This is a genomic window from Synechococcus sp. MIT S9452 (genome assembly GCF_047304245.1).
Lineage (GTDB): Bacteria > Cyanobacteriota > Cyanobacteriia > PCC-6307 > Cyanobiaceae > RCC307.
In genome coordinates this window covers 1,537,483-1,592,036 of the sequence record NZ_CP138956.1, presented here as the reverse complement: position 1 = coordinate 1,592,036, position 54,554 = coordinate 1,537,483, and the positions used below count along the sequence as shown (strand labels likewise).

60 protein-coding genes and 1 tRNA gene (2 of these 61 only partly in view) are annotated in these 54,554 nt (G+C 60.9%); 31 read left to right on the top strand and 30 right to left on the bottom strand.

Features of this window, described 5'->3' with window-relative positions; genetic code table 11:
- The 4 genes from ftsY to SIB46_RS08420 all read left to right on the top strand — a co-directional run.
- Positions 1-641: the 3' end of a signal recognition particle-docking protein FtsY gene (ftsY, locus tag SIB46_RS08435; RefSeq protein ID WP_413295710.1), read on the top strand. It extends 844 nt beyond the left edge of the window; 641 of the gene's 1,485 nt are visible here — the last part of the coding sequence; its start codon lies beyond the left edge, outside the window; its stop codon occupies positions 639-641.
- A 42-nt stretch (positions 642-683) separates the two neighbouring features.
- Complete coding sequence (locus SIB46_RS08430) at positions 684-2,057, top strand: PP2C family protein-serine/threonine phosphatase (RefSeq protein WP_413295709.1); 1,374 nt, start codon at positions 684-686, stop codon at positions 2,055-2,057.
- Positions 2,058-2,066: 9 nt separating this feature from the next.
- Complete coding sequence (gene argH, locus SIB46_RS08425) at positions 2,067-3,473, top strand: argininosuccinate lyase (RefSeq protein ID WP_413295708.1); 1,407 nt, start codon at positions 2,067-2,069, stop codon at positions 3,471-3,473.
- 111 nt (positions 3,474-3,584) lie between these two features.
- Entirely contained in the window at positions 3,585-4,250 is a 666-nt protein-coding gene (locus SIB46_RS08420) for an RNA recognition motif domain-containing protein (RefSeq protein ID WP_413295707.1), read from the top strand.
- Between the two features lie 3 nt (positions 4,251-4,253).
- Here the strand turns inward: SIB46_RS08420 and dusA are convergent, their stop codons facing one another.
- A complete protein-coding gene (dusA, locus tag SIB46_RS08415) occupies positions 4,254-5,261 on the bottom strand; it encodes a tRNA dihydrouridine(20/20a) synthase DusA (protein ID WP_413295706.1) in 1,008 nt (335 codons plus the stop codon).
- A gap of 33 nt (positions 5,262-5,294) precedes the next feature.
- Between dusA and msrB the strand changes: the two genes are divergently transcribed.
- Together msrB and SIB46_RS08405 are read left to right on the top strand one after the other, a co-directional pair.
- Positions 5,295-5,783: a peptide-methionine (R)-S-oxide reductase MsrB gene (msrB, locus tag SIB46_RS08410; protein WP_043737539.1), complete on the top strand. Its 489-nt coding sequence runs from the start codon at positions 5,295-5,297 to the stop codon at positions 5,781-5,783.
- Positions 5,776-7,032 (top strand): aminoacetone oxidase family FAD-binding enzyme, encoded by a 1,257-nt coding sequence (locus tag SIB46_RS08405; protein ID WP_413295705.1) that lies wholly within the window; start codon positions 5,776-5,778, stop codon positions 7,030-7,032. The genes msrB and SIB46_RS08405 overlap by 8 nt, the downstream gene beginning before the upstream one ends.
- On the opposite strand, the gene SIB46_RS08400 is transcribed toward SIB46_RS08405, so the two are convergent.
- Genes SIB46_RS08400 through SIB46_RS08390 form a run of 3 tightly spaced genes read right to left on the bottom strand, consistent with a single transcriptional unit; the run spans position 7,025 to position 10,841 of the window.
- Positions 7,025-8,254: a type II secretion system F family protein gene (locus SIB46_RS08400; protein ID WP_413295704.1), complete on the bottom strand. Its 1,230-nt coding sequence runs from the start codon at positions 8,252-8,254 to the stop codon at positions 7,025-7,027. The two genes, SIB46_RS08405 and SIB46_RS08400, sit on opposite strands and share 8 nt — an antisense overlap.
- A complete protein-coding gene (locus SIB46_RS08395) occupies positions 8,254-9,330 on the bottom strand; it encodes a type IV pilus twitching motility protein PilT (RefSeq protein WP_413295703.1) in 1,077 nt (358 codons plus the stop codon). Before SIB46_RS08395 ends, SIB46_RS08400 begins: the two co-directional genes overlap by 1 nt.
- 20 nt (positions 9,331-9,350) lie before the next feature.
- Positions 9,351-10,841, bottom strand: coding sequence for a GspE/PulE family protein (locus SIB46_RS08390; RefSeq protein ID WP_413295702.1), 1,491 nt, complete (start codon positions 10,839-10,841; stop codon positions 9,351-9,353).
- A gap of 11 nt (positions 10,842-10,852) precedes the next feature.
- Here SIB46_RS08390 and grpE point away from each other — a divergent pair, with 11 nt between their 5' ends.
- The 4 genes from grpE to rsgA are packed head-to-tail and all read left to right on the top strand — an operon-like array spanning position 10,853 to position 13,735.
- A complete protein-coding gene (grpE, locus tag SIB46_RS08385) occupies positions 10,853-11,539 on the top strand; it encodes a nucleotide exchange factor GrpE (RefSeq protein WP_413295701.1) in 687 nt (228 codons plus the stop codon).
- Positions 11,539-12,648 (top strand): molecular chaperone DnaJ, encoded by a 1,110-nt coding sequence (gene dnaJ / locus SIB46_RS08380; protein ID WP_413295700.1) that lies wholly within the window; start codon positions 11,539-11,541, stop codon positions 12,646-12,648. Before grpE ends, dnaJ begins: the two co-directional genes overlap by 1 nt.
- Positions 12,649-12,876 (top strand): sulfurtransferase TusA family protein, encoded by a 228-nt coding sequence (locus SIB46_RS08375; RefSeq protein ID WP_413295699.1) that lies wholly within the window; start codon positions 12,649-12,651, stop codon positions 12,874-12,876.
- Positions 12,869-13,735, top strand: coding sequence for a ribosome small subunit-dependent GTPase A (rsgA, locus tag SIB46_RS08370; protein ID WP_413295698.1), 867 nt, complete (start codon positions 12,869-12,871; stop codon positions 13,733-13,735). Before SIB46_RS08375 ends, rsgA begins: the two co-directional genes overlap by 8 nt.
- Position 13,736: 1 nt before the next feature.
- On the opposite strand, the gene SIB46_RS08365 is transcribed toward rsgA, so the two are convergent.
- Genes SIB46_RS08365 through murC form a run of 3 tightly spaced genes read right to left on the bottom strand, consistent with a single transcriptional unit; the run spans position 13,737 to position 16,391 of the window.
- The gene (locus tag SIB46_RS08365; RefSeq protein WP_011934443.1) at positions 13,737-14,072 is read right to left on the bottom strand and encodes a YbaB/EbfC family nucleoid-associated protein; all 336 of its coding nucleotides are present in this window, start codon (positions 14,070-14,072) and stop codon (positions 13,737-13,739) included.
- 24 nt (positions 14,073-14,096) lie between these two features.
- Positions 14,097-15,014, bottom strand: coding sequence for a UDP-N-acetylmuramate dehydrogenase (murB, locus tag SIB46_RS08360; protein ID WP_413295697.1), 918 nt, complete (start codon positions 15,012-15,014; stop codon positions 14,097-14,099).
- Between the two features lie 3 nt (positions 15,015-15,017).
- Positions 15,018-16,391 carry a UDP-N-acetylmuramate--L-alanine ligase gene (gene murC, locus SIB46_RS08355; protein WP_413297742.1) on the bottom strand — a complete coding sequence of 458 codons (1,374 nt, stop codon included), beginning with the start codon at positions 16,389-16,391 and terminating at the stop codon, positions 15,018-15,020.
- 209 nt (positions 16,392-16,600) lie between these two features.
- On the opposite strand from murC, the gene gap reads away from it, so the two are divergent.
- Positions 16,601-17,626, top strand: coding sequence for a type I glyceraldehyde-3-phosphate dehydrogenase (gene gap, locus SIB46_RS08350; protein ID WP_413295696.1), 1,026 nt, complete (start codon positions 16,601-16,603; stop codon positions 17,624-17,626).
- 15 nt (positions 17,627-17,641) lie between these two features.
- Here the strand turns inward: gap and thiL are convergent, their stop codons facing one another.
- The gene (gene thiL, locus SIB46_RS08345; RefSeq protein WP_413295694.1) at positions 17,642-18,619 is read right to left on the bottom strand and encodes a thiamine-phosphate kinase; all 978 of its coding nucleotides are present in this window, start codon (positions 18,617-18,619) and stop codon (positions 17,642-17,644) included.
- A complete protein-coding gene (locus tag SIB46_RS08340; protein ID WP_413295693.1) occupies positions 18,612-19,688 on the bottom strand; it encodes a peptidylprolyl isomerase in 1,077 nt (358 codons plus the stop codon). Before SIB46_RS08340 ends, thiL begins: the two co-directional genes overlap by 8 nt.
- A 58-nt stretch (positions 19,689-19,746) precedes the next feature.
- On the opposite strand from SIB46_RS08340, the gene efp reads away from it, so the two are divergent.
- Complete coding sequence (gene efp / locus SIB46_RS08335) at positions 19,747-20,307, top strand: elongation factor P (RefSeq protein ID WP_413295692.1); 561 nt, start codon at positions 19,747-19,749, stop codon at positions 20,305-20,307.
- 5 nt (positions 20,308-20,312) lie between these two features.
- Positions 20,313-20,786, top strand: a complete 474-nt coding sequence (accB, locus tag SIB46_RS08330; RefSeq protein WP_413295691.1) for an acetyl-CoA carboxylase biotin carboxyl carrier protein — start codon at positions 20,313-20,315, stop codon at positions 20,784-20,786.
- Here the strand turns inward: accB and pdxA are convergent.
- The 3 genes from pdxA to SIB46_RS08315 all read right to left on the bottom strand — a co-directional run bounded on the left by pdxA (position 20,783) and on the right by SIB46_RS08315 (position 23,233).
- Positions 20,783-21,769 (bottom strand): 4-hydroxythreonine-4-phosphate dehydrogenase PdxA, encoded by a 987-nt coding sequence (pdxA, locus tag SIB46_RS08325; RefSeq protein ID WP_413295690.1) that lies wholly within the window; start codon positions 21,767-21,769, stop codon positions 20,783-20,785. The genes accB and pdxA overlap by 4 nt on opposite strands.
- Before the next feature lie 3 nt (positions 21,770-21,772).
- Complete coding sequence (locus SIB46_RS08320) at positions 21,773-22,111, bottom strand: hypothetical protein (RefSeq protein ID WP_186549006.1); 339 nt, start codon at positions 22,109-22,111, stop codon at positions 21,773-21,775.
- Between the two features lie 210 nt (positions 22,112-22,321).
- On the bottom strand, positions 22,322-23,233 hold the full coding sequence (locus tag SIB46_RS08315) for an SDR family oxidoreductase (protein WP_413295689.1): 912 nt from the start codon (positions 23,231-23,233) through the stop codon (positions 22,322-22,324).
- 15 nt (positions 23,234-23,248) lie between these two features.
- Here SIB46_RS08315 and SIB46_RS08310 point away from each other — a divergent pair, with 15 nt between their 5' ends.
- Positions 23,249-23,419 carry a hypothetical protein gene (locus SIB46_RS08310; RefSeq protein ID WP_413295688.1) on the top strand — a complete coding sequence of 57 codons (171 nt, stop codon included), beginning with the start codon at positions 23,249-23,251 and terminating at the stop codon, positions 23,417-23,419.
- 5 nt (positions 23,420-23,424) lie between these two features.
- Here the strand turns inward: SIB46_RS08310 and SIB46_RS08305 are convergent, their stop codons facing one another.
- On the bottom strand, positions 23,425-23,847 hold the full coding sequence (locus SIB46_RS08305; RefSeq protein ID WP_413295687.1) for an HNH endonuclease: 423 nt from the start codon (positions 23,845-23,847) through the stop codon (positions 23,425-23,427).
- A gap of 124 nt (positions 23,848-23,971) precedes the next feature.
- Between SIB46_RS08305 and SIB46_RS08300 the strand changes: the two genes are divergently transcribed.
- Positions 23,972-25,570, top strand: a complete 1,599-nt coding sequence (locus tag SIB46_RS08300) for an SNF2-related protein (RefSeq protein WP_413295686.1) — start codon at positions 23,972-23,974, stop codon at positions 25,568-25,570.
- Here SIB46_RS08300 and SIB46_RS08295 read toward each other — a convergent pair.
- Both SIB46_RS08295 and SIB46_RS08290 read right to left on the bottom strand, forming a co-directional pair.
- Entirely contained in the window at positions 25,567-25,905 is a 339-nt protein-coding gene (locus tag SIB46_RS08295) for a hypothetical protein (RefSeq protein ID WP_413295685.1), read from the bottom strand. The genes SIB46_RS08300 and SIB46_RS08295 overlap by 4 nt on opposite strands.
- A gap of 6 nt (positions 25,906-25,911) precedes the next feature.
- Positions 25,912-26,292: a DUF6554 family protein gene (locus SIB46_RS08290; protein ID WP_413295684.1), complete on the bottom strand. Its 381-nt coding sequence runs from the start codon at positions 26,290-26,292 to the stop codon at positions 25,912-25,914.
- Between the two features lie 131 nt (positions 26,293-26,423).
- On the opposite strand from SIB46_RS08290, the gene SIB46_RS08285 reads away from it, so the two are divergent.
- From SIB46_RS08285 to SIB46_RS08265, 5 genes are all read left to right on the top strand, one after another.
- Positions 26,424-26,663, top strand: a complete 240-nt coding sequence (locus tag SIB46_RS08285) for a hypothetical protein (RefSeq protein WP_413295683.1) — start codon at positions 26,424-26,426, stop codon at positions 26,661-26,663.
- A 24-nt stretch (positions 26,664-26,687) separates the two neighbouring features.
- The gene (locus SIB46_RS08280) at positions 26,688-27,053 is read left to right on the top strand and encodes a LexA family protein (protein ID WP_413295682.1); all 366 of its coding nucleotides are present in this window, start codon (positions 26,688-26,690) and stop codon (positions 27,051-27,053) included.
- A gap of 6 nt (positions 27,054-27,059) precedes the next feature.
- Positions 27,060-28,340, top strand: coding sequence for a Y-family DNA polymerase (locus SIB46_RS08275; RefSeq protein WP_413295681.1), 1,281 nt, complete (start codon positions 27,060-27,062; stop codon positions 28,338-28,340).
- A gap of 91 nt (positions 28,341-28,431) precedes the next feature.
- On the top strand, positions 28,432-28,638 hold the full coding sequence (locus tag SIB46_RS08270) for a hypothetical protein (protein ID WP_050815422.1): 207 nt from the start codon (positions 28,432-28,434) through the stop codon (positions 28,636-28,638).
- Between the two features lie 131 nt (positions 28,639-28,769).
- Positions 28,770-28,982 carry a hypothetical protein gene (locus SIB46_RS08265; protein ID WP_413295680.1) on the top strand — a complete coding sequence of 71 codons (213 nt, stop codon included), beginning with the start codon at positions 28,770-28,772 and terminating at the stop codon, positions 28,980-28,982.
- Between the two features lie 16 nt (positions 28,983-28,998).
- Here SIB46_RS08265 and SIB46_RS08260 read toward each other — a convergent pair.
- From SIB46_RS08260 to SIB46_RS08250, 3 genes are all read right to left on the bottom strand, one after another.
- Positions 28,999-29,070: transfer RNA gene (locus SIB46_RS08260), tRNA-Gly, on the bottom strand.
- 83 nt (positions 29,071-29,153) lie between these two features.
- On the bottom strand, positions 29,154-29,597 hold the full coding sequence (locus tag SIB46_RS08255) for a hypothetical protein (protein ID WP_413295679.1): 444 nt from the start codon (positions 29,595-29,597) through the stop codon (positions 29,154-29,156).
- Positions 29,598-29,657: 60 nt separating this feature from the next.
- Complete coding sequence (locus tag SIB46_RS08250; RefSeq protein WP_413295678.1) at positions 29,658-30,809, bottom strand: pyridoxal-phosphate-dependent aminotransferase family protein; 1,152 nt, start codon at positions 30,807-30,809, stop codon at positions 29,658-29,660.
- 68 nt (positions 30,810-30,877) lie between these two features.
- Here SIB46_RS08250 and cbiD point away from each other — a divergent pair, with 68 nt between their 5' ends.
- The 7 genes from cbiD to mrdA all read left to right on the top strand — a co-directional run bounded on the left by cbiD (position 30,878) and on the right by mrdA (position 39,499).
- A complete protein-coding gene (cbiD, locus tag SIB46_RS08245) occupies positions 30,878-31,999 on the top strand; it encodes a cobalt-precorrin-5B (C(1))-methyltransferase CbiD (RefSeq protein WP_413295677.1) in 1,122 nt (373 codons plus the stop codon).
- A gap of 25 nt (positions 32,000-32,024) precedes the next feature.
- Positions 32,025-33,620 carry a glutamine-hydrolyzing GMP synthase gene (gene guaA / locus SIB46_RS08240; RefSeq protein WP_413295676.1) on the top strand — a complete coding sequence of 532 codons (1,596 nt, stop codon included), beginning with the start codon at positions 32,025-32,027 and terminating at the stop codon, positions 33,618-33,620.
- 60 nt (positions 33,621-33,680) lie between these two features.
- A complete protein-coding gene (locus SIB46_RS08235) occupies positions 33,681-34,640 on the top strand; it encodes an FkbM family methyltransferase (RefSeq protein WP_413295675.1) in 960 nt (319 codons plus the stop codon).
- A 63-nt stretch (positions 34,641-34,703) separates the two neighbouring features.
- Positions 34,704-36,689 (top strand): acyltransferase family protein, encoded by a 1,986-nt coding sequence (locus SIB46_RS08230; protein ID WP_413295674.1) that lies wholly within the window; start codon positions 34,704-34,706, stop codon positions 36,687-36,689.
- Between the two features lie 105 nt (positions 36,690-36,794).
- A complete protein-coding gene (locus tag SIB46_RS08225) occupies positions 36,795-37,448 on the top strand; it encodes a hypothetical protein (protein ID WP_413295673.1) in 654 nt (217 codons plus the stop codon).
- Positions 37,449-37,490: 42 nt separating this feature from the next.
- The gene (locus SIB46_RS08220) at positions 37,491-37,703 is read left to right on the top strand and encodes a hypothetical protein (protein ID WP_413295672.1); all 213 of its coding nucleotides are present in this window, start codon (positions 37,491-37,493) and stop codon (positions 37,701-37,703) included.
- Positions 37,700-39,499 (top strand): penicillin-binding protein 2, encoded by a 1,800-nt coding sequence (mrdA, locus tag SIB46_RS08215; protein ID WP_413295671.1) that lies wholly within the window; start codon positions 37,700-37,702, stop codon positions 39,497-39,499. Before SIB46_RS08220 ends, mrdA begins: the two co-directional genes overlap by 4 nt.
- A gap of 10 nt (positions 39,500-39,509) precedes the next feature.
- On the opposite strand, the gene SIB46_RS08210 is transcribed toward mrdA, so the two are convergent.
- The 4 genes from SIB46_RS08210 to SIB46_RS08195 form a co-directional block, all read right to left on the bottom strand.
- Positions 39,510-40,655 (bottom strand): glycosyltransferase family 4 protein, encoded by a 1,146-nt coding sequence (locus SIB46_RS08210; RefSeq protein WP_413295670.1) that lies wholly within the window; start codon positions 40,653-40,655, stop codon positions 39,510-39,512.
- Positions 40,656-40,661: 6 nt separating this feature from the next.
- The gene (locus tag SIB46_RS08205; protein WP_413295669.1) at positions 40,662-41,852 is read right to left on the bottom strand and encodes an NAD-dependent epimerase/dehydratase family protein; all 1,191 of its coding nucleotides are present in this window, start codon (positions 41,850-41,852) and stop codon (positions 40,662-40,664) included.
- Positions 41,853-41,916: 64 nt separating this feature from the next.
- The gene (gene psb34, locus SIB46_RS08200) at positions 41,917-42,087 is read right to left on the bottom strand and encodes a photosystem II assembly protein Psb34 (RefSeq protein WP_413295668.1); all 171 of its coding nucleotides are present in this window, start codon (positions 42,085-42,087) and stop codon (positions 41,917-41,919) included.
- Positions 42,088-42,156: 69 nt separating this feature from the next.
- Entirely contained in the window at positions 42,157-42,963 is an 807-nt protein-coding gene (locus SIB46_RS08195) for a thiazole synthase (protein ID WP_413295667.1), read from the bottom strand.
- A gap of 127 nt (positions 42,964-43,090) precedes the next feature.
- Between SIB46_RS08195 and SIB46_RS08190 the strand changes: the two genes are divergently transcribed.
- A complete protein-coding gene (locus SIB46_RS08190; RefSeq protein ID WP_413295666.1) occupies positions 43,091-43,636 on the top strand; it encodes a hypothetical protein in 546 nt (181 codons plus the stop codon).
- Positions 43,637-43,646: 10 nt separating this feature from the next.
- Here SIB46_RS08190 and SIB46_RS08185 read toward each other — a convergent pair whose 3' ends face one another.
- Genes SIB46_RS08185 through rpmI form a run of 3 tightly spaced genes read right to left on the bottom strand, consistent with a single transcriptional unit; the run spans position 43,647 to position 44,761 of the window.
- Complete coding sequence (locus SIB46_RS08185) at positions 43,647-44,159, bottom strand: tetratricopeptide repeat protein (protein ID WP_413295665.1); 513 nt, start codon at positions 44,157-44,159, stop codon at positions 43,647-43,649.
- 11 nt (positions 44,160-44,170) lie between these two features.
- Complete coding sequence (gene rplT / locus SIB46_RS08180) at positions 44,171-44,518, bottom strand: 50S ribosomal protein L20 (protein ID WP_011934477.1); 348 nt, start codon at positions 44,516-44,518, stop codon at positions 44,171-44,173.
- Positions 44,519-44,560: 42 nt separating this feature from the next.
- Entirely contained in the window at positions 44,561-44,761 is a 201-nt protein-coding gene (gene rpmI, locus SIB46_RS08175; RefSeq protein WP_413295664.1) for a 50S ribosomal protein L35, read from the bottom strand.
- Here rpmI and SIB46_RS08170 point away from each other — a divergent pair.
- Together SIB46_RS08170 and SIB46_RS08165 are read left to right on the top strand one after the other, a co-directional pair.
- The gene (locus tag SIB46_RS08170) at positions 44,712-46,358 is read left to right on the top strand and encodes a SpoIID/LytB domain-containing protein (protein WP_413295663.1); all 1,647 of its coding nucleotides are present in this window, start codon (positions 44,712-44,714) and stop codon (positions 46,356-46,358) included. The genes rpmI and SIB46_RS08170 overlap by 50 nt on opposite strands.
- Positions 46,359-46,420: 62 nt before the next feature.
- Positions 46,421-47,743, top strand: coding sequence for a glycosyltransferase (locus SIB46_RS08165; RefSeq protein ID WP_413295662.1), 1,323 nt, complete (start codon positions 46,421-46,423; stop codon positions 47,741-47,743).
- On the opposite strand, the gene SIB46_RS08160 is transcribed toward SIB46_RS08165, so the two are convergent.
- From SIB46_RS08160 to tig, 5 genes are all read right to left on the bottom strand, one after another.
- Positions 47,740-49,587: a DNA polymerase III subunit gamma/tau gene (locus SIB46_RS08160; protein ID WP_413295661.1), complete on the bottom strand. Its 1,848-nt coding sequence runs from the start codon at positions 49,585-49,587 to the stop codon at positions 47,740-47,742. The genes SIB46_RS08165 and SIB46_RS08160 overlap by 4 nt on opposite strands.
- Before the next feature lie 9 nt (positions 49,588-49,596).
- A complete protein-coding gene (locus SIB46_RS08155) occupies positions 49,597-50,247 on the bottom strand; it encodes a lecithin retinol acyltransferase family protein (protein WP_413295660.1) in 651 nt (216 codons plus the stop codon).
- A 4-nt stretch (positions 50,248-50,251) separates the two neighbouring features.
- Positions 50,252-51,601, bottom strand: a complete 1,350-nt coding sequence (clpX, locus tag SIB46_RS08150) for an ATP-dependent protease ATP-binding subunit ClpX (RefSeq protein WP_413295659.1) — start codon at positions 51,599-51,601, stop codon at positions 50,252-50,254.
- 84 nt (positions 51,602-51,685) lie between these two features.
- Positions 51,686-52,309: an ATP-dependent Clp endopeptidase proteolytic subunit ClpP gene (gene clpP / locus SIB46_RS08145; RefSeq protein ID WP_011934484.1), complete on the bottom strand. Its 624-nt coding sequence runs from the start codon at positions 52,307-52,309 to the stop codon at positions 51,686-51,688.
- A 41-nt stretch (positions 52,310-52,350) separates the two neighbouring features.
- Entirely contained in the window at positions 52,351-53,805 is a 1,455-nt protein-coding gene (tig, locus tag SIB46_RS08140; protein ID WP_413295658.1) for a trigger factor, read from the bottom strand.
- Between the two features lie 154 nt (positions 53,806-53,959).
- Between tig and SIB46_RS08135 the strand changes: the two genes are divergently transcribed.
- Positions 53,960-54,554, top strand: partial view of an aspartate-semialdehyde dehydrogenase gene (locus tag SIB46_RS08135; RefSeq protein ID WP_413295657.1) — the 5' portion only. It continues 434 nt past the right edge of the window; the window shows 595 of its 1,029 coding nt (coding positions 1-595); its start codon is at positions 53,960-53,962; its stop codon lies off the right edge, out of view.

The following is a 54,554-nucleotide window of genomic DNA, read 5'->3' as shown; positions in this document are numbered from 1 at the left end:
TACTGGCTCCCCAGAAGGGCCGTTTGAACATTTGGTTGATGGTGGGCGTCAATGGGGTCGGTAAGACCACCACCTTGGGCAAGCTCGCCAACTTGGCTGTTCGCAGTGGTTACAGCTGTTTGGTGGCTGCTGGCGACACCTTCCGTGCTGCAGCGGTTCAGCAGTTGCAGGTGTGGGCCGATCGCAGTGGCGTGCCCTTGGTGGCCAATCCTTCGGCGAATGCTGATCCCGCTGCTGTGGTGTTTGACGCCATTGGTGCGGCCCAGTCCAAAGACATCGAGTTGTTGCTGGTGGACACCGCGGGTCGCCTGCAGACCAAAAACAACTTGATGGAAGAGCTGGCCAAGGTGCGGCGGATTGTCGACCGTTTGGCTCCCGATGCTGCTGTCGAATCGTTGCTGGTGCTCGATGCCAGCCAGGGTCAGAACGGTTTGCGTCAGGCGATGGCCTTCGCCAAGGCCGCTGGCCTCACCGGTGTTGTGCTCACCAAGCTTGATGGCACCGCCCGGGGCGGTGTGGCATTTGCCGTGGCCTCCGAGAGCAACCTGCCGATTCGCTTCATCGGCGCGGGCGAAGGACTGCGCGATTTGCGGCCCTTCAACAGCTTTGAATTTGTGGAGGCCCTGCTGGCACGGGCTTAATCGCGAGGCCCTCGCTAACTTGAGATCCCCTGCGGCAGCCCCATGGGCGGTACGCCGCCTGCCCATCGCTCTCCTGCGGCGATCACGCCGGCGGCTTCGCTGCGCCAGCTGATCGACAGCCTTAATCGTGAACAGCGGCGCAATCAGGAGCTTCTGGCCTCGTTGGGGTTTGCCCTGCGCAGCTTCACCAACCTCAGCCGTTTTCTTGAGTTGGTGCCGTTGCTCACGGCGCGCTTGGTGGAAGCCGAAGGTGCCGTGCTGCTCACCTTCCGCAGCGACGGTGGTCTTTGGCGCGAGCAGCTGCATTGTTCATCCCAGGCGCGGTGCGGCGAGTTGTTGCGGCAGTTGGCGGGGTTGCAAGACAGCGACCTCGATCGCGATGCCGGCGATGAAGCCATGGCTACCCGCCTGGATCAATTGGTGCGCCGCCAATTGGGCGATGTGCAGTTGTTTGGCACCTCCGTGGTGGCCAAGAACCGTCAACGCGGGCGGTTGTATGTCTTCAGTGGCGATCCCCAGTTCTCCTGGAGTGAAGTGCGCCGCCGCCATGTGCAGCTGGTGGCCGATCAAACCGCTGTGGCGATCGAGAACGAATTGCTGCTGGAGGAGATGCGGCGCCATGAGCGCCTCGATCAGCAGCTGAGCATCGGTGGTGAGATTCAGTCCCAGCTGCTGCCCAGCCGTTGCCCGGTGATTGAAGGGGTCGAGTTGGCTGCCCGCTGCCGGCCGGCCTTTCAAGTCGGTGGCGACTACTTCGATTTCATCCCCACCCGCCCTCAGCTGATGGGCAAGCGCCGTGAGCAAGGTCGCTGGGCGTTGGTGATGGGAGATGTGATGGGCAAAGGGATCCCAGCAGGTCTGTTGATGACCCTGCTGCGGGGCATGCTGCGCGCTGAGGTGCTCACCGGCCTGCCGCCCGATCGGATCCTGCATGACCTCAATGAACTGGCTCAGGAGGATCTGGCGCAGTCCAACCGCTTTGTGACCCTCTTTTATTCCGAGTTGGATCCGGTTACGCGGGTGCTGCGTTTCAGCAATGCCGCCCACAACCCGCCGCTGATTTGGCGCCGCCAGCGCCACAGCGTTGAGCGCTTGGATGCTCCTGGATTGCTGATTGGCCTGCAGCCTGATGCCGACTACGGCTGCGAACAGGTGCAGCTGGAGCCTGGTGATGTGCTGCTCTACTACACCGATGGCGTCACCGAAGCCAGTGGCGTTGGTGGAGAGCGCTTTGATGAGGAACGGTTGATGCGAGCTTTGCTCGCCATCTGCAAAACCGTTCCCGATGCCCAGGGAATCCTTGATCAGTTGTTTGCGCGCTTGGATCGCTTTGTGGGGCCGGGCCGTCAGCTGGAGGACGATGCCTCGATGGTGGTCTTGAAAGTCCGTGATGAGGTGGTTTTACCTACCCTTTAAGGTGTGCCGATGACCGTGAGCGACGGGGTTACAGGCGGTTCTGGCTCGGGCTGGAGCGATCGCTTTGAGGAGGGTTTGCACCCCAGCATCGAGCGGTTCAACGCCTCGATTGGCTTTGACATCACCCTGCTGCAGCAGGACCTCGATGGCTCGGTGGCCCATGCCCGAATGCTGGGCCGTTGCGACTTGATTAGCGCCCAGGAGAGTGAGCAGCTGATCGAAGGCCTTGAAACCATTCGGCAAGAAGCTGCTGCGGGTGATTTCAACCCGGGCCTGGAAGCCGAGGACGTTCATTTCGCCGTTGAGCGCCGCCTGATCGAATTGCTGGGGCCCCTCGGCAAAAAGCTGCACACCGGCCGCAGTCGCAATGACCAAGTTGGAACGGATTTGCGGCTGTGGTTGCGCCAGCAAATCGATGCCATCGATGGCGCTCTGTTGCGGTTTCAACGCGCGCTCTTTCGCCATGCCGAGGAGCACCTTCACACCCTGATTCCCGGTTACACCCATTTGCAGCGGGCCCAGCCGTTGTCCCTGGCCCACCATCTGCTGGCCTATGTCGAGATGGCTGGGCGCGATCGTCAACGCCTGCAGGATGTGCGCCGGCGGGTCAATTGTTGTCCTTTGGGCGCGGCGGCTTTGGCTGGTACGCCCCTACCGATCAATCGCCAACAAACGGCGGATGACTTGGGTTTTGAAGGCCTTTATGCCAACAGTTTGGATGCCGTGAGTGATCGCGACTTCGCCGTTGAGTTCAGCGCGGCCGCTTCGCTGGTGATGGTGCACCTCAGTCGCCTCAGTGAAGAGGTGATTTTTTGGGCTAGTGAGGAGTTCGCCTTTGTTCGGCTCACCGATCGCTGCGCCACCGGCAGCAGCTTGATGCCGCAGAAAAAGAATCCGGATGTGCCTGAGTTGGTGCGCGGTAAAACCGGCCGCGTTTTTGGGCATCTGCAGGGGCTGCTGACGATGATCAAGGGCTTGCCTCTGGCCTACAACAAGGATTTTCAGGAAGACAAAGAAGCCCTGTTCGATGTTGTGCGCACCAGCTTGGATTGTTTGGAGGCCATGGCGATCTTGCTGGAAGAAGGCATTCGTTTCCGCCCAGAACGGCTCGAGCAGGCTGTGGCCAGCGACTTCTCCAATGCCACCGATGTGGCCGATTACCTGGTGGCCCGAGAGGTGCCATTCCGGGAGGCCTATCAACTGGTGGGTCGCTTGGTGAAGTTGTGCTTGGAGGAGGGAATCCTGCTCAGGGACTTACCGCTCAACCGCTGGAAGCAACTGCATCCAGGTTTTGAGCAAGACATCTATGACGCCATTGCTCCCCGGCAGGTGGTGGCTGCTCGGCTCAGTGAAGGTGGCACTGGATTTGCCCAGGTGGAGAAGCAGCTCCAACGCTGGCGCCCTGTTTTGGCTTGATGTCGTCTCGATGACATCGGTCGTTCGGGGGCTGCGGGTCTAGATTTCCAATGTTTCCCCTCTGCGGGAATACCCCCCCTGTTTCAGCGGTCCAATCGGTCCCTACGGCCAGTGAGCATTTTTGTCGGCAACCTCCCCTTCCGTGCGGAACAGGAGGACATCATTGAGTTGTTCGCCTCATTCGGTGAGGTGACGAACTGTTCGCTTCCTTTGGAGCGTGACACCGGCCGTAAGCGTGGTTTCGCTTTCGTCGAGATGGCTGATGAGGCCACCGAAGAGCGTGCCATTGAAGGATTGCAGGGCACTGAGCTGATGGGCCGGCCCTTGCGCATCAACAAAGCAGAACCCCGCGGATCCCGTGGCGGTGGTGGCGGCGGCGGCTACGGCGGTGGTGGTGGCGGTCGCGGCGGCTACGGCGGTGGCGGTGGTGGTCGCGGCGGCTACGGCGGTGGTGGCGGCGGCTACGGCGGCGGCGGTGGTGGCTACGGCGGCGGCGGTGGCGGCTACGGCGGCGGCGGTGGCGGCTACGGCGGCGGTGGCGGTGGTGGCGGCTACGGCGGCGGTGGCGGTGGTGGCGGCTACGGCGGCGGTGGTGGCGGTGAGCGCGGTTCCGGTGCCCGTGGTTGGGAAGATCGCAGCTATGGCGGTGGTGGCGGTGGCGGTGAGCCCAGCCGCGACAGCTTTGATGAGGGCCGCAGCCGTCGTCGCCGTGGCGGCGGCGGCGGTGGTGAATCCTCCGGGGGCGACTGGGGCGATTACGGCGGCGCTGAAGGCTGAGCCCTAGAGCCCGCGTTCTTGGAGTTGTTGCATGGCTCGCTCCAGCACATCGGGGCGAGCTGAGCGATCGCTGGCTTCAACACTGAGTTGACGGCGCCAATAACGGGCGCCGCTGACCCCTTCGACCAGGTGCACCAGGTGGCGAGCGATGGGCCAGAGCCGGCCGCCGCTGCTGCACCAGCGTTCGGCATGGGGAAGCACCCCTTGCAGCACCTCCGATGCCTTAACCGGTGTGGCGTTGCTGTCGCCAAAGATCTCCTGATCCACCCGATTCCATTGCAGAGGGTGGGCGTAGGCGGCCCGGCCCACCATCACGCCATCAACGGCATGGAGTTGGTCTTGGCAGGCGCTCAGGCTTTCGAGGCCGCCATTGAGTTCAACAATCAACGCGGGTCGATCGCGTTTGAGGGCATGCACCAGGTCGTAGCGCAATGGAGGCACGGTGCGGTTCTGTTTGGGATCGAGGCCCTCAAGCCAGGCTTTGCGGGCGTGCACGGCAAATCGCTGGCAACCGGCCGCGGCCACCGTGTCCACGAAGTCCAGCAATTCGTCGTAGCTATCGCGCTCATCAATGCCGATGCGGTGTTTCACCGTCACCGGTAGCCCGCAGGCCGCGCCCATGGCCTCAACGCAGCGGGCCACCTGCTGCGGCTCGGCCATCAGGCAGGCGCCGAATCGCCCCTTTTTCACCTTGGGGCTGGGGCAGCCCACATTCAGATTGATTTCGTCGTAGCCCCAGCGTTCAGCCAGTTCAGCGGCTTCCGCCAGTAGCGCCGGATCATCACCACCGAGCTGCAGGGCAATGGGCTTTTCCAGCGGATCAAAGCCCAGCAGGGTGTCCTGGCGGCCGTGGTGCAGGGCCTGAGCTACCACCATTTCGGTGTAGAGCAGCGCATGGCGGCTCACCTGCCGCATCACCACCCGGAAGTGGCGATCGGTGTAATCCATCATCGGCGCCACGCTGAAGCGATAGGCCGGATGCGGCTTGGGGCTGGCGCTGGTGCTGCTCACTCCCCCATGCTGCAGTCAGACCTCCCCCGCCCCATGGCTCAGTGGCCCCGCCGATCGCTGTTGCAGGCAGCTGCCGCTGTTTTTGGATCGTTGTTTCGTCCCAAAGCGGCCTTGGCAGCCAGTGCTGCTGATCCGGCCTGGCAATTGAGCGATCAGCAATGGCGTGAGCGGTTGAGCCCAGAGGCTTTTCGGGTGCTGCGTCAGGAGGGCACCGAGCCGCCCTTCAGCAGCCCGTTGAACAACGAAAAGCGGCCAGGCACCTTCGTTTGCGCTGGTTGTCAGCAGCCCCTGTTTGCCAGCAGCACCAAGTTCGATAGCGGCACCGGTTGGCCCAGTTTTTGGCAGCCGCTGCCCGATGCGATCGACACCCAGGTGGACTTCCGCTTGATCATTCCCCGCACCGAGTACCACTGCCGCCGCTGCGGTGGTCACCAGGGCCATGTCTTCAATGACGGCCCCCGCCCCACCGGTCAGCGCTACTGCAACAACGGGGTGGCCTTGGCCTTTGTGCCGGATGCATGAGCCGGGCTCGCCAGTGCCTTTGGTGGTGGCTGGTGGTGGGGCCGCTGGCTTCATGGCCGCGATCACCGCTGCTGAGGCTGGCGTGCCCCAGGTGCAGCTATGGGAAGCCACCGCTGAGCCGTTGAGCAAGGTGCGCATCAGTGGTGGCGGCCGCTGCAATGTCACCCATGCTTGTTGGGATCCCCGGGAGTTGGTGGGCCATTACCCCCGCGGCAGCCGGCCGTTGCGTGGTCCATTCAGCCGGTTTGCTGCCGGAGATGCGGTCGCCTGGTTTGCTGATCGCGGCGTTGAGTTGGTCGAAGAGGCCGATGGGCGCATGTTTCCGGCCAGCAACCGCTCCAGCAGTGTGATTGAGGCCTTGCGTCAGGCCGCTCGTCGTGCCGGCGTGCAGCTGCTGCCCAAGCGCGCCTTGCAGGCGGTTCGACCATTGGAGGGTGGTGGATTTGCGTTGCAGGCCCGCGGCGATTCCACTTCAGTGGCGGCGCAGCGGTTGCTGCTGGCCACAGGTGGCCATCCCAGCGGGCGGCAATTGGCTCAGGCGTTGGGCCATCAGGTGGTGGCTCCAGTGCCCTCGCTGTTCACCTTCCGGGTGCAAGCCCCGTGGTTGAACGCCTTGGCTGGTTTGAGCCAAAGCCCGGTGGCCATGGAGCTCAGTGTGGGGGAGGAGCGTTTTCGCCAGCAGGGCATCGTGTTGCTCACCCATTGGGGTTTGAGCGGTCCAGGGGTGTTGCGGCTCACGGCCTTTGCCGCCAGGGCGCTGCAGCAGCAGCGTTATCGGGCTGAGTTGCGGCTCAATTGGTGCGGTGGGGTGAATGAGTCGGTTGTTCGCGATCAGTTGAGCCAGGCCCGCCAGGGTCTGGCCAAAAAGCAATTGGCCAATGGCCGCCCGGAGCTGTTGATGCCGCTCCGTCGGCGGCTGTGGCTGGCGTTGCTGCAGCAGGCTGGTTTGGATCCAGCCTTGAGTTGGGCGGAACTGCCGCGGCGCGGTGAGCAGGCCTTGCTGGAGTTGCTCTTGCGATGCCGCTTGCCGGTGAGTGGCCGCGGCCCGTTTGGTGAGGAATTTGTCACCGCCGGCGGTGTGGAGCTCGGTGAAGTGAATTTGTCGTCAATGGAGAGCCGCTTGGTGAGTGGCCTCTATTTCGCTGGTGAGCTGTTGGACATTGATGGCGTCACCGGTGGTTTCAACTTCCAGCATTGCTGGAGCAGCGGCTGGATCGCTGGTCAGGCGATTGCCAAGGGCCTCACTTGATGTTTTCGAACACGCTGAACATCGGCAGGTACATCGCCAGCAGGATCGAACCCACGATGCCCCCCACCACAACGATCATGGCCGGCTCCAACATGGCGGTCATGGCTTTGACGGTGGCAGCAATTTCGTCTTCGTAGAAGTCGGCCACCTTCGAGAGCATCGCGTCGACTTCGCCGCTCTCTTCGCCGATCAGCAGCATGCTCATGGCCATCGAGGGGAACACCTTGCGGCGGGCCAAGGCCAGGCTCAAGGTGCCGCCTTCTTGCACCTCAACCTTGGCGCCTTCGATGGCTTCAGCCAGCACCCGGTTGCCAACGGTGTCACGCACGATGTCGAGGGCCATCAGGATCGGCACGCCCGCTCGCGTCAGCGAGCTGAAGGTGCGGCAGAACTGGGCCGTGGCCGTTTTGCGAATGAGGTCCCCAAACAGGGGCAAGCGCAGCATTAGGCCATCCATGCGCCGGCGGCCGAGCTTGGTGCCGTAGGCCCGCTTCAACAGAAACACCATCAGCAGCAGCCCGCCGGCCAAATAGAGCGAAAAGCTTGAGCGCAGCAGGGCGCTGAGGTTCACCATCAACTGGGTGAAGGCGGGGAGTTCGGCGCCGAGGTCTTCAAAGATCCCCGCAAAGGTGGGGATCAAAAAGATCGTCATGCCCAGAAACACACCGATGGCAATCACCAGCACCGTGACCGGGTAGCCCAAGGCGCCGCGGATCTGGTTTTGCAGCTTGGCGTTGTCTTCCAGCAGTTTGGCCAGCCGCTTGAGCACCTCCTCCAAAACGCCGCCAGCTTCCCCGGCTTCCACCATCGCCACGCTGAGGGCATCGAACACCTGGGGCCAGCGGCGCAGGGCTGCACCCAGCGATGAGCCCTGGTTCACATCCAGCGACAGGCGCTTCAGCGCCCGCTTGAACATCGGCAGTTTTTGCTGCTCCGCCAGGATTTCCAGGCTGCGCACGATCGGCACCCCTGCGCTCACCAGGGCTGCCATCTGACTGGCGAACACCGCTTTTTCCTTAACCCCTGGTGCTTTCTCCAGCGACAAGCTGAGGCCCCGTTGGACCTTCTCGCCGCTGCCGCTATCGGCTTTGAGGCTGAGGGCCAAGATGCCGCGCTGGCGCAGGCTGCGTTTGGCGCTGGCCAGATCAGCGGCTTTGAGCTTGAGGCTTTTCTCCTTGCCGCGCCGGTCTTTGTAGGTGGCGATGAAGGCTTGGGCTGCCATCACGCCTCACCGAGCAACCGCATCAGTTCATCGGGTTTGCTGGCTTTGCTCAGGGCTTCGCCCCGCTCCACTTGGCCGCCGTCCACCAGGTTGGCCAGGGCGCGCTCGAGGGTTTGCATGCCGTATTGGCCGCCGGTTTGCAGCTGCGAATAGATCTGGGCGGTTTTGCCCTCGCGAATCAGGTTGGCCAGCGCCGGAGTGTTGACCATGATTTCTTGGGCCATCACCCGGCCAAAGGCCCCAGCAGGGGGGTTGAGCCGCCGGCAGAGGGTTTGAGCAAACACGGCCACCAGGCTGCCGCTGAGTTGCACGCGGATCTGGGTTTGTTGCTCGGGCGGAAACACGTCCACCATGCGATCCACCGTTTGCGCTGCTGAGCTGGTGTGCAGGGTGCCAAACACCAAATGGCCCGTTTCTGCGGCGGTGATGGCGAGTTGGATGGTTTCTAGATCACGCATTTCCCCCACCAGGATCACGTCGGGGTCTTCCCGCAGGGCGGCCTTGAGGGCATTGGCAAAGCTGCGGGTGTCTTCACCGAGCTCACGCTGGTGAATCACGCTGCGCTCTGACTTGTACACAAACTCGATGGGATCTTCCACCGTGAGGATGTGTTCGGCCCGCTGTTGATTGATGTGGTTCAGCAGTGCCGCCAAGGTGGTGGTTTTGCCTGATCCCGTGGGTCCGGTCACCAGTACCAAACCCCGCGGCCGCTCGCTGATCTCGCGCACTACATCGGGCAGGCCCAGTTGCTCCAGGCTGGGGATGCTGCTGCCCAGGGCCCGCAGGCAGGCGGCATAGCACCCCTTTTCCCGGTAGACGTTGACCCGAAAACGGGCCACGCCTTTGAGCCCGTAGGAGCAATCCAGCTCCCAGTTCTGCTCCAGCTGCTTGCGCTGGTTGTTGTTGAGCAGGCTGAAGATCAAGCGGTTGCAGCTCTCCTCGGCCAGAGGCGCTTCATGCATGGGCCGTAAGGCACCACTGAAGCGGCCGTAGGGGGGTAATCCAGCGGAGAGGTGCAGATCGCTGCCCCCTTTCTCCACTAACTGCTCCATCAGGGTTTCGATCTGCAGCTCCATGGCTCGCTCTGGTGCCCCTATCACTGCAGTGTGCCCCTAGGAGTTAGGCAATAGGGGCAATCAAGCCATTCATCTCTCAGCCCAGCGCCGCAGGTTGAACAGGTCGCAGTGCTGAGGTTGCGGGCCCTGATTTCCTGCTCGAGCCCGGAGTCCGTCAGCAGCACCCGCTCCACCTCCTCCAGGCTGGTGTGGCCTTGGCGGGCCAGTTCCAACCCGTAGCCCAGCAGGGTCTTCATGCCATTGCTGAGGGCCAGGTGGCGCAGCTGGTCGGTGCCGGCGCCTTGGCCGATGGCCTCTGCCATCTCCTCATTGACGCGCATCACCTCATACACGCCGATGCGGCCCTTGTAACCAAGGCCATGGCAATGGCTGCAGGTGTTGTTGGCCGGAGGTTGGTAGAAGTTGATGGCGCTGTTTTGGCTGGCCTCCAAACCGAAGCGGGCCAAGGTGGCCTCCTTGGGTTGGTAGGACTGGCGGCAGTGGGTGCAGAGCTTGCGCAGCAACCGCTGGGAGAGCACGCCGATCAGTGAGGCGCTCAGCAGGTAGGTCTCCACCCCCATCTCCTCAAGCCGCGCTACAGCACTGGGCGCGTCGTTGCAGTGCAAGGTGGTGAGCACCAGGTGGCCGGTCAGCGCCGCCTCCAGCGCGGTTTTGGCCGTTTCGAGATCACGGGTTTCCCCCACCAGCAACACATCTGGGTCTTGGCGCATGAAGGCCCGCAGGGCCTTGGCGAAGTCCACCCCCTTCTCCCGGTTCACCTGGGTTTGCGTGATCCCAGCCAGGGTGTATTCGATCGGGTCTTCCACCGTGGAGATGTTCAGCCCTGGATCGTTGCGCTCAGCCAGCAGCGAGTAGAGGGTGGTGGATTTTCCTGAGCCGGTTGGGCCTGTGACAAGCAGGATTCCGTAGGGCTTGCTGCCCATGTCTCGCACCTCGGCCAAGGCCTGGGAGTCGGTGATCAGCAGATCCAGCCCCAGTTCGGTGGCACTGGAATCCAGCAGCCGCAGCACAATTTTTTCGCCGAAGCGGCTCGGCAGCACGCTGACGCGGAAATCAACGGTGTTGCCTTGATACTGCCGGCGAATGCGGCCGTCTTGGGGTTGGCGGCGCTCGGCGATGTCCAGGTCCGCCATGATTTTGAAGCGGCTGGTGAGTGCCGGAATCACCTTGGCCGGCAGGGTTTCAAAAGCGTTCTGCAGCACGCCATCAAGCCGCAACCGCACATGCAGTCCGTCCTCCTGCGGTTCGATATGGATGTCGCTGGCCTGGCGGCTCAGGGCTTGCACCAAGATGCGATCCGCCAGCTGGATCACCGGCGAGGCCTCGCGATCGTTGGCGCTCTCCACCAGGTCCGGCCCATCTGGCGGCGGCGGCGGCGCAAAGCTCTCAAAGCTGTCGTCGAGTTCGAAGCGTTCCACCGCTGCTCCTCGGACTTTCTCTGCTTTCAGGATGGCTGGGTTTTCCGACCTTGATCCAGGGGCGGGCCTCCCAGCAACATGGCAGCACTGCACGCGTTGCCCCGATGACCGCCGAGCCTCCTGCTTCCCCCTCTCCCTCCGAGGCTGAAGTCAGCGTGGAGGATCAGCAACAACCCACCTCTGAGGCTCAAGCCGAGCAGCCTGCCGCTGAGGCTGCAGCAGCCGAGCCAGAGACCACCGCTGAGGCCCCTGGAGCCCCAGCTGAGAGCGGTGATCGCGCAGCTGCTTTGGAGGCTGAGCTCACCTCCTTGCGGCAGGAGCACGAGACCGTGCGCAGTCAATACATGCGCATTGCGGCTGATTTCGATAACTTCCGCAAGCGCCAGCAACGGGACGCCGAAGATCTCAAGCTGCAGCTCACCTGCAGCACCCTCGGCGAGATCTTGCCCGTGGTCGACAACTTTGAGCGGGCCCGTCAGCAGTTGAACCCTGAGGGTGAAGAGGCTCAAGCCCTGCACCGCAGTTATCAGGGGCTCTACAAGCAGCTGGTGGATGTGCTGAAGCAGCTGGGTGTTTCCCCCATGCGCGTGGAAGGTGAACCCTTTGATCCCACCCTGCATGAAGCCGTGCTGCGGGAGCCCAGCGATGCCCATTGCGAAGACGTGGTGATGGAAGAGCTACAGCGGGGTTATCACCTTGATGGCCGCGTGCTGCGTCACGCCATGGTCAAGGTGTCGATGGGTCCAGGCCCTGCACCGGCCCAGGAGTCAGCTCCGGCTGAGGGCAACTGATGGCGGATTACTACCAGCTGCTGGGTGTTGATCGTGATGCCGATGCCGACACGCTGAAGCGCGCCTACCGGCGCATGGCGCGTCAGTACCACCCCGATGTCAACAAGGACCCCGGCGCTGAGGACAAGTTCAAGGAGATCGGCCGCGCCTATGAGGTGCTCGGCGATCCTCAAACCCGCGCCCGCTACGACCAGTTCGGTGAAGCCGGCGTGTCTGGTGCAGCTGGCGGCATGCCCGACATGGGCGACATGGGCGGCTTTGCCGACCTGTTTGAGACATTCTTCAGTGGCTTTGGCGGCTCAGCTGGTGGCCCCCAACGGCAGCGGGGCCCTCGCCAAGGCGATGACCTGCGCTTTGACCTCAACATCAGCTTCCGCGATGCGGTCTTTGGCGGCGAGAAGGAGATTCAGATCCGCCACCTCGAAACCTGCGGCACCTGCAACGGCAGCGGCGCCAAGAAGGGTTCAGGCCCGGTGACCTGCAGCACCTGTGGTGGTGCGGGCCAGGTCCGCCGGGCCACGCGCACGCCGTTTGGCACCTTCACCCAAGTGGCCCCTTGCCCAGCTTGTGAAGGCACCGGTCAGGTGATTGCGGATCCTTGCCCCGATTGCAGCGGCCAAGGGGTGCAGCAGGTGCGCAAGCGCTTGCGGGTCAACATCCCAGCGGGCGTTGATTCCGGTACGCGGCTGCGGGTGAGCGGCGAGGGCAATGCCGGCCAGCGCGGTGCGCCGGCGGGTGATTTGTATGTGGTGCTCTATGTCCAAAGCGATTCCAAGCTGCGCCGCGATGGCATCAACATCCACTCCGAGCTGAAGATCAGCTATCTGCAGGGGATCCTTGGCGACAAGGTGCAGGTCGAGACCGTTGATGGACCTGTGGAGTTGCCCATTCCTGCCGGCACCCAGCCCGGTGCGGTGCTGACCTTGAAAGATCACGGTGTGCCCCGCTTGGGCAACCCGGTAGCGCGGGGCAATCACCTGTTCACCATCAACGTGCAGTTGCCCGGCAAGCTCGAACCGCGCGAGCGTGAGCTGCTGCAGGAGCTTGCTTCAATCTCCACCACCCATCCCAAGGGCAAAGGTGGTTTGTTTGGCGGCCTGTTCAGCTAGATGGACTTGCGGGGCACCCCATGCCCGTTGAATTTCATCCGTACGCAGCTCGCCCTCGAGAAATTGGCCAGCGGTGAGCAACTTGAGGTGCTCCTCGATGCCGGTGAACCCGACGCGTTGGTGTGCGCGGCCTTGCAGGGTGATGGGGCGGCCGCGGCGCTGGTGCAGCAGATGCAGCGGCAGCAACAGAGCGATGGCTCGGTGCGGTTGTTGATCATCCGTGCCTGAACCCTTCGCCGCCCAGGTGATGGCCTTGGAGGCCAACTACCTGCGGGTGCGCCTGGACCATCCCGGCCCCGATGGGCGCCGGCTCTTGCTTTGCACGCGTCGGGCTCGCTTGGCCCATGGCGGCTTGAAGGTGATGGTGGGCGACCGCGTTGGCGTCGAGGGTTGCGATTGGATTGAAGGCCGCGCGGCGGTGGGGTCCTTGGAACCTCGCCGCAACCAATTGCAGCGCCCGGCCTTGGCCAATGTGGATCAGGTGCTCGTGGTGATGGCGTTGGCCCAGCCGGCCATCGATCCCGAGAGCTTCAGCCGCTTTTTATTGAGCGCCGAAACCGCCGGCGCTGAGGTGATCCCGGTGTTGAGTAAGGCGGATTTGGTATCCGCCCAGCAGCGGCAGCAATGGCTGGATCGCCTGGTGGGCTGGGGCTATCAGGCCTTGGCGATCAGCCGCCATGATCCCGCTGGCTTAGCGGCCTTAGCGGATCGGTTGGGCCGTGGGGTGGCGGTGTTGTGTGGTCCCAGCGGTGTGGGCAAAAGCAGCCTGCTCAATGCCTTGGTGCCTGACTTGAAGCTCCGCACCGCCGCGGTTTCCGGCAAGTTGCAGCGGGGTCGCCACACCACCCGCCATGTGGAATTGCACGATCTGCCATCCGGCGGATTGTTGGCGGACACCCCGGGGTTCAATCGACCGGAGTTGCCTGCTGATCCTGAGCTTGTGGCGCAACTCTTCCCTGAAATCCGCCAGCAGCTGGAGGCAGGTGTGCGCTGCCGATTTCGCAATTGCCGTCACCTGAAGGAGCCGGGCTGCGGCCTGCAGCGGCAATGGGAGCGCTACCCCAGTTATGTGGAGCTGATGGGCTGAATCAGCCCCCCAGCCCTGGCAGGTTCAGTCCGCCAGTGAGTTCTTCCATCCGCTCTTTCATGGTTGCGGTGGATTGGGCGTAGGCGTTTTGCAGTGCTTCGAGGGTGGCGGCTTCGGTGGCCTCTTGACCGCTAGCCAACAGCTCGGGAGCCAAGCGCACGCGCAGGGGCTGTTGGTTGCCGGACAGCCAAATGCTGGCCTTCCCGTCGACGCTGCTGCCCTCGATCTCCATGGCATCGAGCTCTTCTTGCAGTTTCTGGGCGTCCTGCTGAATCTGCTGAGCTTTTTTGAACGCTTCTGTCAGCTGACCGAAGTTGGGGAGACCGAATCCAGCCATGCCAATGAAGAAGGGCCCGCCAGGTTAGGCCGCAGCTGCCTGGGATTTGGCGAAGCAACCCAGCCGCATCACTTCAGGATGCAACTGCAGCCCATGGGCCTGCTGCACCACGGCCTGAACATGGCGAATTAGCGCATCCATGTCGGCGGCTTGGGCGTTGCCGGTGTTGACGATGAAATTGGCATGCAGTGTGGAGACTTCCGCGCCACCAATGCGGTGACCCTTTAAACCCAGGCCCTCAATCAGCCGCCCTGCTTTTTGCGGTTCGGGGTTGCGAAAGACACTGCCGCAGCTGGGAAGTTGGTAGGGCTGGGTGCTGGTGCGCTTGTGGAGATTGCTGCTGGTGCGAGCACTGAGCTCGCTGGGGTCCCCGCCTGCTTGCAGCTTGAAACGGGCCGAGAGCACCACCAAAGGCTCGCTTTGCAGCGCGCTGTGGCGGTAGTCGTAATCGAGCTCACGGCAGCTCATGCTCCGTGTTTGGCCGCTGCAGGGATCCAGCACGGTGGCATCCATCAGGCTTTCAGCGATGCAACCCCCTTGGGCTCCAGCGTTCATCACCACGGCGCCGCCCACGGTTCCAGGGATTCCAACCGACCACTCCAGTCCGCTCAAGCCGGCCTTCGCAGCCCGTCGGGCCAGCGTTGGTAGCGGTTCACCGGCCTGGGCTTCGATGAGTCCGGTGGTGGGCTCCATTTGTGATCCCTGCAAGCGGCGGCTGCAGATCACCAGGCCGGCAAGGCCGTCGTCGCTGATCAGCAGGTTGGAGCCAGCTCCGATGAAGCGCATCGGCAGCTGCTCCTGCCTGCCCCAATGCACCAGGGCTTCGAGTTGATCGCTGCTGTCGGGTTCAGCGAAAAAGTCGGCAGTACCGCCCACCTTCCAGGTGGTGAAGTCCCCCAGGGGCACGTCTTCGCGCAAATTGAGATCGGCGGGGATCTCCATGGCTCAGGCGGCTGTGGCCAATCCTTTTTGATCCGCGCTGGATTGCAGGCGGCCCCAGAGCTGATTGACGTCTCCAGCGCCCATCACCAGTACCAGATCGCCTGCATTGCTGCTTTCTTGAACGGCTTCCACCAGGCTGTCCATGTCGGCCAAGGCCCTGGCTGACTGGCCCGCTTGTTGAACTTGTTCGGCGAGGGCGGCACTGCTGACACCCTCGATCGGTGATTCCCCAGCGCTGTAGAGCGGAGCCACCAGCACTTCATCAGCGCATCTCAGGGCTTCGGCAAAACGCTCCATGAATTGCGCCGTGCGGCTGTAGCGATGCGGTTGAAACACCGCCACCACCCGCTTGGGAACCCAGGGAAGCGTGCTGCGGCCGCTGCTCACCATCAGCTGGGCCATGGTCAAGGTGGCGTCCACCTCGCTGGGGTGGTGGGCGTAGTCATCGACGATCAACCGGCCTTGCCATTCGCCGCGCAGATCAAAGCGGCGCCCTGGAGGCACCAGCTCCGTGAGTGCCGCTTGTAGATCAGCGAACGGGGCCCCGGCCAAACGGCAGGCAGCCACAGCCGCTAGGGCATTGCTGAGGTTGTGGATGCCGGCCATTGGCAAGGTCAGCTCACCCAGCCTCCTGCCGTCTTCGAGGTAGTCGGCCCGGCACCCAGCCCCATCGAGGCTGAGGGGCACAGCGCGGAAATGGGCGGAACTGCTGTCCTCAAGGCTCCACCAGTGGTCAGCGCTCAGCTCTGAGCTCAAGATCGGGCAATCACAATTGGCCAAAACGCTGCTGCAGTTGCCGCTGAAGCGGCGCATCGTGCCGACGAGGGCGTCGAGATTGGGGTAGTGGTCGGTGTGGTCGAGCTCAAGGTTGGTGATCAGCCCGAGTTGGGGGTGAAAGCGGACCAGGGAGCCATCGGACTCGTCGGCTTCAGCCACGAGCCACTCGCCAGCTCCATTGCGGGCATTGCTGCCGAAGGCGGGCACCACACCGCCGATGATTGCTGTGGGATCCAGTCCAGCGCTGTGGAGCAGGCTGGCGATCAAGCTGCTGGTGGTTGTTTTGCCGTGACTCCCGGCTACCGCGATGCTGCGTTGGGCATTGATCAGCCAGGCCAGCAGTTCGGAGCGATGAACCACCCGCAGGCCTGCCCCGCGGGCCGCCTCCAGCTCAGGATTCGATTCGGGCACAGCGCTGCTGACCACCACCAATGGGGATCGCTCAACGCCAGAGCAGATGGCGTCGATGGTGGCGGCGTTCTGCTGCTGGAAAACCCTGGCTCCCTGTTGGCGCAGCAACTGCGATTGCGCCGACTGTTTTGGATCAGAACCGGTGACGTTGAAGCTGCGCTCCGCCAGGATCCCGGCGATGGCGGACATGCCGATGCCCCCAACCCCAATGAAATGAACCGGCTGCTCTGCCGTCAGTGAAAGGGGCTTGGACACGGTGAACAAGGTCCTACGCAGACCATAAATGCGTTCTCTCTGCCTGGACTAAAAAGACTCCAGATCGCAGCGAAAACATCGATTCGGAGTCTGTATGATCGGCAGCCAAATTCCCCAATAGTCGGGATTTATCCCGAATTGCTATGACCCTTCGTGTTGCCATTAATGGTTTCGGCCGCATCGGGCGCAACTTCATGCGCTGTTGGCTGAGCCGCGGTGCCAACACGGGTATCGAAGTGGTGGGCCTGAACGACACCTCCGATCCGGCCACCAACTCCCACCTGCTGACCTACGACACGATGTTGGGTCGCATCCGGGACGCTGAGATCGACTACACCGAGAACACCATCATTGCCAATGGCCATGAGATCAAGTGCTTCTCAGACCGCAACCCCCTGAACCTCCCTTGGAAGGAGTGGGGCATTGATCTGGTGATCGAGTCGACCGGTGTGTTCAACACCGACGAGAAGGCCAGCATGCACATCCAGGCTGGCGCCAAGAAGGTGATCCTCACCGCTCCTGGTAAGGGCCCCGGAGTCGGCACTTTCGTGGTTGGCGTGAACGCTGATCAATACCGCCACGAAGATTTCGACATCCTGTCCAATGCCAGTTGCACCACCAACTGCATGGCTCCGATCGTCAAGGTGATCGATCAGGAGTTCGGCATCGTTAAGGGCTCGATGACCACGGTGCACAGCTACACCGGTGACCAGCGCATCCTCGATGCCAGCCACCGCGACCTGCGCCGCGCCCGCGCTGCAGCGATGAACATCGTTCCCACCACCACCGGTGCTGCCAAGGCTGTGGCTTTGGTTTACCCCGAGGTGAAGGGCAAGCTTGATGGCCTGGCCCTGCGTGTTCCCACCCCCAACGTGTCGTTGGTGGACATGGTGTTCAACGTCAGCAAGAACACCTCGCGTGATGAGGTCAATGCCGTGTTGAAGGCAGCCTCTGAGGGCGCCTACAAGGGCATCATCAAGTACTCCACCCTGCCTCTCGTGTCGTCCGACCTGGCTGGCACCGACGACTCCACCATCGTTGATGCCGAGCTCACCAAGGTGATGGGCGGTGACCAGGTGAAGATCCTCTCCTGGTACGACAACGAGTGGGGCTACAGCCAGCGTGTGGTTGACCTGGCCGAGATCGTTGCCCAGCGTTGGGCTGCCTGATCCAAGGCTTCCAACTCAGCTGAAGTGTTCAAACCCTCTGCCTTCAGGCAGGGGGTTTTTGCTGTCAGCCCAACAGGGCTCGCCAGCAACTTCACCGAGTTGGCCCAGATGTTGGCTGCCGGGTAACTGGCGCAACAGGGCCTCAGCCCAGCTCGGCGCTAAGGCCAGCACCAGTTCAAAGTCTTCGCCGCCATCGAGGCAGAGGCTCCAGAACGGATCGGTTGGCTCTGGCAGAGCGCTGCGGTTGAGTTCAGGCCGGTAGCCGCAGGCGCTGCCCAAGAGCTCCAGGCTGCGGCGCAGGCCATCGCTGCTGTCGGTGCCGCCCACGCGCCACGGTTGCCCTGCTGGGCGGCTGGCATGCAATGCCGCGACGGCATCAAAGCGCGGTTGCGGGCGTTGATGGCAGCGGATGGCCGTTTGCCGTTGCTCGTTGGCGAGGGTGCCGGCCCAAGCGGCTTCCCCGAGTAGCAGTTGCAAGCCCAGGGCACTGCGGCCGTGAGCTCCGGTGCTGATCAGCCAATCCCCGGGCTTGCCGGCTCCCCGTTGGATCAGTTGATCGGGATGGACCGGTCCCACCGCTGTGATTGCCAGCACCAGTTGTTCACCGCTGCTGCAGTCACCTCCCAGCAGATGGCCGCCGTGGCGTTGCAGCAGATCCTGCATGCCCCCATAGGCCTGCTCAATCCAGTCCACCTCGGTGTCTCCAGGTGCACTGAGTGCCACGGTGACTCCTTCACAGCGGCGGCATCCCATGGCCGCCAAATCGGAGAGGTTGGCTGCGGCAGCGCGCCATCCGGCGGCGGACGCTGGTGTTGTCTTGGCCGAGAAGTGCACCCCGTCCACCAGGGTGTCGCTGCTGATCACCCAGCGCTCTGGGCTGATCTCAGGCAGCAGGGCGGCATCGTCGCTCCACTGATCAGCTCTGGCGTAGGCCGCTAGCCGCCTGATCAGGTCCCGTTCACCGATTTGGCTGAGGGTCAGCCCCTCAGGCATGGCTCTTGAGGTTGTCAGCTCCGCTGATCACCTTGGCGCTGATGATTGTGTCGTCCATGGTCATCTCCTTGAGCACCTCGGATCCCTCCACCACATAGCCAAACGCTGCATTGCGGCCATCCACCAGGTTCAGGCCAGCCGGGGTGAGCTCGGCTTCGTAAAGGAAGAAGAAGAACTGGGATGAACCATCGTCCAAGGCCTTATCGGAGTGGGCCCAGCCCAGGGTGCCCAAGGTGGCAAAGGGCAACACCGGCGTGGCTTTGAACAGGCCGAGATCCTCAAACGTCATGTTGTAGATCGGTGAGGCATCCCCCGGCACCAGGATCTCGAGGGGAACATGGCGTTCTTGCTTGGTTTTCGGATCGATGAAGCCTTCGGCGTCTCCCTTGGGATTGCCGCTTTGCAGCACGTAGAAGTCTTCGGCCCGTGAGAAGGGCAAGCCGTCATAGAAGCCCCGTTGCACCAGATCAACAAAGGCTCCACCGGTCAGTGGTGCGCTGTAGCCGTCGATGACGGCGTTGAGATCGCCTTGGCTGGTGCGAATCTCCACCGTGGCGCGCCCCAACAGTCTCGGGAGGTCATCGAATTCCGAGGGGATGGCATAGGGGAAGTCCCCAATAAACAACTCCTCCAAGGCGCCGATATCCGCCAGGGTCAGGCGGCGCTGCTCGAGGAATCCATCCCGCTCTTGCAGCTCGCTGCTGGCGCAGAGCTCTTCAAGATTGGTGTCGAGTTGACTGAGCAGTTGCTCGGCTTGGGGCTGCCGCTCGCTCGGAACGGCTTCAAAGATGGCGCCGCGTTTGAGGCTGAATTGCCGCTGGGTGCGTTCGCAGCTGGTCTTGATGCTGTTCCAGCGCCGGGCCCTGAGGTCATCGCTGGTGCCTTCCAGCCGGTGCTGAAGGTCCCTGAGATCGGCCTGATCAACGGGCAGGGAGTCGCGCAGGATGGCTGCTGGATCAGTCACCGCATTCCCCGGGGGCAAGGCGGCCAAAGCGGTTGCTGGCGACAACAGAGCCAGTCCAAAGCTCAGGATCAAAGCCAGCAACTGCGGGATCAGAGCGCGAGCCACGGCTGCCCGTTCAGTAGCGGCGACCACCGTACAATCCGCCTCAATCCATTCGCCGGGAATGATCTCCAGCAACGACTTCCGCACTGGCACCACGATTGAGCTGGATGGTCAGGTGTGGCGTGTGGTCGAGTTTCTCCACGTCAAGCCAGGCAAGGGCTCGGCCTTTGTCAGAACCAAGCTGAAATCAGCCCAGAGCGGCAACGTTGTTGAAAAAACCTTCCGCGCTGGCGAGATGGTCCCTTCAGCGCTGCTGGAGAAGTCCACCCTGCAGCACACCTACATGGAGGGTGAGGACTTTGTCTTTATGGACATGGCCACCTATGAGGAAACCCGCCTGACGGCCAAGCAGATCGGTGAAGGCCGCAAGTACCTCAAAGAAGGCATGGAGGTGAACGTGGTGTCCTGGAAGGACAACCCCATTGAGGTTGAGCTGCCGAATTCCGTGGTCTTGGAAGTCACCGAAACCGATCCCGGTGTGAAAGGTGATACAGCCACCGGTGGCACCAAGCCAGCCATAGTTGAAACTGGCGCTCAAGTGATGGTGCCCTTGTTCATCTCCATTGGCGAGAAGATCAAGATCGACACCCGCTCTGACAGCTATCTGGGCCGGGAGTCCTGAGGATCATGCAAATGGACCAACAGGCCCTGCGCGAGCTGCTCGAATTTCTGTCCAGCAGCGATATTCAAGAGCTCAAGCTCGAAGGTGACGACTTCCGCTTGGAAGTCAGGCGCAACATGCCAGCGCCCCAGGCAGTCATGCTGCCTGCGCAAGCTGCGCCGATTGCTGCTGACGTTTCCGCGGCAGCACCTGCGGCGGCAGCACCGCCACCTCCAGCTGCTGCGGCCAGCCGTGGTGATTTGGTGGAGGTCAAAGCGCCGATGGTGGGCACCTTCTACAGGGCCCCAGCACCGGGTGAGGCTCCCTTTGTGGAAGTGGGCTCGAAGATCAGCAACGGCCAAGCCGTCTGCATTTTGGAGGCGATGAAGTTGATGAATGAGCTCGAAGCTGAGGTCTCGGGCGAAGTAGTGGAAATCCTTGTGGAAAACGGCACCCCTGTTGAGTACAACCAGGTACTGATGTTGGTGCGCCCTAGCTAGCCCAGCTCCACCGCCGTATCAATGGCCGCCAGCATGCTGGCGCCGCGGGCGCTGCCTTGGCCGGCCCGATCAAACCCTGTGCCGTGATCCGGTGAGGTGCGCAGGAACGGCAACCCCAGCGTGGTGTTCACGGCCTGATCAAAGGCCAGCACTTTGACCGGGATCAGGCCTTGGTCGTGATACAGCGCCAGGTAGCCATCACATCCCTGCTCCAAGTGTTCGGAGTCACTCCAGGCTTGGGCTGCGCCGAGCCAGCAGGTGTCCGGTGGCACGGGGCCTTCCAGCTGAAGGTTGTTGTGGCGCTGCTGATAAGCCTGCAAGCAAGCGGTGATCCAGCGCTGCTCTTCGGTTCCCAGTTGACCGTCTTCGCCGGCATGGGGGTTGAGTCCGGCCACCCTGAGGCGAGGACGCTGGCGAAAGCGCCGGCAAAAGTCCTCGAGCTGGCTGAGGCGTCGTTCCAGGCGCTCTGGCGTCAACGCTGTGGGGACGCTGCTGAGTGGAATGTGGGTGGTGGCCAGCAGCGTGTTGAAACGCCAGCCGCTCTGGGGTGAGCGGGCCGTGAACAGCATGGCTGCGTCGTCACAGCTACAGAGTTCAGCCAGCCGTTCGGTTTGCCCGGGGTAGTGGTGGCCGGCCTGGTGCCAGGCGGTTTTGGCAATCGGGGCGGTGACTAAGGCCTGGGCGCGGCCCTCCAGCACGGCCTCTGTTGCCCGGGTGAGCCAGCTGAATGAAGCGGCTCCAGCAGCGGCGCTGATGCTCCCAGGCGCGATGGCGTGAGTGAGCGGCTCATCAACAATCTCCAGCTGGCTTGGATCAGCCAGCGGCTCATGGCAGCGGGGCAGGAGGTGCTCGTAGCTGGCTTGCAGCCACAGGCGGCAACCCACCAAGAGGGGATTGAGGCTGGGGCGATGGGCCAAAGCCTTTAGGACCACCTCAGCTCCAATCCCAGCCGGGTCGCCAAGAGCAATGGCCAGGCGCTTCAAGCCTCAGGCAGCAGCAGCTTCCACCACTACATCAGGCATGGATTCGAATTGGCCCAGCAGCTGGCGAAACACGCCATGGCAGCGGCAATCGGGGCTGCTGCTGATCGAGTCGTTGCTAATCACACACTGCAGTTCACGCCGCCCATCAGGGTTGGTGTGTTGATCGAGCAGCACCACAGCTCGATCGCGCAACCGTTTGACCGGCTGGCTATCCACCAGGCTGATGGATTCACCAATGGCTGAGCGGACCTTGAAACCCTGGCTTTGGAGTGCTTCTGTAGCGATCGGCAGCAGATCCATATCTGGACGCTGGGTTCGGCTGAAGCACTCAAATCGGGCCATGGGCTCAACCAATTTGCGGATATTCAAGGCAGTCCCTATTAAGGACGCACTAAAGGATTGTTCGCTTTTTTACTTGGTTCCACTGTTCGTCACAAACCATGTTGCGTTTGCTGCTCCTGGCCCTGTTGCTTTTAGGCCTTGGAACCGGGCTTCAGCGCGGTTGGCTTGAGGTGCGCTGGGATCGGCTGGGCAAGGATTTGGAGACGTATGTCAATCGAGAGCCTCAGCCTTGAGGCAGGCCTGCAGTCCCTCCCGGTAGCTGGGGAACTGCAGTGCATAGCCCAGTTCTTTGGTCAGCTTGCCGTTGCTAACGCGGCGGTTGTCGCGCCAGAAGCTCAGGGCCATCGGGCTCATGCTGCCTTGAACCGCTTCAAACCAGTGCAGTTCTGGCAGCGGGCAGTCCAGCAGGTGCGCCGCATAGCCCAGCAGTTCACTGCTTGGGGCTGGGCGGTTGTCGCAGACGTTGACGATGCTGGGCCGTTGTGTTGCGGCTAGCTGCAGGCAGTGCAGCAGGGCGCCAACGATGTCGTCGACATGCACGCGGCAGAACACCTGCCCTGGTTTGTGCACATGGCGGGCGTCTCCGCGCTGCAGCGCCAACAGGCTGTTGCGCCCGGGTCCGTAAATGCCGGGCAGGCGGAACACCTGCACCGGCCAACCACTGTTGAGCCAGGCCTGTTCGCATTGCAGTCGGGCTTGGCTGCGGGGCAGCAGATCTGCTGCTGGAGGCGTGTATTCATCCACCCATTCGCCGTGCTGGTTGCCGTAGACGCCTGTGGTGGAGAGGTAGCCCGCCCATTGCAAAGGCAATTCATCCAGCAGTGGTTTCAGGCTGCTCAAGCAAGGGTCCTGCCCTTGGCGATCAGGGGGGGCTGTGACCAGCAGATGGCTGATTCCCTGGAGCTCCGCTGCGCTGGGCAGCAGGCCTGTGCTGCTATCGAACGGCAACTCCCCAGCGGCGGCGGCTGCCCGGCGGTGGGTCACCACCACATCGGCGCCCAATTGGCGTAGCCGCTCAGCAAAGTGCTGGCCCGTGTAACCGCCGCCCACCACCAGTAGACGTTGGTCAGGACTCAGCGGGTTGACAGCTCCTCGAGAAGTGAGTACACCTGTATTACTCACTAATACACCTGTTCCATGACCTGCTCCACCATCATCCCTGCCGCTCGGCCCAGGCGTGCTTGGTTAAGCCCCGTGGTGCTGGCTGCAGCGATTGCAGCGGCTGGTTTGTTGCTGCCCGAAGAGCCCCAATTGCAGGCGGAGCTATGCCAACGCACCAGCAGCGTCAAGGCCTGCCAGGTGTGGTGAGTCCCTTAGGCGGCTTGGTAGTTGGTTTGGCTGCGAATCGGCACCACGCCATTGCCGCTGGACTCTTGTGTGTTGGATGACTCGCTGGGGGTCGCCCATTGCAGGAGGCGAACGGCCAGCCTCAAATCACCGTCGAGCCAGGCGCGAATGGCCATGGCGCGGCGAGGGTCGTAAAAGCGTTGACGGCGATACCACTGGAAGGCATCGGAGTCACTTTTGTGTCCGTTGCAGGAGAGGCAAGACGGCACACAGTTTTCCGTGACGCTGAGGCCGCCGCGGCTGCGGGGCCAGACATGGTCGATGGATTCCGATGGCTTGCCGCAGTAGATGCAGGTATGGCCGGTGTACTCGTGGAGAGATTGACGCCACCGTCGGACGCGGAGCTTGGGACAGAGTTCCTCGAGGAACACCGCATCGCTCTGATGCATCCGAATCTCCCGGATTTGGCCCAAGTCTGCGGATGATTGTTCGGCTGTCAATGTGCTGCAGATTGCACTTTGGCCAGCGGGTTAGGCGCTCTTGTTTTCCGGCTGATGCGGCTTAAATTTATGAATGGCCAAGCAGATTGTGGGCAACGGTCTTTCACTCACAGCTGCTGGCGACGTCTTATTTCGTTGCCCGCCAGATCCCGTTAGCCAAGCCCAGATTCGGCGGATCAGACCGCGCGGGCGCTGGCAGCAACGCCAAGGTGGTTGGGTTTTCCCTTTCGACGCGGCCTGGCAGCTGACGCAGCACTTCGGTGAGCGTTTTCCCATTGATCCGGCGCTGCAGCAGTGGCTCGACCAGGTGCGCTGCCCATTACCGCCCCTGCCAGCTCATCGTGAGCTGATTGCTGCAGCTGATTTGCAGCACCCCCTTTCCGACGGCCGCCACCTGCTGGCCCATCAACGGGCGGGGGTGCGCTGGTTGTTGGCACGCCGCGGGGCGGTGTTGGCCGATGAAATGGGCCTAGGCAAAACGCTGACTGCGTTGGCTGCCGCACGGGCCTTGCTGCGCTGCAGTGCCACCCGTTTGCTGGTGGTGGCACCTGTGGGGCTTCACGACCATTGGCGCCGCGAGGCGCTGGCGTTGCAGCTCAGCCCCGAATTGTTGAGTTGGGCTCGCCTGCCGCAGGAGCCGCCCGATGGGGGCTGTGTGTTGGTGGTGGATGAAGCCCACTTCGCCCAGAACAGTCAGGCCAAGCGCACCCAGGCGCTGTTGCGTTTGGCGCGCCATCCACGCATGCGAGCGGTGTGGTTACTGACGGGCACGCCGTTAAAAAACGGCCGCCCTGTTCAACTGTTGCCGTTGCTCATGGCCATCGGCCATCCCTTAGCCCGGGATCGTCAGGCCTACGAAACCCTTTTTTGCAACGGACATTGGCGTCAGAGTGGCCCGCGCATGGTGTGGGACTGCCAAGGGGCCAGCCGCCTTGATGAGCTCCAGCGTCTACTGCGGCCCCAGTTGCTGCATCGCCGCAAACGCGATTGTTTGGATCTGCCACCGAAGTTGCGCCGCTTCCATGCGGTGGTGCTCAAGCCCGAGGCTCAGCATCAGTTTGATCGGGCTCTGCAGCAGCGTTTGGAGGCCTACCGCAAGCGCGCAGCGGCTGGCTTGGTGCGCTCCGATGCGGAGCGTTTGGCCCTGCTCACCGCGCTGAGACAACTGGGCTCCTTTCACAAGTTGGTTGCCCTGCAGCAGCTGCTTGATCAGCTGCAAGGTTCGGGTGATCCGGTGGTGGTGTTCAGCGGTTTTCGCGGGCCGCTGCTGCAGCTGCATCGCTTGCGCGGCGGTGAGCTGCTCACCGGCCTGGTGGATCCCAGCGAGCGGCTGCAGCGGCTGCAGCGCTTTCAAGGGGGCGACTCCAATTTGCTGCTGGCCACCTATGGCGTTGCTGGCTTGGGTCTTGGCTTGCAGCGGGCTTCTCAGGTGATCCTGCTCGAGCGTCCGTGGACCCCCGGTGATGCTGAGCAGGCGGAGGATCGCTGCCACCGTTTTGGCACCCGCCGCACCGTGGAATGCCATTGGCTTCAGCTGGGGGGGGCTGATGCCTTGGTGGATGGCTTGATCCTCAGCAAATCCGAGCGGATTGAAGTGGTGCTGGGGCGTCAGCGGCGGCAGCTGCGCCGCCAAGGCTTGGCGCGCATGCTCGAAGAATTGCTGCAGAGCTAGCGGCAGCTATCGGCCCGCACCAAAATTTCGGCGCGCAGGTCGTTGTGGCTCTTCGCTCCGCTGGTCTCGAGCAGAGCAGCGGCATGGGCGATGTCTTGGCAGGCGGCGTCCTTGTTCTGCAGCAAGGTGTGCAGCAAAAAGCGATCGTTGTGGGGCCGCGGATCCTGAGGATGGGCTTTCACCACCCGGTTGCAGCGTTGCAAGGCCCGGTCCAACGCGTTGGCTTCCACATCGGCTAAGCAGCTGTCCGCCTCCAACTGACTGGAGCGGCAAGCACCCAGGATCACCAACCCCATCCCCATACCGATGGCTTTGGTCAGCTGACCCTTGCCCATGACCTGTTAGTAGCTGTAGCGGTCGTCGTCGGTGGTGCTGCTCTCGTTGCTTAAGCCGGCATCAAAGTCTTTGCCCGCGGTTTCGCTGCCTGAATAGAGGGCGCCCAGGTACTTGCCGCAGTCCCTGAATTTGTCCTGTGCGGTGACCACGCTTTCGGTCATCATCACCGCCGCGTGCTTCGGCGAGGTTTTGAACAGACCATTGCCCTGACGCTTGATCCGCTCGTAGGCCGCTTTCCAGCTGACGTTGTGGGAATTGCCCGTCTTGCGCATGAAGCAATAGATCTCGGCTCCTTTATCCCCGGCTTCATTGGCGTCAGCCGGCAGGCTGCCCATGCAGCTCAGCCCCAGGGCCAATGCCATGAGTTGGTAGCGCTTAGCAGCCATACCTGTCCCCAGCTTGATGAACTGGGCCAAAGGTATCGATCCCTTCCCGTCTGTCCAGAGCGGTTGATCTGCCATCCCTTGAGCGAAGCCCGTCTCTGTGTTGTCATCCGCTTGACGTCTGGGTTCAGCCCGTGGAACCGCTGTCCTTCCGCATCACGCGCAGCACTGAGGGGTTGGCCGAAACCTTGGCCACCTTGTCCCATCGCCTGATCAATTTGGAGCAGCGCTTAGCGGCCATGGAGCTTCAGCTGCAAAACCAGATGGCTCCCCATCCGCAAGAGCTTGAAGCTTTGCAATCGGTGGATAACTTGCTGGCCGATTGCCGTGAGCTCCTGGCCACATCGGTTCCCGAGATGGACCAAGCCGCTTAGAATTAGTACACCTGTACTGATTGCATGGCGGTCGTTGCGGCGGGCTTCCCCAGCCCAGCCGATGACTACCTCGAAGCGGGGGTTGACCTCAATCGCCAGCTGATTGCGCGCCCCCTCAGCACCTTTGTGTTGCAGGTCAGTGGCGATTCGATGCTGGCTGATGGGATTCACCACGGCGATTTGCTGCTGGTGGATCGCAGCCTGCAGCCCCAGCCGGGCCGGGTGGTGGTGGCGGTGCTCGATGGCGCCTTCACGCTCAAGCGGTTGGAGTGCCATGGCGGCCGCTTGCGCTTACAGGCGGCCCATCCCGGTTATCCGCCTTTGGACTTGGACGGTTGCAGTGCGGTTCAGATCTGGGGTGTGGCCACCCATGTGATCCATCCCCTGTAAGCGCCCATGGCAGCAGCGCTGGCTCTGATTGATTGCAACAACTTCTATGCCTCCTGCGAGCAGCTGTTTGATCCAGCGCTGCAGGGCCAGCCGGTGGTGGTGCTCTCCAATAACGATGGCTGCATCGTGGCCCGCAGCCGTGAGGCCAGGCAGCTGGGCATTGCCATGGGCACGCCCTATTTCCAGGTGGCGGATCGCCTGCGCGACCAGCAGGTGGTGGTGCGCAGTTCCAACTACGCCCTCTATGGCGATATGAGCCAGCGGGTGATGGCCCTGTTGAAGCAGCGGGTGCCGGAGTTGGAGGTGTATTCCATCGATGAAGCCTTCGCGCGTTTGCCATCCCTGCCCGCCGATGAGCTCAGTCGTTGGGCTGCAGAACTGCGGGTGGTGGTCCGTCAGCAATTGGGCTTGCCCATTGCCCTTGGCATGGCGCCCTCGAAGGTCTTGGCCAAGTTGGCCAATCGCTTGGCCAAGCGGGATCCCGCCCGCACGGGAGTTTGCAATCTGCTGCTGGAGTCCCACCTGCCCGATCGCTTGGCGGAGGTGGCCGTTGAGGATCTCTGGGGTGTTGGTCGCCGCTTGGCGCGCTGGTGCCGTTTACGCGGTTTGGCCACAGCCCTGGATCTGGCGCAGGCTGATTCCGCCTTGATTCGCCAGGGCTGGGGAGTGGTGGGGCTGCGCCTGCAGCAGGAGTTGCGCGGAATCAGCTGCCTGGCCTTGGAGAGCGAGCCGGTGGCCAAGCAGGAAACCTGCGTGAGCCGCAGTTTTGGCACAGCGGTGTTGGACCGTCTCAGCCTGCGGGAGGCGGTGGCAGCCCACGTGGTGCGGGGCGCGGAAAAGCTGCGCCGTCAGGGGCAACGGGCGGGCCGGCTGACGGTGTTTGTGCGCACGAGCCCTTTTGCAGCTGGGTTTTATGCCAACAGCATCAGCGTGGGTTTGCCGTTGGCGACAGCCGACACCGCCGTGTTGTTGCAGCGGGCTCTGCCACTGGTGGATCAGTTGTTTCGCCCTGGGCATGCCTTTCAAAAAGCCGGGGTGCTGCTGGGCCAGTTGCAGCCCCAGGAGCACTTGCAGCACCACCTGTTGGTGCCGTGTTCCCCTCAGCAGTTACGGCGCCGCAGTCGTTTGTTGCAGGCCGTCGACCGGCTGAACCAGCGCTTTGGAACGGGCACGGTGCAGTGGGCTGCCGTTGGTGTGGAGCCGGATTGGTGCATGCGGCGTCAGCACTTGTCTGCCCACTTCACGACCAGCAAGGCCGATCTGCCCATGGTGTCTGCCCATGAATAAATGCGAAAAAATTTTGAAATCCACACGCTCTGGGGCCTCTGGTGTGCCATGGGGCCTGGTCAGGGGTGGCAGAATAAAAAGAAAGCGAACCATGGCATCTCTCGCCTCCGTTCACCCGCAGTCCTGTCCTTACACACCGCTCAGCAATCGTCGCGGTTTTGTTGACAGCGGACACCAGATCGAAAAGTTGGAATTTGCCCTAGCTGTTGCCGTTGGCCGCGGTGATCAGCAGCGCATTCATGAGCTGCGTCAGCGCATTGCCGATCTCGGAGACAATCGCGAAGAACCGGGCACCTGATCCATTTCGTTCCATTCAAAACCGGTCATTGTTGCTATTGCCTTTTGACCCATTATTTGGCAGGGTTGAAAGAGATTGACGGGCAGCAAATCGTTCGCTGAGAAATGCTTACACAAATACGAGCAGGTGGTGTGAAAGAACCATCGAAAGTTGGTAGTTCGGTTGACCAGGAACGGGATCAGCTCAAGGGTGAAGCGCAGCAGTTTTATGAAGCAGCAAAAGTGAAAGCTGAAGCTGGTGAGGTTACCGAGGCAGGACTCTTAATCCTGAAGGGTTTGAATTGTGAGCGGCGCGCAAAAGCCAGAGGGCCTCAAGTGTTAGGCCTGATTCGTAAGCGCGACTGAGCTTAGAAATTGAATAAGCGGGTGACCGGACTCGAACCGGCGACGTTCAGCTTGGGAAGCTGACATTCTACCACTGAATTACACCCGCATTCTTTCAACTTAGCAAAGGCTCCGTTGATGAGATCTCTCGCCAACGGAGCTTTGGCTTGGTTGCTTGGCAACGACCAACACTCAGTTGCCGCCAGCTGCATCGCAGTTCACATCAGCCACGGCAGCTTGGCGCGCGGCCAGCACTGGTTCCAGCTTGCCTTGCAGTTCATTAGCAGCCTCTTCCAAGGTGGTGCTCTTCTTGGCGGTGACTTGCTTCGCCGCCTTGTTGAAGGCCATCACTTGCTTTTGCAGTTCCTGAACGCGCAGTTTTTCCAGGGCGGCTTCCGAGTCTTGGAGCTTGGCCACGGCTTTGGCCAGGTTGTCGCGAGCTTGTTCGGCGTCACCAACGGTGGAGCTGGGGCCGAGCTCGCCAACTGCTTCGAGGGCCTCGCCCACGGCGGCCAGGTTGGCGCAGACTGCTGATTCCGCCTTTTGCTCGCTTTGCTGAGGAGTTGGTTTGCTTTGGCAGGCAGCCAGTGCAAGCGCCACAAGGGCAGATCCCAGCAGCAAGGCAGGACGACGCATCGGGTGAGGGGTTGCTCACCTCTAGTGGTAGCCACCCCTGTGATGGCTGGCCGCCAGGTTTTAGCCCTGAAGCACCGCTGCCGCGGCAGCCACGCCGGCCCCCGGCTGGGCTGAAGCCGCGCCGAGATCCACCAGGGCTCCTTCGATGGCGGCAACGGCGGTGAGCACGTCGCGATCGCACACAAAGCCCAGGTGGCCGATGCGGAACACCTGTCCTTTGAGGTGATCTTGGCCGCCCGCCAGCAGGATGTCGTAGCGGCCTTTGACGGCCTTGCGCAGGGCCTCAGCATCGATGCCTGCTGGTGCCACGGCGGTAATGGCCGGGCTGCCGTAGCCATCAGCGGCAAAGAGCGGCAAGCCAAGGGCGCGCATGGCGGCTTGGCTGGCGCAGCGGTGACGGTCGTGGCGGGCAAAAATTGCCTCGAGCCCCTCGTCTTGCATCAGATCAAGGGCAGCCTCCAAGGCGAAGTAGAGGTTGACCGGGGGGGTGAAGGGGTTGCTGTTGCCGGCGGCTGCTTTGCGGTAGCGCTCGAGATCCAGATAGAACTTCGGCAAATCAGATTGCTTTTGCGCGGCCCAGGCCCGCTCGCCCATGGCCACAAAGCCGAGGCCCGGCGGAATCATGTAGCCCTTTTGTGAGCCGGAGCAGACCACATCCAGCCCCCAGGCATCCACAGGCACTGAGCAGGCACCAAGGCTGGTGACCGCATCCACCACGATCAAGGCCTCCCCATGGGCTTTGACGTGGCGGTTGATGGTCTCCAGGTCGTTGATGACGCCAGTGGAGGTTTCCGAGTGCGTGAGGATCACCGCCTTGATCGCCTTGGCTGTGTCGGCTTCTAACGCGGTGCGGAAGGCCTCGGGATCCAAGGGCTGCCCCCAGTCCGCCTTGATGATCTCCACCTCAAGGCCGTAGGCCTTGGCCACCTTCACCCAGCGTTCGCCGAATTTGCCGTTGTCGCCGCAGATCACCTTGTCGCCGCGGCTGAGCACGTTGATGATTCCGGCTTCCATGGCCGCCGTGCCGCTGCCAGCGAGCACCAGCACATCGCCTTTGGTTTGATGCAGCCATTGCAGCTGCTCGGTGGTGCGGGCCACGATTTGTTGGAACTCCCCGCTGCGGTGGCCGATGGGATGGCGTGCCATCGCCAGGAGCACCCGTTCCGGCACAGGAGTGGGGCCGGGGATCATCAGTTGAAGCTTGTCCTTCATGCCGCTGGGTGGGGGGCCGGAATCCGGCTGGTGGATCATTCACCTTAAAAAGCAGCCGGTAATCCCCTTTGTCCGCCTCGTCCGCCCTCGACTCCGGCTACACCCTTCCGGTTTGGGTGGCGGTGGCCGCGGTGGCTGCCGTGCGGCAGCTCCGGGGTGATCCATCGGCGGAGCGCATTGGCCTTGAGCTGTTGCAGCCGGCGGGGCAACGGGAGCTGCCGATTGAGGCGGTGGCTCCCTTCGCCGATGGCAGTGCCTTGGCCATCAGCCGCTGTGATCCTGGCCCTGGCATGGACCTCACCCGGGGCTTGGCGGTGTGGGTGCGGGCCCGCTGGGCTGAGCCGCTTGAGGGGGCCTGCTTTGACGTGCAAGCCGGTGTTGGTGTGGGCCGCCTGGCGGAGGGAGGTGAGGTGTGCCTCTCGGGCTTTGCCCGCGAGCTGCTGCAGCACAACCTGGCTGGTTTGGTGCCGGCTGATCGCTCGGTGGCGCTGGAGGTGGTGTTGCCCCAAGGGCGCGAGCGGGCTTTGCGCACCTCCAATGCCGCCTTTGGGGTGGTGGAGGGATTGGCCTTGATCGGCACCCAAGCCGACGTGCAGCGCAGTGCGGCGCCGGATCAGTTGCAGGGCGCTTTAGACGAGTTGCGTCAGCGCGCAGAGCGGCCGCAGGGTTGCCCTGAGTTGGTTTTGGTGGTGGGGGAAAATGGCTTGGATTTGGCCCCTCGCCTGGGCTTGCCTGCTGAACTGCTGCTGAAAAGTGGCAATTGGATTGGCCCGCTGCTGGCCGCGGCCGCCGAGCAGGGGGTGCAGAGGCTGCTGTTGTTTGGCTACCACGGCAAATTGCTCAAGCTGGCGGGCGGCATCTTTCACACCCATCACCATTTGGCCGATGGCCGCGCCGAGGTGCTCACGGCCTTGGCGGCTCTCGAGGGGGTGCAGGGCGAGTTGCTTCGTGAGCTGCACAGCAGCGCCACCACTGAAGCTGGCATGCAATTGCTGCGGCAGCAGCAACCAGAGCTGGAGCAGCGGTTGCGGCAGCGGATCACAGCGGCCATCGAAGCGCGCACGGCAGCCAGCATTCAGGCCACCACGGGTTTGACCCTGGAGCCGGGGGTCGCCCTGTTTGATCGCTCCCGTCAGTTGTGGGCCGTTGGACCGCGAGGTCAGTCCTGGTTCGCTGAGGCCGCGTTTTAGGCTCTTTCGATTGCCTTAAGTGCCGATGTCCGCTGCTCTAGCTGGCCTGGAGGGAGCAGATGGGCGCCGCCCAGCGATCGTCATCCTTGATTTCGGCTCGCAGTACTCCGAGCTGATTGCCCGGCGTGTGCGGGAGACCGAGGTCTATTCCCTGGTGGTCAGCCACACCACCACCCTTGAGCAGCTGAAGGCCCTTGAGCCGCGCGGAATCATCCTCAGCGGCGGGCCCAGCTCGGTGTATGCCGCTGGAGCTCCGTTATGCGATCCGGGCATTTGGGATCTGGGGATCCCGGTGTTGGGGGTTTGCTACGGCATGCAGCTGATGGTGCAGCAGCTGGGCGGTTCCGTTGAGGCATCAGAACGCGGTGAGTACGGCAAGGCCCCGCTATTTGTGGACGATCCCACCGATCTGCTCACCAACGTCGACGACGGCTCGACGATGTGGATGAGCCATGGGGATTCGGTGCAAGCCCTCCCCGATGGCTTCACGCGCCTTGCCCACACCGACAACACCCCAGAAGCGGCGATTGCCCACCACGGCCGCAAGCTCTACGGCGTTCAGTTCCACCCCGAGGTGGTGCATTCCACCTGCGGCATGGCCCTGATCCGCAATTTCATCTACCACGTGTGTGGTTGTGAGCCGGATTGGACCACCGAGGCTTTCATCGATGAAGCCATTGCCGATGTGCGTGCGCGCGTGGGGAGCAAACGCGTGCTGCTGGCCCTCTCCGGTGGCGTGGACTCCTCAACCCTGGCCTTTTTGCTGCACAAGGCCATCGGTGATCAGCTCACCTGCATGTTCATCGACCAGGGCTTCATGCGCAAAGGCGAGCCCGAGTTTTTGGTCGAGTTCTTCGACAAGCGCTTCCACATCAATGTGGAGTACATCAATGCCCGTGAGCGCTTCATCAACAAGCTCGCCGGCATCGCTGACCCCGAGCAAAAGCGCCGCATCATCGGCACCGAATTCATTCGCGTGTTTGAAGAGGAGAGCAAGCGGCTTGGGCCCTTTGATTACCTCGCCCAGGGCACGCTCTATCCCGATGTGATTGAGAGCGCAGGCACCAACGTCGATCCCAAAACCGGCGAGCGTGTGGCAGTGAAAATCAAGAGCCACCACAACGTGGGTGGTTTGCCCAAGGACCTGCAGTTCAAGTTGGTGGAGCCCCTGCGGCGTCTGTTTAAAGACGAGGTGCGAAAAGTGGGCCGCAGTCTTGGCCTGCCTGAGGAAATCGTCCGGCGGCATCCCTTCCCCGGGCCAGGCCTAGCGATCCGGATTCTTGGTGAGGTGAGCGAAGAGAAGCTCGACATCTTGCGCGATGCCGATCTGATCGTGCGTGAAGAGGTGCGCGATGCCGGCCTCTATCACGACATTTGGCAGGCGTTTGCTGTGCTGTTGCCAGTGCGCAGTGTTGGTGTGATGGGAGACAAGCGCACCTATGCTTACCCAATCGTGTTGCGTTGCGTGGGCAGTGAAGACGGCATGACCGCCGATTGGTCTCGGTTGCCCTACGACTTGATGGAGCGCATTTCCAATCGAATCGTCAATGAGGTGAATGGCGTTAATCGCGTCGTCTATGACATCACCAGCAAGCCGCCGGGAACCATTGAGTGGGAATAGAATTATTTGGAATTGATTTTGATGCCATTTCTTTTTGTTTTTCTAGTAGGTCACCTTTAAATGTATTTATTAGGCGCATTATCAAGATGGCTTAAAAGGCCTTTAGCTTATAAGTTAGATTCTTTAATCTATCGAATAAAAGCCGATCATTCAGCAAAGCGCTTTATTTTATGGCTATTGAGGCAACTCTCAAAGTCAGTTTTTTTTAGACCATCATTATTCTTATTTCATGATAAGCAACAATATGTAATTGCCCCTACCAGGGAGGGGTTGTCGTACATAGTAAGTTCATCTGATCTTTGTATCGGCCGTCTTACTTTTGAGGATCAATTTTCTTATGAAAGCGAGATGATGGATGTGGTTATGAAAACTCTAGCGAAGCCTTGCTTCGATCAACTTCTTGACATTGGCTCGAATATTGGCTCAATTGCAATGTATTCCGTGTGTGCAAAATATGCTAGCTCTGCACTTGCTTTTGAGCCAGATTCATTGAATTATAAATTGCTGTCTTTGAATATCCAATTGAATAACTTGGCTGAAAAAATTACACCAAGAAACGTAGCTCTTTGTGATCAAAATAATACAACCCTTAAGTTTGCTAAATCTGCTCAAAACCATGGTGACCATCGAGTAGGTTTTTCGGAGCAACAAATTAACAGTTTTAATAGCCAAGAGTTTGTATTGGTTCAAGGACGTACTCTGGAATCTTATCGTGCCGAAATTAATACCAGTAGTTTGTTGATGGTTATGGATGCACAAGGATCAGAGGGGCATATTTTATCTGGTTTTCCATCCTTTCAAAATTCTAAAATCCCTTTGCTTGTTGAATATCATCCAAATGGACTAAGGAATTCTGGTGGTTTTGAAAAGTTTGTATCTTGCATCATGTCTTCTGGTAATACGCAGCTCATTGATATGCATGCTCCATCAGTTATCCTTCCGTTGTCTAAAAAGTCTTTGATTGGAATAGCCAACTCGTTGACCAGGGACGTTCCAGAAACAGATCTATTGATTTTCTAAAGTACAGTTTTTCTCCTAGGTTAGCTTTTGATGATTGTAATCCAATAGAAGTTAGGACTTCTTATGTCGAACACTAGTAACACTTCAGGCTACCTTCCTCAATTAGATGGTTTGCGAGCAGTCGCTGTGCTTGCAGTTATCATCAATCATTTTGATGTAGATTTACTGCCTAGTGGTTACTTAGGTGTAGACATATTTTTTGTTATCTCCGGTTTTGTGATAACTATGTCTGTTTTTTCTGCTAATAAATTTGACCGCAGATTTGCTTTTAAGTTTTTTGAAAAACGGCTTAAAAGGTTGCTTCCAGCTTTGTTGTTTTATGTTGTTGTTGTTGCTATTTTAATTTCTTTTGTTAATCCTTATCCCCAGTTGGCACTTAGAACAGGCCTTTCATCACTGCTTGGCTTTTCAAACTTATACTTGCTGAAGCAATCCGTTGATTATTTCTCTCATTCTACAGAGCTTAATCCATACACGCAGACATGGTCTTTGGGCATTGAAGAACAATTTTATTTATTATTCCCTTTCCTTGTCATGATGGCAGCAGGGGCTCTCGGGTTTAGAAACAATCGTGAAAACAACTATCTTTTCTTAGTATGTCCACTGGTGCTTGCGTCACTTACTTATTTTATTTATTTTTATCCAATCAATCTTTCCGTTGCATATTTTTCTCCACTGGCTCGCTTTTGGGAAATTGGTATTGGTTCAATTTTATATGTGCTGCTCATTAAGCGGCGTCAATATGAGAACTCTTTAGTATCTCATCTGTTGCTGTCAATGACAGTAGTCCTAACACTTATTAGCTTTTTCTTGCCAGTTGAAGTTGGTCTGTATTCCACGGTTTTAATTGTTGCTTTATCCTGTTTGCTCATTAGTTTTTTATTTAAAGAGAAGAGTTCTATTCTTCGTAAAGTTCTATCGTCATTTGTATTTGTCAAGATCGGACGTTTATCCTATTCCCTTTATCTTTGGCATTGGGGAGTCTTAGCTTTAAGTCGGTGGACAATCGGGGTTCATTGGTGGTCAGTCCTTCCTCAGCTTCTTCTTATATGGCTAATATCAGAGTTTTCATACCGCTATATAGAAAACCCGCTGCGAAGAGCAAATTTCCTGCATTCGACAGCAAAAAACATTATTTTTGGAATAACAGTCATTGCGGCTTTTGTTTCTGGTCTTTATTTTCTCTCCTTAAATTCTGCAAGATTGTATGCGGGTAAGACTTTGACATATCCGCAATGCCCAATTTTTGATGGTAGCTCCCCTGCATCGCCTGCCTCCAGGCAGTGGGTTGTTGGTGATAGTCATGCTGTTGCATTTGGTAAGTCATTATTTTCAGCAACGGAAGGAGATTGTCTGCATTTTACGCTGGATACTGGCAATTCTTTCCTGTTTAACCGGAATATTTATGGTAATACTGATGTTCCAGATGTGGAAGTAGAGCTGTTAGATCCATCATTATTTGTTGCTCATCTTAAGGCCTATTCTCCAGATTATGTTTTTGTAGCCCCTTATTGGCTTGGTTATTTTTCTCCTCCTAATCAAGCTATTGCTAATCCTGATTTTATTGCAAGGAAATGGACTTCTAAAAGTTTGGAAATGAGTTGGCAGGATGCATTTGATTCTTACCTTAATAGTCTGAGCTTAGTAGTTGATTCCGTGAGCAGCAAATTCATTATGGTGTTGCCCCCGCCTCGTTTTGACTGGATCCGCAGATATGTGGCACGGCCTGAATTTTGTCAAAAGCAGTGGTTCCAGCTATCGATATCAGATCCGAATTGTCCTGTGAATCATCCCAAGGCTGTAGTCGACCTGCAGTTCTTTGAAGAGCAAAGGTCTTATTTTGTTGATCAATTGGGTCAGTTTGCCGCAGCCCATCGAAATGTCCGTTTGTTCGACCCTGCTCAATTCTTATGTTCCGAAAGTAGTTGTGAAACAGAAGACGCGAGTGGCAATTATTTGTTCGATGACAGTCATCATGTTTCTGGGTATGGCTCTAGTCTGTACGTTGGAAAGTTAAGAGAAATAATCAATCCTCAACGTTCTGATTGAAAATCGCCCGGTGGTCGTGATCACCGGGACTAAGGGGTGGCGTCTGGCGCGACAGCTTGGGTGGCCCACTTAAAGAGTGTGGGGCTTGTCAAGCCTGGTTTTGCCTTGCCGTCGCCGATACCATCGGACACCGACCGACGTGTTGTGGCCAGCTCAGCGCCTCTCCAGCAAAACCAGCAGTTGCAACGGCGGTTGCAACAGGACAGCATCGAGCTCGCCGGTAAGACGGTTTACCTCAATCCCTTCTTGTATTGGCGGCGCTTTGATGCCAATACGGACCGTTGGCTGCGCGAGCCCGGTCAACTCAATGAGGACCAGATCACCACGAATCGTGTGCGCTTCTATCCCGAGGTTGTTTGGGAAAGCCTGAGTGATGAGGACCGCGCCATCAAAGATGGTTCCGTAGAGATGTTCCTCAAGAGCCTTGAGCTGATCAGCACTTTCAACCCGGAGCTGACTGCCGGCCAGCTGCTTGAGCTCGAGCGCAAGATGGCGGTCACCAAGAAGAAGGCCTTCGAGCATTGGGTCGGTAAGTCTCTGCGCCGCCGCAGCCAGGAGGAAAAGGCTGAGAAGCGTCGTTTCAGCCGTCAGCGCTGGGTGCGCGAGTGGCGGGAGTGGTTAGCTGATCCCACTACCGGACGGGCATTGCTGCCGGTGACCGGGCTCATCCTCACCGCTGGTTTTCTGGGTTGGCATCTGGGTTCCCAGCAGTTTTGCCGTGAGTTGATTCTTCAACCTGGGGTTCAAAGAAGCCGCTAAAACCGCCAGAGCGTGGCAGCCTGGATCTAATTCCTCTGGCTGATGGCTGAACCTTCTATCAATCCCTGGCTCAGTCTTGGCATGCAGCTGATGGACGCTGCGCGCCAGAAGTTGGCGACGCCTGCAGAGTCGGTGGTGCCTGTTGAGGTGACGGTGGAAGATCCTGATCAGCCCGCCAGTGTGGAGGCGTTGCAAGAGCGCTTGACAGCTATCACGGCCCGGTTGCAGCAACTGGAGGCCAAGCTGCTGCCATGAGCCTCGGTTTCTCACGCCGTGATGCCCGCTTTTGCGGCATGGGGCAGCAACCCGGCGTGATCCTGCTGGTGCTGTTGATGTTCTTCAGCGCCATCGGGATGCGCCTGGTGTGGATGCAATTGCTCCACGGCGCCGAGAACCGAGTGGCAGCTGACGAAAACCGCATCCGTTTGATGCCGCGCTCGCCTATCCGCGGGCGTTTGCTCGACCGTAAAGGCCGTGTGCTGGCCAGCAGCAAACTCACCTACACCTTGTTCATTGAGCCCCGGTTGGTCACCGATGAGCAATGGCCAGCCTTGAGGGATCGCTTGGCGGGTTTGCTGCAGCTTGATCCCAAGGGCTTGGATCAAGCGCGCGAGCGCGGCATGGGCAAAGACGGATACCGGATCCCTTTGGTGAATGGTCTGCAACCGGAGCAGGTGCTGCGTTTTCAAGAGCAGAACCTTGATCTGCCTGGCGCCAGCGTGGATATGGACATTCTGCGCTTCTACCCCCACGGGATGTTGGCGTCCCACACCTTGGGCTACACCCAGCCGATCACCGAAGACGAATACGACGTCTTGATTGATAAGGGCTACAAGATCCGCGACCGGATTGGCCGTATTGGCGTGGAAGCGGCCTACGAAAGCCATCTGCGCGGCAAATGGGGCGGCCAGATGTTGGAGGTGAACGCCAACGGAGAGGTGCAGCGCTATCTGGGTGATCGCCCCTCCAAGGCCGGAAAAGACCTCACGCTGACGATCGATCTGGATCTGCAACGGGCCGCGGAGAAGGCCCTCGCTGACAAGCGTGGTGGCGCCATCGTTGCCATGAATCCCACCACCGGGGCGATTCTGGCGATGGCCAGCAAGCCCAATTTTGACCCCAACTTCTTCTCCAAGCTGATCACCACGCAGCAGGAATACGACGCCCTGTTTAAGTCGCCCAACAAGCCGCTCTTCAGCCGGGCGATGAATGCCTACAACCCAGGTAGCACATGGAAAGTGGTGACTGGTATGGCGGGGATGGAATCGGGCAGGTTCCCCGCTGGCACCAAGCTGAAGACCATGGGCTGCATCACCTATGGCGGCCACTGCTTCCCGGATCACAACGGCGCCGGTTTTGGCACCATCGGCTACGAAGATGCGCTGCGCTTTTCCAGCAATACCTTTTTCTATCAAGTGGGTGTTGGCGTGGGGTCGCGTGAGCTCTACAAAGCCGCCAAGCTCCTAGGTTTTGATGGCCCCAGCGGGGTTGAGATCGGCTACGAGGAGAGCCCTGGGTTGGTGGGAAATGAAGATTGGGCCAATGAAGGTCGCGGCTGGGCGGAACCTGGAACCACCCCTTGGATTCCAGAAGACATGGCCTCAGCCTCTATTGGCCAGTCGATTGTTGAGATCACGCCATTGCAATTGGCCCGCGCTTACAGCGTGTTTGCCAATGGCGGTTACCTGGTGACGCCCCACCTGGCCGATCAAGGACAGGATTGGACGGCGCCGCCGCTGCGAACCAAGGTGGACATGAAGCCCAGCACCCTTGAAACCATTCGCGCCGGCCTGCGCAAGGTGGTGGCTGATGGCACCGGCTATGGCCTCAATGATCCTGCTCTTCCCCCTGGGGCTGGCAAAACAGGAACAGCAGAAGACAGCCAACGGGGCGGTCCAGACCATGCCTGGTTTGGCTGTTTCTCTCCCTACGACAACCCTGAAATCGTGGTGGCTGCGTTTGCCCAGAACACGCCAGGCGGTGGATCAGTGCATGCCCTGCCGATGGCCAAAAAGGTGCTCTTGGCCTGGCATTCGCAGAAAGGTGATTAACGCGCAGCCCTCAGGCCGCTGTGGTGAGGTTGGTCTCCAAGACTTGGCGGTAGTAACCGCGCAGTTGTTCGGTTGCACCGGCCCAGCCCCAGCGTTCGGCTTCGCTGCGGGCGGCATGGCGTAGGCCCTGGCGCTCGATGTCATTGCCGAGCAGTTTGCGGGTGGCTTCGATCAGGCTGGCGGCACCGCCATCGGCCCCATCGGGTTCATAGAGGCAGCCGTTGGTGCCATCGCTAATGATGTCGGGGATACCGCCGCGGTTGGCGCCCACCACTGGGCAGCCGGCCGCCATGGCTTCCAGCAACACCAGCCCAAGGGTTTCGGTGCTTGATGGGAACAGGAAGGCATCGCCGCTGGCATAGGCGCTGGCTAGTTCTTCTCCAGCCAAGTACCCCACAAAGGTGGTGGCGGTGCCTTCAAAGTGCTTTTCCAGCTGCTGGCGGTGAGGCCCATCACCCACTAGGGCCAGGCGCGCGTCGGGCAGGGCGTCCAAAACAGGCTTGATCCGTTCGATTTGTTTTTCAGCCGACAGCCGCCCCACATACACCAGCAGAGCACCGCGGTCGTCGTGTTCTCCCAGCAGGCGCTTGCGCATGGCGTCGCTGCGCAGTTCGGGGCGGAATAGATCGGTGTCGACACCGCGCTGCCACAGGGCGGTGTGCTGAATTCCTTTGTCGCTCAGTTCTTGCACCATCGCGGTGGAGGTGCAGAGGTTCAGCACCGCTTGGTTGTGGGCAGCTTTGAGCAGTTCCCAGAGCAGGGGCTCCAGCATGCCCATGCCGTAGTGCTCCAGGTACTTCGGTAGGTGGGTGTGGTAGCTGGCAATCAGCGGAATCCCTTTGCTCTTAGCCAGCCAGATGCCGCCCAGGCCCAGCACCGCAGGATTCACCACATGCACCAGGTCGGGCTGGAAGGCATCAATGGCTTCGGAGACCGCTGGTCTGGGCAAGGCCAGCTTCAGCTCGGGGTACAGCGGTAGGGGCATCGCTGGGACGCCCACCACCTTGGCACCCATGTAGTGGCTTGGCGCCCCTTCTGGGCAGAACACCACCACCTCATCGCCGGCTTCCACCAGGTGGCGCACGGTTTTGGTCAAACGGGTGACGATCCCGTCCACCTTGGGCAGGAAGGTTTCTGTGAAGAAGGCGATCTTCACTGGGCGTTAGCCGGCAATGGCCTGTTCTTGGGTCTTGGTCCAGGCGGACGTGCAGAGGATCCGGTTGCGGTCGCAGCGGTCGGCATAGCGGGTGGCGATCTCCACCACTTCCTTCAGCAAGCCGTCATCGAGAGTTGTGGGATTGAGGCCCAGCTCGATGAAGCAGCGGTTGTCCACGATCAGATCGTTTTCCACCGCTTCGTTGCGGGGATTGGGCAAGTTGTTCACCTGCGCGCCGGTCAGCGCCGCTACCTTCTTGGCTAGTTCGCCCACCTGATGGCTTTCGGTCATCTGGTTAAAGATTTTGACCCGCTCGCCTTTGACCGGAGCGTTGTCCAAGGCCAGCTGCACGCAGCGCACCGAGTCGCGGATGTGGATGAAGGCGCGGGTCTGGCCGCCGGTGCCATGCACGGTGAGCGGATAGCCAATGGCCGCCTGCATCAAGAAGCGATTCAAGACCGTGCCGTAGTCGCCGTCGTAGTCAAAGCGATTGGTCAGGCGTGGATCGCGGTCGGTGGCTTCGGTGTTGGTGCCCCAGACGATGCCCTGGTGCAGGTCGGTGATGCGGACCTGATCGTTTTTGTTGTAGTAGAGGAAGAGCAGCTGATCCAGCGTCTTGGTCATGTGATAAACGCTGCCCGGGCTGGCGGGGTGCAGGATCTCCTCCTCAAAACGGCTTCCATCGGGCTGGGGCACTTCCACCTTCAAGTAGCCCTCAGGGATGGTGGCGCCGCGGTGGGAGCCATAGCCGTAAACCCCCATGGTGCCGAGGTGCACCACGTGGATATCGAGGCCGCTCTCCACGATGGCGGCCAGCAGGTTGTGGGTGCCGTTGACGTTGTTATCGACGGTGTAGCGCTTGGTGGCGCTGCTCTTCATCGAATAGGGCGCGGCGCGCTGCTCGGCGAAATGGACCACCGAGTCGGGCTTCTCCTCGAGCAGTAGATCCAGCAGCCGCTGGTACTCATGGGCGATGTCCATGTGGACAAAGCGCATCTGCTTGCCGCCGATCTCACTCCAGGCCTTGAGGCGCTCCCCAATGCTGGTGATCGGGGTGAGCGATTCCACCTCCAGATCGATGTCGATCTTGCGGCGGCTGAGGTTGTCAACGATCAGAACGTCGTGGCCCTGATCGGCCAAATTCACGGCGCATGGCCAGCCGCAAAAGCCGTCACCACCAAGGACCAGGACCTTCACGACTGTCTCCTGACGAACGGAGCCGAGCTCCCATCCGGGCAAGCTACTACAGGGTTCCGGAGCTTCAGCTGATGCGGACGGCCACCGCCATCATTGCCAGCACGACCGCTCCGCCCATGCCGATCATCATCAGGCGCTTGTTGTTTGAGCCTGTTGTGGCGGGCTCTGCGTAGGTCATTCGCGGTTCTGACGCGAAGAGATTGAGCCGTCCGCCGTCTTCCTCGGTGACTGCCATGGGAGTTAAGCCAATTGATGCAGACCCTATGGAGCAGTAGGCATTTCAGCTCATAGTCTTAAAAAGCCTTTATGTGATCCGGCCCTGTTGCGGCGAGCTGGCACTGGCTTGGGCCCGTTTGGGCATGGCCCCACTGAGGTGGCTCAGGCGTCCGGCCTCAGCGGCTAAGGCCATGGCCCGCGCTGTGGTGGGGGGATGGCCGCTGAGGGCAATGGCGCTGTTGATCAGCAGGGCGTCAGCACCAATTTCCATGGCCATGGCGGCATCGCTGGGGACGCCAATGCCGGCATCCACCACCACCGGAACGTTGGCTGCCTCAATGATCAGCTTGATGTTGGCCAAATTGGCTAATCCTTGGCCGCTGCCGATGGGGGAAGCCAGGGGCATCACGGTGGCGCAACCGACCGCTTCCAGTCGGCGCGCCAACAGCGGATCGGCGTTGATGTAGGGCAGCACGGTGAATCCTTCAGCTACCAGTTGCTTGGCAGCTTCGAGGGTTCCGATCGGATCGGGCAGCAGATAGGAGCCTTCCGGGATCACCTCCAACTTCACGAAGGTGTTGTCGCTCTGGCCGGCCAAAGCCGCCAGTTCTCGCCCCAGGCGTGCCACACGCACCGCGTCTTCAGCGGTGGTGCAGCCGGCGGTATTGGGCAGCATCCAAATCTTGGTCCAGTCGATGGCTTCCATCAGGCCGCCATGGCCTGGAGCGCCGCTCTGCACGCGGCGCACAGCCACCGTGACGATCTCGCAGCCGCTGGCCTCAATGCTCTGCTGCAACGAGGGGATGTCGGGGTATTTGCCGGTGCCGGTCATCAGCCGGCTGTTGAAACGCCTGCTGCCGATCTGCAGCGGCGTGTCTTGGGTGGTGGTGGCCATGATTTGATCGTGCGGCGTGGTGCCGGCTTTGCGCAAGCCTCTGTTGGCTTCGAACGGCTGACGAGCTGGTGCGCCTGCGGCTGAATTTGCTGACAGCTTTCTTACCTTGAGCTGTAACGACTTATTGATGGCTGTGCCGCTGCCGTTTCTGCCCTTGGTGGCAATGACTGATCCAGCGCTGCTCCCGGTTGATCTGCCGGCGCCAGCCATGGTGAGCCCACTGGAAGTTGAGACCATTGAGCCGCTCGATGCAGATCGCATCGAAGTCCGCACCTTTGATCCGATTAAACGGGCCCGCAAGCTTGCATTGGAGCTGCCGCGTCAATGGCAAGGAACGTTGCGCTTGGCCAAATCCACTGAGCACCTGCCTGCAGATTTGGTGATTGATCGCCTCGTCCCCCTTGAGGCCATGCTTGATGTGTTTGGTCAGCTGACCATTGCCGGCCAGACATTTCCTGTTCAGGGCAATCTGAACGCTGCAACTGATCAACTCAGCCTGGTGCCACTGGGTGATGATCTGCCGGCTGAATTGGAGCCAGGCGGCAATTTCCTTGGGCTGCAGATGTTCAACATCAGCATGTGGATCGGTCCGCGGCTGACGAGTCGCGCGGCACTGTTGAGCCTGAAGCCCATCACTGGCTATCAGGAACCGCCCGTTCGCGGGCTTTGGTAACCGTTAGCCGTTAGGGGCGCAACAGCTTGAGCCGCTTGGTAGCTGTGCGGTTACCGGGTTCTAACTCCAAGGAGCGTTGATACAGCTCCACGGCTTCATCGCCCTTTTGCTGTTTTTCCAGTGAGTAGGCGAGGTTGTTGAGCGCCACCGGATAGTCCCCACGGGCCTTGAGCGCCAGTCGGTAGTGGCGCACTGCTTCTTTGTGGTTTTGCTGCGCTGCTAACGCAAAGCCCAGGGCGTTTTCAATCAAGGCCCTTGCCTCTGCCGGTTCGCTCGCCGAGAGCTTGGCTGCACGTTTGAGGCTGCTGGCTGCTTGGGCGAACAGGCGCTTGTCGAGTTGGACCGAGCCCAACTCGTAGAGGCTGGCGGCATCGGCGTTGGTGTCTTGGCAACGCCTTTCCAAGCTCGCCAATTGCCCTTCTTGCTTCCTGACGCGCAAGACCTGCCGGCCCACCACCACAGAGACCACGCCGAGCAACACGATCAGGCCCAATAGGTAGGCCTGGGGCAGGGCGAAGTTCATTAGCGCTGGTTTCAGGACTTGGCGGCAGCCACCACGGTTTCAAAGCCGGAGGGATCCAGCACGGCCAGTTGGGCCAGCATCTTGCGGTTGATGCGCACATCAGCCTTCTTGAGGCCACCGATCAAACGGCTGTAGCTGACGCCGTTCATGCGAGCCGCGGCATTGATGCGTGCAATCCAGAGGCGACGGAAATCGCGCTTGCGGCGGCGACGGTCGCGGTAGGCGTTGCACAACGCCTTCATCACCCGCTGGTTCGCGGTGCGGAAGAGGGTGCCATTGCTTCCCTGGAAGCCGCGCGCGAGGCGGAGGATCTTGTTGCGGCGGTTGCGGGCGACGTTGCCCCTCTTAACGCGGGCCATGGTTCAAACGGATGGGGATTTAAAAGCGGAAAGGGCTGCTGCTCAGCCGGAGTAGGGGAGCATGTGGCTCACCCGGTCGTGGTCGCGCTCATCAACCACAGCCATGGTGCCCAGGTAGCGCTTGCGCTTAGGGCTCTTATGGTCGAGCAAGTGATTGTGGAACGCGCGCCGACGCATGAACTTGCCGCTGCCCGTGACACGGAAACGCTTGGCTGCGGCCCGGCGGGTCTTGAGCTTTGGCATGTCGGACGCCCTGCGCACAAACAATCAAGTTACGGGGCGAACCTCCCTTTCGCCAAGTTTTTCGTTTATCCCGTGGATTGGCCTAACGCTTCCGCTCGTGCTGGTGGCGGGTTGTCGTTCCGCTCCCAGGGCCACCGAAGCGCCCCCCAAGCCGGTGGTTCCGCTGCACTGGCCCACCCAGCCAGCGCCCCCCCTGCAAGGGGACAACCCTGAGCTGTGGGTCAGCTTGGTGCCCCATTTGCCGCAGTTCCGTGGCGGTGTTCCCACGGAGTTGTTGCTGCGCGCCGCAGCTGGAACCCTGCTGCTCACTGCAGCCGATGGCGAGCGTTGGCAGGGCTCAGCCTTTCCAGTGCGCTGGAGCCAGGAGCCCCTGGCGCAACCGCTGACCATCCAACGGCAGGTTTTGGGACCCTTTGCGTCCCATGAATCAGCCCTGCAGCAGGCGGAGGCTTGGCAACAACAAGGTGCTGCGGCTGTGGTGGCCCATCCGGCGGATTGGGAGGTTTGGGCGCCCCTGGGCAGTCCGGATCCAGGCCAGCCCAGCCGCCTGGTGAGTGAGACCCATACGCAGTCTTGGCAACCGGTGCTGGATCGCCAGGGCACCCCCACGGTGATCCAGGGACCGCTGCAGATCGATGCCCCTGAGGGGTTGCGTTGGGCAGGTGCGACCTATCGCGGCCGCTTCCGGCTGCAACGGGATGCCTATGGCAGCTGGACCCTGCTGCAGCAGGCCCCCATGGAGAGCTATCTGCTCGGGGTTGTGCCCCATGAGATTGGTGCTGGCTCGCCCCTTGAAGCCCTCAAGGCCCAAACCGTTTTGGCCCGCACGTGGGCCATGGCCAATCGCGGGCGTTTTGCGGTGGATGGTTATCACCTCTGCTCTGACACCCAGTGCCAGGTGTACAGCGATCCTTCCGCTGCAGGCGGTGCCGTGCGGCAGGCCTTAGCCAGCACCGCAGGCCAAGTGCTCACCTGGGATGGCCAAGCTCTGCATGGGGTTTACAGCGCCAGCAATGGCGGGGTGTCATCGGGCTTGGAGGAGGTGTGGCAAGCCTCGGCCCAGCCCTACCTCAAGCCGGCCGTGGATGGCCCCGTTCCATTGCCCCAGCAATTTCCGCTGCCGATCCAAGGGGATGGCCCTGTGCGTTCGTTGCTGCGGAACCGCAATTTCTATGGCGCTGGCCATCCAAGGTTCCGTTGGACGCGCCGTTACAGCGCCACGCGGCTTGAGCAGTTGGCTGCCGCTGCCGGTAGCCCCATCGGCGCGGCTGAGGCTGTCTCGGTGGCAGGCCGAGGCCCCAGCGGCCGCGTGCTTCAGCTCATCGTTGTGGGAACGGACGGGCGTTGGGTGCTCGAGCGGGATCAGATTCGCCGTCAGTTGCGGGCGCTTCCCAGCACGCTGTTTGTTGTTGAGCGAGAGAGCCCAGCTGTGTGGTTCTTTGACGGTGGTGGATTCGGCCATGGCGCAGGGCTCTCCCAGGCCGGAGCCATTGATTTGGCCAGCCGCGGCTGGAGCAGCGAGCGGATTTTGCGCCACTACTTCCCAGGTGCGGAGCTGCAGCCGGTTAAAAATCTTTCTTCGCAGGTATCCCCTTAAAGTGCGCCGGAGTTCAGGCCTGCATGCCGAACGGCGATTCCCCAGCATCTGAATCGCCCGTCATGGCGTCTGTGATCGACGATCTGGCGTGGTCAGATGGTCGGCGGCGCAAGGCTTTGATCGTTGTTTTGGCCTGTTTGTGGGCTGGGGCTGCCCCCCATTGTCTGGGGCCAGTGCGTGGCTTGCTGCCTGCGTTTGGTCTGACGTTGATGCTGGGGGGCTACGGCTTCTCCACCCTGCGGCGTGGCCGCAGTTCAGCAGCTGCGGTGAGCAGTGCTCCGCCTGCTGATGCCGTGGTCCCGGCCATCGATGTGCTGGTGGCCGCCCGCGATGAGGAGCAGGTGATCGCCCGGCTGGTGCAGGCCATCGCTGGCTTGGAGTACCCCGCTGATCGCCTCAAGCTCTGGGTGATGGATGACGGCAGCGATGACCGCACTCCCGAGATCCTCAACCAGCTCAGCGCAACCCATTCCTTCTTGCAGGTGCGCCGCCGGCCTCGCAATGCCGGTGGCGGCAAATCCGGGGCGCTCAATGCCCTGCTGCCCCAACTGCAGGGGGATTGGTTACTGGTGCTCGATGCCGATGCAGCCCTGACGCCTGATGTCTTGTTGCGGCTGCAGCCTCAGCTCAATGATTCCGCCCTGGGAGCTGTGCAACTTCGCAAGGCCGTGGTGGGCGCTGATAGCAACTGGTTGACGCGCTCCCAAGCCCTGGAGATGGCCTTCGACGCTGAAATGCAGCTGGGCCGCATCGCCCAAGGGGGAATTGGTGAACTGCGCGGCAACGGTCAGCTGATCCGCCGCCAGGTGCTGTTGGATTGCGGCGGCTTCAATGAAGACACCGTCACCGACGATCTGGATCTCAGCTTCCGCCTGCTGCTGGCGGGCCAACAGGTGAGCGTGTTGTGGAATCCCGTCGTTGATGAGGAGCCGGTGATGCGCTGGGGCGCGCTCTGGCGTCAACGGCAGCGCTGGGCGGAAGGCGGTTTGCAGCGCTTTTTGGATTACTGGCCGGCGCTCTTCTCCGATCGCCTCAGCGGCCGTCAACAGCGGGATTTGATTGTCTTTTTCCTGCTCCAATACGGCCTGCCGTTGGCCACGGTGGGGGATGTGTTCGGCATGATTTGGTGGCGGCAGTGGCCGCTGCTGTGGCCCCTTTCGGTGTCGACCTTGAGCCTCAGTGCTCTGGCGTTGTGGCGTTCAGGCCGTCGCCATTCAGAAGGGCCTGAGCTTCCAAAGGCCACCGGTTGGAACCTGCTGGTGGCGAACACCTATTTGATCCACTGGTTCTTGGTGATCCCCTGGGTGGCGGTTCGCATGGCCCTTCGCCCCAAACGGTTGGTTTGGGCCAAGACCGTGCACGCTGGCTTGAGCGTCAGCAGTTAGGCCGCGGTGTCGTCGCTGACGACGGCACCATCGAAGAAGTCAGCAAAGCGCTTGGCCTGTTGTTCCAATTGACCGCTATTGGCGGGTAGTGGTGGAGTCGGCACCTCGTTTGGGGGGGCAACGGGAGGTTCCGCAGACGGTGGTGGTGATGCTGCCGCCACTGGAGGAGCGGCTGGCGCGGCTGCCTGAGCTTCTGGTGCCGGCGGTGGCGTCACAGCTGCTGGACTTGGGTTAGTCGGTGGCGCTTGCTGTGACGCCATGGGGGCCGGAGCTGCGGCGGCGGGGGGCTGAGGTGGTTGCTTTTGCTGGCTCGGTTCGCCGGCTTCCAGCACCACCTGGCGGGGTTGCCCAAGCACTTTGGCGGCCGCTTGCTCCAGCAGAGGTAGGCGGCTTTGCACCATGCCGGCCCAATTGGGGGCCACGCGCACAACAGCTCGTTGGTTGTCGAGGCGAACTAGTTCCCCTTGCTGCGTCAGCAGCATGCGTGTGGAGGGGAGCTCCAAGCTGGCCAGGATTTGTTGCCAGAGGCTATTGAGATCGAGATTGGCGGCTGCGGGAGCGGGAGCAGAAGCGGCTTCTGGCGCCGGTGTTGTGGTGGCTGCTGGTGCAGGGGCTGCGGCCGGCTCAGCGGCAGGAGCGGGCACCGGAACGGGTGCGGCAGCTGGAGCAGGTGGAGCTGAGACAGGCGCTGGCGTTTGAGTTGGAGCAGGTGCCTGGGCCACCGGTGCTGGAGCTGCAGCGATCGCACCGGCCTGGGGTTCAGCCAGCAGGCCCAGCAGCAACACCTCAAGCCACAGCCGCGGCTGGGCGCTTTGGCGCAATTGCACTTCGCTGCCGCGCAGGCCCTCTTGCCAGCGCAACAGTCGCGCACGCCCCAGTTGTTGGGCCAGAGCCGGCAGCGCCTCGCGATTGGCCGGGGAAAAGCCAGTGAGCTCCAGATGTTGTGGGGCTGCTAGGGCGAGTACCAGATCCCTCAGCAAGCCGGCCAGGCCTTGCAGCACAGCAGCTGGTTCGCGGCCGCGATCCAATAGCTGGCGGCAGCTCTGCAGTAGGTCCAAGGGGTCGGCGGCCTGCAAGGCTCCGGCGAGCTGCAGCAGCTCCTGCTCCGGCACGGCTCCCAGCAGTTCCCACACCGCGTCGGGTTCCACGGGGGGCGGCAGCAAGCTGAGTTGATCCAGCAAGCTTTCAGCGTCCCTGAGGCCCCCTTGAGCCAGCTGGGCCACCAGGTGCACCGCTTCTGGGGTGATGTTGATCGCCTCTTGCTCAGCTATCCAAAGCAGGTGTTGCTCGAGCGCCTGAAGGGGTATGCGGCGGAAATCAAAGCGCTGGCAGCGACTCAAGATCGTTGGCAACACCCGCTGGGGATCGGTGGTGGCCAGCACAAACACCACCCGCGGCGGCGGCTCTTCGAGGGTTTTGAGCAGGGCATTGAACGCCGCGGTGGAGAGCATGTGGCATTCATCCACCACATAGACCTTCCAGCGCGCCTGCACCGGTGCAAAGCGCGAGCGCTCGATCAGGTCGCGGATGTTGTCGACCCCGGTGTTGGAGGCGGCATCGATTTCGATGACATCAAGGGCGCCACCGGCTGCGATTGCGGTGCAGAGTTCGCATGTCCCGCAGGGTTCAGCGGTCGGCCCCTCACTGCTGAGGCAATTGAGTGATCGCGCCAGGATCCGGGCGCTGGAGGTTTTGCCGGTGCCGCGCGGGCCACTGAATAGATAGGCCGGAGCGATCCGGCCCCGTTGCAGCGCCTGGCTCAAGGTGGCGGCGATGGCTTCTTGGCCCACAAGTTGATCAAACCGCTGGGGCCTGTACTTGTGGTGCAGCGGTTCGTAGGCCATGGGTGGAGGCTACTCAGCCTTGTCGCTCTCTCCCAGTAGCCGTTTGAGCTGTCCTTCCAATTCATCAACAGCAGCCAACTGGTCCGCCAGTGATTGGGCTTGCAGCCGCGGCAGTGCATCGCTGTTGCTCTCGCGCTGCCACCACTGCTCCATCTGCTGCAGTTCACGCTCCAGTCGTGCTTGCAGCCGCTCGCGCAGGCTTGTTAGTTCAGCCAGGGCCCGGCGTGCCACGCCAGCTCCCTGCTCCATGCTCAGCCCCCGTTGCAGCAATAGCCGCACGGTTGCCAGGAGGGCCGCCGGCAGCATCTGACCCATCGCCAAAGCCCCCAGCGCACCGCTGCCCAGGGCTCGCTCCACCTGGCTGCTGCGGTGTTGACCGGTCTTGCACCAGACCGCGAAGTGCTCACAGTTGTTGAACAGCAGGTTGTAGCGCTGCTCGCCAATGCGGCTCATGGCCCTGCGCAGGGTCTGGCCGCTGGGATCAGCGTCGTCGTAGCTGATCACCCGAGGGGTTTCGCCCAAGCAAAACTCCTCGAGGGGGCTGCGCAGAATCTGCTCCCCTTCGAGGTAGTGGGCCACGCTGCCATCGCCTAGATCAATGCCGTGGTGCATGAACAGCCCGTGGCGCCGTGGCACCTCCAGGTGATCGGCCGCGGCCACGGCGTTAGGCGCTCTGCTGCTCCAGGCTGCTGGGGTGAGGCACCACCTTGTTGCCGTGGCACTCCTCCACCAGCTCCTCGGTGATCACGAACTTCTCCACCTCGTTTTGAGAGGGCAGGTCGTACATCAAATCGAGCATCAGATCTTCAATGATTCCGCGTAGGGCCCTGGCGCCGGTCTTGCGGCGATGGGCTTCGCGGGCGATGGCGCGCACGGCATCGGGTTGGAATTCCAGGCGCACGCTGTCCATCGACAGCAGGGTCTGGAACTGTTTCACCAGGGCATCGCGAGGCTCGGTGAGGATGGCTTCGAGGGCCTGCTCATCGAGGGGCTCAAGCACGGCACTGACCGGGATCCGGCCGATGAATTCGGGAATCAGGCCGTACTTCACCAGATCGTCGGGTTCCAGGTTGCGCAGCACTTGGCTGGCCTCTTGATCCTTCTGACGGGTGCGGCCGTTGCGGGTCTCGCCAGGCACAAAGCCGATGGCGTTGCGGCCCATGCGGCGCTGGATCACATCGTCGAGTCCGACAAAAGCACCACCACAGATGAACAGGATTTGGCTGGTATCGATCTGGATGCAGTCCTGGTAGGGATGCTTGCGGCCGCCTTGGGGGGGAACGTTGGCCACGGTGCCTTCCAGCATCTTCAGCAGGGCCTGCTGGACGCCTTCTCCAGACACATCGCGAGTGATCGAGGGGTTCTCGCTCTTGCGGGCGATTTTGTCGATCTCATCGATGTAGATGATGCCGCGCTGGGCCTGCTCCACATCGCCGTCAGCCTTTTGCAGCAAGCGCAGCAAGATGTTCTCCACGTCTTCGCCCACATACCCGGCTTCGGTCAGGGTTGTGGCGTCAGCGACGGCGAAAGGCACCTCCATCATTTCGGCCAAGGTCTGGGCCAGGAGGGTCTTGCCGCAACCGGTGGGGCCGATCAGCAGGATGTTGGATTTGTGCAGGCGCGTGGCACTGGATTCCTGTTCCGTGCTTGCATCGCCTTGCCAGGCCAGTCGCTTGTAGTGGTTGTAGACCGCAACCGATAGAACCTTTTTGGCGTCGTTTTGTCCCACCACCTGCTCATCGAGGTGGGCCTTGATTTCCTGAGGCTTCGGAATCGTGGCGAGGGTGGGAGCAGGCTTGGAGGGCTTGCGGGGTGCGACTTGCTTGCGGCTGGGATCCCCTTGGCCTTGACGCGCACCAGCCTGGCCATCGACAAGTTCCTCATCGAGGATCTCGTTGCAGAGGTCGATGCACTCGTCGCAGATGTAAACGCCAGGACCAGCAATGAGCTTGCGGACCTGTTCCTGCGATTTACCGCAGAACGAACACTTCAGGTGGGCGTCAAATTTCGCCATTGCCGCCGCGCGAGAGCCTCTGTCAGCAGGATCGGGTCCAAATGGCCCGGCGTCACCCCTAATTAGAGGATTACTTTGGAATTGTCAGTCGCGCACGACGCGATCGATCAGTCCGTAGGCCACTGCTTCATCCGGAGAAAGAAAGTAGTCCCTGTCAGTGTCTTCAGAAACTTTGGCCAGGTCTTGGCCCGTGTGGGAGGCCATCAAACCGTTGAGAGTTTCCTTCAGGTAAAGGATTTCTTTCGCTTGAATCTCGATATCGACGGCTTGTCCTTGGGCGCCGCCAAGGGGCTGGTGAATCATGATCCGCGCATTGGGCAGCGCCAAACGTTTGCCTTTGGTGCCGCCGGAGAGCAGAAACGCCCCCATGCTGGCGGCCAGGCCGTAACAGATGGTCACCACATCAGGAGCCACCTGCTGCATGGTGTCGTAGATGGCCAAGCCAGCGGTCACCGAACCCCCGGGGGAGTTCACATAGATCTGAATTTCCTTCTCGGGGTCTTCGGCTTCGAGGTACAGCAGCTGGGCCACCACGGCATCGGCGATGGCGTCATCGATGCCGGTGCCCAAAAAGATGATCCGCTCACGCAAAAGGCGTGAGTAGATGTCGAAGGCGCGCTCGCCGCGGCCCGATTGCTCCACCACCGTTGGCACCAGCGTGTTTTGCCAAGAGCTGTGGATGGGGTGGTGACTGATCGCTTCGATCACGGACCGTCGGCTGAGTCGGCTCAATCTATGGGGGTTATCAACTACTCGGCTGCCTTGGTTTTGGCTTTGCTGGTTTTGGCGGCGGGCTTGGCCTTGGTTTCGCCTTCAGCAGCCGGCTCCTTTTCGGCTTTGGTTTTGCTGGTTTTGGCCTTGCTGGCCTTCGCTGGTTTGTCTTCGGCGTCCGGTTCCACCATGGTCAGCTTGGCGTTCTCCTCCAGCCAGCTCAGCAGTGTTTCGCGCAGCAGGTCTTCGGCCACCGCATCGCGCAGCCGTTGAGGATCAATCTTGTTGGTGTCGCTGAAACCAGCGCTCACCTCTTTGATCTTGGCTTCGAGGTCCTTGTCAGCCACGCTGATGCCCTCAGCTTTGGCCAGTGCCTTGAGGGCCAGGCTGCGTTGCAGACGCTCGGTGGCCTCACCGCGGGAGGCTTGGGCCAGGTTTTGCACCGTTTCTGGCGTGAAGAGCTTTTTCACATCCATGCCCTGTTGCGCCATTTGGGCAGCGGTTTCCTGCAGCAGGCTGTTGATTTCTTCTTTGATCAGGCTTTCGGGCAGTTCCACCTCCAGTTGATCCACCAAAGCCTTAAGCAGAGCTTCGTGGCGGTTGTTCTTCTGACGTTGCTCGGCGTCTTGCTTGAGCCGATTCTCCAGGTCTTCACGCAGTTCGCTCAGGGTCTTTTTGTCACTGGCTTGCTGGGCGAAGGCGTCGTCGAGTGCCGGCAGCTCACGGCCTTTGAGCTCATCGAGGGTTATGGAGAACAGCGCCTTACGCCCGCGGCAGGTCTCTTCGGGGTAGTCGTCGGGGAATTGGCAGTCCACATCTTTTTTGTCGCCGGGCTTCATGCCCACCACACCCTCGACGAAGCCGCTGATCATGCGGCCCTCTTCGAGTTCCACATCGAGGCCATTGGCGCTGCCGCCTTCGATGGCGCTCTTGTCATCGCCAAAGACGCCGCTGAAGCTCACAACAGCCACATCACCCATCGCGGCAGCCCGGTCGCTCACCGGAACCAAGGTGGCCAGCTGGCGGCGGGATTGATCCAGCAGTTCATCCACTCGGGCTGGGTCGTAGGCCACGGATTCCGCTTCAGCGCTGAGCCCTTTGGTGCTCTTCAGCGTTGGTGTGGGGGCCACATCCATTTCCAGGGTGACCACCAATTCCTTGGCGGGATCGAATTTCTCCAGCAGCTCCTCAAAGTTGCTGCTCAAGGACGGCTGGCCCAGCACCTCAACTTTTTCCTGTTCGATCGCATCACGCAGCACGCTGTCGACCAGGTCTTCCAAGGCGGACGCCTTGACGCGAAGGGGGCCGATTTGCTGCAGGAGCACGGGTTTGGGAACGCGGCCCTTGCGGAAGCCAGGCAGGCGCACGCTGCGGCTGAGCCTGTCCACAGCGGCCTCGTATGAGGCTTTGCAGCGGCCAGCGGGAACACCCACCTCCAGGGCCAGACGGCTGCCGGGAAGGCTGGATGTCTTGACCTTGAGAGCGGTGGTCATCGGGGAGGGCGCAGCAAACCAAGCCAGCGATACTAGAAAGTGATGGTCCGATGGCCAGCTTTGGAGCCATTGCGTATTGTTCCTCTGGCGAAAGCAAAGAGCCGCAGATCCGCTCGCTTGTTGCCAAGACCTGTTGTTATCTCGTTAATTCCGCTTGACCTTCGCCTCAGCAGCGATTCCCCCCACCGTCGCCATCCTTGGTGCCACTGGGGCTGTTGGACAGGAACTGCTGACCCTGCTCGAGGAGCGTTCCTTCCCGCTGAAGCAGTTGCGGCTGCTGGCTTCTCCCCGTTCAGCGGGCCAAACCGTGGTCTTCAAAGGTCAAAGCTTGACCGTGGAGCCTGTGAGTGCCGAAGCCCTCTCCGGCGTTGATGTGGTGCTGGCTTCCGCTGGTGGTTCGGTGTCACGTCAGTGGGCCCCGGTGGCTGTGGAGCAGGGCGCTGTGGTGATCGATAACTCCAGTGCCTTCCGCATGGATCCGGCTGTGCCGTTGGTGGTGCCTGAGGTGAACCCTCAAGCTGCCCTGACCCACCAAGGAATCATTGCCAATCCGAATTGCACCACGATCCTGCTGACCTTGGCCCTGGCCCCTTTGGCGGCCCTGCGCCCGCTGCGGCGTGTGGTGGTGAGTACCTACCAATCAGCCAGCGGCGCTGGTGCGCGGGCCATGGAAGAGCTGCGTCAACTCAGCCGCACCGTGCTCGATGGTGGTGAAGCGCGCAGTGAGGTGTTGCCCCACTCCCTGGCGT

Coding starts and splice junctions, on each gene's coding strand:
- SIB46_RS08300 (WP_413295686.1), top strand. CDS start 23,972: ATGGCCAAGCAGATTGTGGGCAACGGTCTTTCACTCACAGCTGCTGGC.
- SIB46_RS08400 (WP_413295704.1), bottom strand. CDS start 8,254: ATGGCAGCCCAAGCCTTCATCGCCACCTACAAAGACCGGCGCGGCAAG.
- SIB46_RS08430 (WP_413295709.1), top strand. CDS start 684: ATGGGCGGTACGCCGCCTGCCCATCGCTCTCCTGCGGCGATCACGCCG.
- SIB46_RS08375 (WP_413295699.1), top strand. CDS start 12,649: ATGGACTTGCGGGGCACCCCATGCCCGTTGAATTTCATCCGTACGCAG.
- rpmI (WP_413295664.1), bottom strand. CDS start 44,761: ATGCCAAAGCTCAAGACCCGCCGGGCCGCAGCCAAGCGTTTCCGTGTC.
- SIB46_RS08295 (WP_413295685.1), bottom strand. CDS start 25,905: ATGGGCAAGGGTCAGCTGACCAAAGCCATCGGTATGGGGATGGGGTTG.
- SIB46_RS08230 (WP_413295674.1), top strand. CDS start 34,704: ATGTCGAACACTAGTAACACTTCAGGCTACCTTCCTCAATTAGATGGT.
- dnaJ (WP_413295700.1), top strand. CDS start 11,539: ATGGCGGATTACTACCAGCTGCTGGGTGTTGATCGTGATGCCGATGCC.
- gap (WP_413295696.1), top strand. CDS start 16,601: ATGACCCTTCGTGTTGCCATTAATGGTTTCGGCCGCATCGGGCGCAAC.
- SIB46_RS08405 (WP_413295705.1), top strand. CDS start 5,776: ATGCATGAGCCGGGCTCGCCAGTGCCTTTGGTGGTGGCTGGTGGTGGG.
- SIB46_RS08270 (WP_050815422.1), top strand. CDS start 28,432: ATGGCATCTCTCGCCTCCGTTCACCCGCAGTCCTGTCCTTACACACCG.
- SIB46_RS08185 (WP_413295665.1), bottom strand. CDS start 44,159: ATGAACTTCGCCCTGCCCCAGGCCTACCTATTGGGCCTGATCGTGTTG.
- SIB46_RS08310 (WP_413295688.1), top strand. CDS start 23,249: ATGACCTGCTCCACCATCATCCCTGCCGCTCGGCCCAGGCGTGCTTGG.
- SIB46_RS08305 (WP_413295687.1), bottom strand. CDS start 23,847: ATGCATCAGAGCGATGCGGTGTTCCTCGAGGAACTCTGTCCCAAGCTC.
- msrB (WP_043737539.1), top strand. CDS start 5,295: ATGGCTCAGTGGCCCCGCCGATCGCTGTTGCAGGCAGCTGCCGCTGTT.
- clpX (WP_413295659.1), bottom strand. CDS start 51,601: ATGGCGAAATTTGACGCCCACCTGAAGTGTTCGTTCTGCGGTAAATCG.
- thiL (WP_413295694.1), bottom strand. CDS start 18,619: ATGCCTGAGGGGCTGACCCTCAGCCAAATCGGTGAACGGGACCTGATC.
- argH (WP_413295708.1), top strand. CDS start 2,067: ATGACCGTGAGCGACGGGGTTACAGGCGGTTCTGGCTCGGGCTGGAGC.
- guaA (WP_413295676.1), top strand. CDS start 32,025: ATGTCCGCTGCTCTAGCTGGCCTGGAGGGAGCAGATGGGCGCCGCCCA.
- SIB46_RS08280 (WP_413295682.1), top strand. CDS start 26,688: ATGGCGGTCGTTGCGGCGGGCTTCCCCAGCCCAGCCGATGACTACCTC.
- rplT (WP_011934477.1), bottom strand. CDS start 44,518: ATGGCCCGCGTTAAGAGGGGCAACGTCGCCCGCAACCGCCGCAACAAG.
- SIB46_RS08220 (WP_413295672.1), top strand. CDS start 37,491: ATGGCTGAACCTTCTATCAATCCCTGGCTCAGTCTTGGCATGCAGCTG.
- SIB46_RS08235 (WP_413295675.1), top strand. CDS start 33,681: ATGTATTTATTAGGCGCATTATCAAGATGGCTTAAAAGGCCTTTAGCT.
- murB (WP_413295697.1), bottom strand. CDS start 15,014: ATGGAGATCCCCGCCGATCTCAATTTGCGCGAAGACGTGCCCCTGGGG.
- SIB46_RS08395 (WP_413295703.1), bottom strand. CDS start 9,330: ATGGAGCTGCAGATCGAAACCCTGATGGAGCAGTTAGTGGAGAAAGGG.
- SIB46_RS08320 (WP_186549006.1), bottom strand. CDS start 22,111: ATGGCCCGATTTGAGTGCTTCAGCCGAACCCAGCGTCCAGATATGGAT.
- psb34 (WP_413295668.1), bottom strand. CDS start 42,087: ATGGCAGTCACCGAGGAAGACGGCGGACGGCTCAATCTCTTCGCGTCA.
- SIB46_RS08255 (WP_413295679.1), bottom strand. CDS start 29,597: ATGCGTCGTCCTGCCTTGCTGCTGGGATCTGCCCTTGTGGCGCTTGCA.
- grpE (WP_413295701.1), top strand. CDS start 10,853: ATGACCGCCGAGCCTCCTGCTTCCCCCTCTCCCTCCGAGGCTGAAGTC.
- tig (WP_413295658.1), bottom strand. CDS start 53,805: ATGACCACCGCTCTCAAGGTCAAGACATCCAGCCTTCCCGGCAGCCGT.
- SIB46_RS08275 (WP_413295681.1), top strand. CDS start 27,060: ATGGCAGCAGCGCTGGCTCTGATTGATTGCAACAACTTCTATGCCTCC.
- mrdA (WP_413295671.1), top strand. CDS start 37,700: ATGAGCCTCGGTTTCTCACGCCGTGATGCCCGCTTTTGCGGCATGGGG.
- SIB46_RS08195 (WP_413295667.1), bottom strand. CDS start 42,963: ATGGCCACCACCACCCAAGACACGCCGCTGCAGATCGGCAGCAGGCGT.
- accB (WP_413295691.1), top strand. CDS start 20,313: ATGCAAATGGACCAACAGGCCCTGCGCGAGCTGCTCGAATTTCTGTCC.
- efp (WP_413295692.1), top strand. CDS start 19,747: ATGATCTCCAGCAACGACTTCCGCACTGGCACCACGATTGAGCTGGAT.
- SIB46_RS08250 (WP_413295678.1), bottom strand. CDS start 30,809: ATGAAGGACAAGCTTCAACTGATGATCCCCGGCCCCACTCCTGTGCCG.
- SIB46_RS08290 (WP_413295684.1), bottom strand. CDS start 26,292: ATGGCTGCTAAGCGCTACCAACTCATGGCATTGGCCCTGGGGCTGAGC.
- SIB46_RS08160 (WP_413295661.1), bottom strand. CDS start 49,587: ATGGCCTACGAACCGCTGCACCACAAGTACAGGCCCCAGCGGTTTGAT.
- murC (WP_413297742.1), bottom strand. CDS start 16,391: ATGTCCGCCATCGCCGGGATCCTGGCGGAGCGCAGCTTCAACGTCACC.
- SIB46_RS08165 (WP_413295662.1), top strand. CDS start 46,421: ATGGCGTCTGTGATCGACGATCTGGCGTGGTCAGATGGTCGGCGGCGC.
- SIB46_RS08190 (WP_413295666.1), top strand. CDS start 43,091: ATGGCTGTGCCGCTGCCGTTTCTGCCCTTGGTGGCAATGACTGATCCA.
- SIB46_RS08365 (WP_011934443.1), bottom strand. CDS start 14,072: ATGGCTGGATTCGGTCTCCCCAACTTCGGTCAGCTGACAGAAGCGTTC.